This window comes from Chitinispirillales bacterium ANBcel5 (genome assembly GCA_029688955.1).
Lineage (GTDB): Bacteria > Fibrobacterota > Chitinivibrionia > Chitinivibrionales > Chitinispirillaceae > Cellulosispirillum > Cellulosispirillum alkaliphilum.
This window is the reverse complement of record JARUKZ010000011.1, coordinates 57,672-115,342: the sequence shown is the minus strand read 5'-3', so window position 1 is coordinate 115,342 and position 57,671 is coordinate 57,672. Positions and strand designations below refer to the sequence as shown.

The window sequence follows — 57,671 nt, the reverse complement described above, 5'->3', positions numbered from 1 at the left end:
TTCTCTGAAATCCTGACGAGCGATTCATATTCCAGTTTTGAAAAGGAAAAAGATCCATAACTACACACCTTCTCTTTTGCCTCTTCACCCAAAAATCGAATACTATCTACCCTACGTTTTGCAATTGTTCTTGTTAGAAGTTGCCATCTAACCCCAAGTGTTCTTGTGTTCCTGATCACTAAATCAATCAATTTAGCACGATCTTCAGGCCTGCACAGACAGGAGAGGCGATAACCCGGGCGGCACTTTTTCATATATATAGGAATCCAGCAAGAATCCAAGGCTCCACTTGTATTCAGTATATCGCTCATATGAGCCATTACTTCTCCGCTTACATGATCAAGATCAGTCTCCAGTTGACAGATCCACTCAGTTTGAGGCTGTAACTTACTACTGAGCAAAAACACACGTAAAACATTGGGATGCCCCTTAAATTCCTTACTGCCGCAGCCTACCCCACTGTTTTCCACTGTGCCATCAAGTGCAAAGACACTCTGCTCCCCCAGAGCCGTGAGCAGAGCACATCCTGTTGGAGTAAGAATTTCATCCGCTATATCCAGCCTGTTCACAGAAAACCCCCTTAGCATCTCAGCGGTAGCAGGTACCGGAACCGGCATTCTTCCATGCTCTGTATTCACAAAGCCATGCCCAACAGTAAGGTTTGAGAATGCTAAATGATCCACTTCCAAATACTCCATACACAGACTCATGCCCAAAATATCTATTACTGTATCGACAGCCCCAATCTCATGGAAATGGACCCGATCCAAAGGTACTCCATGCACCTTTGCCTCTGCACTTCCCAGGTGATTTAATACTTTAGAACACCTCTGCACTACCGAATCACTAAAGTTTCCACTTTCAATAATCTCCATAATTTGATGAATATGGCGATAGTGCTTCTGCTCCTCCCAATTGAGCTTTAACTGTGTGGATTCTATTCCCTGAGTTTTTTTTCGCTGCACTGAAATGTGTATTTTTGGAATAGATGTTCGTTTTAACTGCTCCTGAAGATAGGACACCGGAACCCCAAGATCGATAAGTGAGGAGAGTATCATATCCCCTGAAGCTCCGCTTACCAGGTCAAAATAGAGTATTTTTTTCATTTTAAACAACGTTACTGTTGATGAACAAATTAAACAAGATGTAATTTTTATCTACCAAGAAATTAAAACCTGCACAAAGAAAATATGACTACCAAATCAGTTTATACAGCAAAAGTTATAGAAGAACAGAAGAATTATCTTGTAGTGGACACCCCGATAGGGAATGTTAAAACAACTGTTTTGGGGAAGCAGAAAAAGAAAAAAAGAAGAATTTGCACCGGCGATATAGTGGAGATGGAAATAATTAACTTCGATAGCCTTGAAGGGGTTATCAGAAGTGTAGCCCCAAGAAAAAGCTATCTTCCCAGGCCTCCTATTGCAAATATCGATCAGATAATTTTTATTAACACTTTTATTTCACCATCTCTTGACCTCAACACTCTTGATAGATATCTTTTTACCGCTGCAGTATATGATATAAAGTCTGTACTTGTTTTTAATAAGACCGACCTTCTCACTTCCCAACAAACCGATGAGCTTAAAAAAGTAACGGATACTTACACACGTATCGGATATGAGGTCATTTTCACATCAGCGAAAAAAGGTTCGGGTCTTAATCACATTACTACTCTATGCACTTCAAAATTATCTGCCTTGACGGGGCTTTCCGGAGTAGGAAAATCGTCACTACTGTCAAGAATTTTTCCCGACCAAATTTTCAGAACAGGCGAAGTATCAGGAACTACAGGAAGAGGTACACACACTACAACGCATACCTCCCTTACTGCGCTTCAAAGTGGAGGGTATATTGCAGATACTCCGGGGTTTGCCTTTATAGAGATTCCTCAAGTTGATGAAAACAGTGTGGTGAACTGCTTTCCCGAAATTGCAGATAAAACAGGAGAGTGCCGCTTTAATGACTGTAAGCACGAAAAGGAGCCTGGATGCGCTGTAAAAGAACTGGTAAATAGTGGAACAATAGCCCACTGGAGACATAAGCATTATCTCAAAATAAGAAAAGAGATGGAAGAGAGAAAAAAACAGAATTGGAAAAGCGTATAACTACAAACTAAAACGACGTTACCAACTCTTTTTACTCTACCTCTTTAGTAATAGCCAAAGGCATCATATGTTCTACACTAAATTCTTCAAATAAATATCGAACTCTTGAAGCATTTAGAGCTTTTCGCTTGGTTACAACCTCTCCTTCAAGATGTTCAAGAGCCCTTTCTACAATGTCCATCCCAGACACCTCTATATCCGGCACAATACCATACCGATCGTAATCAAGCCCCTTAACAGGCATAAACTGCATGGATGTAATAATTGCAATACAGGACTGCGGTCCTTCTAAAACCACTTGACCACGCCCTTTTCCGTAACTTTTACCCCCCATAGTGGTCACATCCTCCCTGTTATCTATAAGGGCAGAAATAAGTATTTCAGAAGCACTGGCGGTATTTTCATCCATAAGAACACAAAGCCTTTTATTGGAAAAATCTCCCCCCTCCTCTGTTCTCAAAGTATAATTCTCCGTAATACAATATCTGGCATTGTTGTTACAGTTTCTATATTTACTTGTAATTATCTCCGTTTGGGGCCCAAGAAGCTCAGAAACGATGCTTATGGCTTGCTCTATTTCTCCTCCTCCGTTTTGTCTCAGATCTAAAATGATATTTGAAGCCCAGTCCTTTTTTTCCAGAGCCTGGCGAAATTCCTGTGCACTGCCACCTTCACGGTTAGTAGCGGATAAAAAGGTTGTAAGCAGTATGTAAGCTGTAGACTCACTTAACGAATCCGTGAAAACTGAAGGGGTCATAAATGTAGCAATTGTAATATTAAAATCCAGTACACTTTCAGCTCGTTTTATCTTTAACCTCTTTTCATCTCCCTTTTGCCCTCTTACAATATTTATAAAATCGATTCGTGACATTGTGGCCACATCACTATCGTCTACTTTAATAATAGTGTCATGTTTTAACAAACCAGCAGTTTCAGCAGGTGAATTTTCAATCACATCCAGTATGACATAGCCTCTTTTTGTAGAATCTGTTCTGATACCAAGCCCCGCAGATGATGTTGACATCATACTTAAAAAATATTTAGCAGTGTCGGGGTACAGAAATGATGTGTACGGTTCATTTAAGCTTTGATAAAGTAATACAGGATCAGAGTATATTTCTGGTTTTCGGGGCAACTTATCTCTATAGAGAAACCATGCATCAAGAGCTGCAACTGCAAATAGAAACTGTTCTGAATCATCATTGCTGCTGGTTGTTAATATTTCTAAGCAACCACCTAAAAACAATACAACAACTACAACCTTAAACTTGCCTTTTTTGAACATAAAAGATCCGCCATTGAGTTTAAAATATAAGTTGGTTTAACGGAAAGAGTTTTGGGGTCAATTTTGCTCCAATTCACAAAAGCAGTGTCCATTCCGGCACTATTTCCACACTCTATATCAAAAGATGAATCACCTATAAAAATCGCATCACTTTGTTCAGTTGCCCCCAGAAGCTTAAGAGCTTCAAAAGCCGGTTGGGGGTGTGGTTTATGGTTTTCTGTACTCTCAGGTGTCACAAACACTTCAAAGCTTTCAAGAATAGATAGCTCATCTAAAAACATTCTAAGCGACTCTTTCATTCGGGACGTTACAACTGCACATCTTTTACCCCGGTCCTTTAACTGAACCAGTGTCTCTCTGACCCCATTAAAAAGCACCAAATAATCCCGAAATATCTCAAGCTGATGTTTCATGTGAGCTGCACGATATCTCCGATAAAAGACATCATCTACATTACCTATATATACCTCGAGCTGATCCCTGAGCGGCAATCCTATATGGGAATAAATCATCTCTTTTGGAACCGGGTTTAGGTCAAACCTTTTAAAGGTATCTTCAAAACAGGAATAGATCATATCCGCTGTATCAAAGAGTGTTCCATCAGCATCAAAAAGATAGTAGCTGTAATCTTTCATTTAATCTCCACGGTTTTTTCTTTATTTTAAAATACATTATTCTGAAAAAAAAGCTCCTGTTTGCGCAAAAAAGTTCTATTTCTTAGAATAAAAACATATTTTTTAATCAGCCGGGTAAAATGTTATTTTATTTAGGCATTTTAATACACTTTTGGTAGCAAACTGCAACCGACCATCTTGTAACACCTTATATTCGGAGAACTTACTACCCAATGATTGCAATCATTGACTACAATTCCGGCAATCTTACTTCCGTAAAAAGAGCTCTCGATCACCTCAAAATACCAAACTGCATCACTTCGGACCCTAAAAATGTTAGAAACGCAGAGCGGATAATCTTTCCTGGGGTAGGACATGCAAGCACTGCAATGGAGGTGCTGAGAAAGACTAAACTGGATGTAGCCCTAAAGGATGCCCTCTCACAAGGGACCCCCATTCTTGGTATATGTCTTGGTACACAAATCATTTTAAGTCACTCTCAGGAAGGAAACACCTCCTGCCTTGGTCTTATAGAGGGAGAGTGTGTGCATTTTAAACTAAAAAATCCTGATCTAAAAATCCCTCACATGGGATGGAACTCCATAACCACCACCAGACACCACCCTGTGCTTGAAGGTTTTTCCCAAGGAGTAGAGTTCTATTTTGTACACTCATACTATCCGGCCCCGGTAAACCATACTCTTATAATAGGTGTTTGTGAGTACGAAATTGAATTTCCTGCAATTATAGGTCAAAACAATTTAATTGCCACTCAATTTCATCCCGAAAAGAGCGGTAGAACAGGTTTAAGATTACTGCAAAATTTCTCTCAGTGGAATGGTAAAGATGCTTAGTAAAAGAATTATTTCATGCCTTGATGTCAGAGATGGCAAGCTTGCAAAGAGCGTTAAATTCCTCAACACTCAGGATATAGGGGACCCGATCAGTACAGCTAAAAAATACTATGAAGAAGGGATAGATGAACTGGTATTCTACGACATCACAGCCTCAAGTGATAAGCGCAACATAATGATTGATGTTGTTTCAAACGTAGCATCTCAAATCTTTATTCCCTTCTCTGTTGGTGGTGGGCTCAGAACCGTTGAAGACTGCATGAAAGTAAGAATGGCAGGAGCAGAAAAAATTAATCTCAATACTGCTGCGGTATCTAACCCTAAACTCATTAACCAAACGGCCCTTCTTCTTGGCTCTCAAGCAGTTGTTTTATCGATGGATGTGCTTGGGGTAACTAAATCCAAACAGATCCCCTCAGGGTATGAAGTTGTTACCCATGGCGGTAGAAAACAGACTGGACTCGATGCCCTCTGGTGGGCAGTTGAAGCAGAAAAGCTGGGTGCGGGAGAACTGGTAATTAATTCAATCGATGCAGATGGTACCGGGGAAGGATACGAACTTAATCTAACCAGATCTATTGCAGATAGTGTCAAAATACCCGTTATAGCATCGGGTGGTGGTGGAAAACCAGAACACCTGTACGAGGTCCTTACCCGTGGCAAAGCCGACGCGGCACTTATCGCCTCGATTCTGCATTACGGACAATCTACAATTAAGGAATTAAAAACAGAACTAAGCAGACAAGGGCTCAACATCAGAACACAGTGGTAAAGTTAACGATGTCTGCTCCTCCGTTTACTCCCTTTGCTAGTCTTATAAGCCATTCCAAGATCTAAATACACTCCACAGATAAAACTTGGCAATCCCCTTAAATCATTATAAAATTAGGATCTTATAGTATTCTTCACAGATCTTTTGAGTCGAGTCGATGAATATAGCACTAATTAATTCCGAATACCCTCAGGAAGATGGTAGCCAGGGAGGCATAGCTTCATTCACCTATACACTGGCAACTGCACTCACAGATCTTGGGTGCAAAGTTCATGTACTTATTAGAAAAGGAACTGTGCCCCAAAATCTCTCACCAGCTGTTGAGGTGCATCATTTCGAGTTTCGATCGGCTAAAGGAATTAAACAATTTGTAGAAAAAAAGTTCCAAAACGGGGCTGTAACCTGGGAAAAAGGGCACTCAAGACATATCAGGCAAATACTTCTTACTATCCATAAGCAAGAAAAGTTAAATGTGGTACAGATACCCGAATACGGCGGTTTAGCTTACAGCCTTAAACCACCCCTTCCCTTCAAAATAATAGTGCGATTCAGTATGCCTTCGAAACTTATCGACATGATTAATGGTAAAACGACCTCCAACAAAAGAGCCAATTTTTACCGATTTGAATCAAAAGCAATTAAAAATGCATCTGCTTTTATCTCTCCAACCAAAGCTCTTCAGCGCTGGTTACATAAGCACATGAACATTGCTGATATCAGGTTTTCAGTTATTAAATCACCCATTGACACTAGAGATTTTGGCGATAAACGATCTTACAAGTCTAAGACGCTAAAAAAGATTCTCTATGTAGGAAGATTAGAGCAAAGAAAAGGTGCCGGTATTATTGCTCGTTATATTACAGATATTTTAAAAATAGATCCTAAAATTACAATTACCTTTGCAGGCGAAGTTGAAAAATTATTCATCAGCAAAGTCAAACAAACAATAGCTAAAAATCTGGGCTACAAAGAATGCTCAAGGGTTCTATTTTTAGGAGCAGTTAACCATCAAGAAATTTCTGAACTATACAAAAAATCCGGCATTTTGATAGTCCCTTCTCTGATGGATAACTGTCCAAACACGCTTCTTGAAGGGATGGCATCAGGGCTTCCAATTGTTTGCTCCGATGCAGAGGGTATCAAAGAATTTATTAATCACGGCAGCAACGGTTTGGTTTTTCCCCTGAAAAACCCACAACTACTTACAACTATGATTTCTCATATCATCAACAACCCTCGTCTTGCTTCTGCTTTAGGTAAAAGTGCGCTGCAATACATCAGTAAAAACCACGAGATTATGTGTACCGGAAAAGAATTCCTTTCTCTTTATAAATCTGTCTCGAATTAGCAGGTAATCTATGCGTGTACTTTTTATTTCAAACGAATATCCTGAAGAAAGCGGTTTTGGAGGAATCGGAACCTATACCAGCTATGCAGCAGAATCCCTCGTAGAAAAAAAACATGAAGTTCATGTCATATGCAGATCTGTTAATCCTAATTCTGTTTCTTACATTCAAAACGGTGTTCATGTACACAGAACTGCCCTTGGCCCCTATCCACTTCCAACACAAAAAAAATTTTACCTTTTTAGAATGCTATGCTATAATTTCATTCCTGAATCACTCAACCGCCTTGCCTGGGCTAAAAGTGCCTGGAATGCCTATGAAGTATTATTTGAAAATAACTATTTTGACATCATTGAATATCCTGAATGTGGTGCTGAAGGTATTTACTTTACCGGTAAAGGATTACCTCTTGTAGTACGTTTACACACACCCTGGAGCATGGCAAGAAAATTTAACATGATACATGAACACCCCATAGATTGTTTGTTTCAGGAATTTTTGGAAAAAACTTCGGTGAAAAAGGCAAGGGCAATCTCTTCACCTTCAAAATCTCTTGCTCTGATACTTAAGAAAAGGTGGCAACTCAAAAAAGTCTCTGTTTATCCAAACCCGATCAGATTAAACGATTATCATCCTTCTAAAGAAAAAAATAATTACTGGATCTATACCGGAAGAGTTGAGCACAGAAAGGGTGTACACCTATTATTAGAAGCGTATGAAAAGCTTCTCTTAAAACGAAACGCCCCAAAGCTCTATTTAATTGGTAGACCGTATGGCAGGTACAAGGAAGGACAAATGTATGATCAGTATATTACTTCAATTATTGAGAATTATGAATTAGACAAAAAGGTGATCTGGGTAAAAGGTGCAGAACATAAACAAATAAGAGCATATCTCAAAAAAGCTTCAGCGGCCTTTTTTCCTTCTATTTGGGATAATTTTCCTTATACGTGCCTTGAAGCGATGTCAACAGGTGTAGCAGTGTGCGCTTCTAATTGCGGTGGATACAAGGAAATGATTGAAGACGGGGAAAATGGTTTACTTTTTTTACCAAACCAGGTTGATTCATTACTGGAAAAAATGACCTTTTTACATGATCACCCTCGTTCATCCCGCATGCTTGGGAAGAATGCAAGAGAGAAAGTATCTCTTTTTTATGATACCGAAATAGTTACTGCTGAATCTTTAAAATTCTATAATGAGGTGGTGTGTTGAGTACTATTTGCGAAAGTTCAAGACTGATTAAAAATTCAGTGATGATTCTTTTAAATAATACTGCTCTATTACTGCTGTCCTGGTTGATTTCCATTTGGATTGCCCGTCAGCTCGGACCATCAAACTACGGTATTTTTAATCTTGTACTATGGATGTCAAATACAATAGTGTGGGTTCTTGGAATGGGTCTAATTCATGCAATAACCAAATTTATAGCCGAATACCAGGGGAAAAATGAAAGAAACCAATGCAAGCCTATCATCCTTTTTATCCTCAAAATTGAACTTTTAATTTCAGTTCCAACGACTATTGTTTTAATCTTTTTTAGAAGTACTATCTCGACCTTCTTTTTTTCTCCAAATGAATCTGTCTACTTTTTGATCATGTTTATTGGAATCATACCGGGACTGATTACAGCGGTATTTTCAGCCGCAATCGAGGGGATACAAAAATTTGAATATTTTACAGTTTTTAACTTTATTGCTTCCCCATTATCTTTTTTAGCCAAAGCCTACGTTCTCTATATCGGAAAAGGGGTTAATGGTCTTCTTGCTGTAATGCTGCTTTTTTCTTTCATAAATGCTCTTTTCTACTTTTTTGTATTAAAGCGCGAAGGGATGTTTAAAAAGACCAGCACACGCCTCTCTCAAGAGCTGAAAAAAAGAGTTTTGCATTACAACAGAAGCGTTTTATCCATAATTTTATGTGATAAAATTGTCTGGGATAAAAGTGAAAATTTCTTTCTTGGTCGCTACAGCAGTTCAACTCAAATCGGGTTTTATAATCTTGGGTATAATGTAGCCAACAAATTTGTGAATATCTTCCCAAACACAATATGGAAAATTCTTTTCCCTGCTATGTCAAATTACTGTGGATCAAAGGATTATGATAAAGTAAAAAGGTTATTTTATTTATCAGTACGGTATCTGGCTTTTTTCTCATTTCCAATTGGAGCCGCGGGATCAATTCTTTCCTTTCAGATCATTAAATTCCTTTATGGTTATGAATACATTGATGCCCAACGGGTGATGCAGCTTGTTTTCTTAACGTCAATTGTTACAAGTTTGTCAAAGCCTTCGTCTGCTGTTCTTTATGCTTTCAATAAACAGTCATTTATCTTTAAATACGGTTCAGTCCTGGCTTTTTTAAACATTGTACTAAATTTTTTTCTAATACGGCAATGGGGAGCTATCGGAGCAGCTATTTCATATTGCTCAATCACACTTCTGGGCAGTACTGGTGGTATTCTTTATACATGTAAAAAAATGAAAGTGATCATTCCATTTATTCCACTTGCCAAAATCTTTTTTTCTACAATTATAATGAGTTTAGTAATGAAAATAATAATCTCTAAAGATGGTTCGCTGCTCGGTTTTTTTCTGTCGATAGTAGCAGGTTTTGTAACTTATGCAGTTTGTTCACTAAGTTTTGGCTCCTTTCAGCAAGAGGACCTGAGGGTGCTCAGAAAGATTAGAGAGACTATGCCAGGATTTACAAAATTTATACCAGGTTTTTTTATAGGAATTATTACAGACTATAAAAACATTGAAAAAATCTGTGAATAAAATTAATTGGAACTAAGGTCAAACCAATCGCGTATTACCCATAAACCCTGATGGTCCCGTTCAAGATAAAAAACCTGTTTGTCAATAGATGTTCGGTAAGTATCCTCTCCCAAACTAATCACCAACTCCCCTGTGGTTACCAGTATCTCTGCATTAATAGTATCTGAAACCAAAGAGCTGCACTGCTTTACCGTATACCTGGTCTCCTGAATCGTAATAGGCTCAATAAATTCTATCTTATCTGCCTGCCTGAAAAGATTCCTGTGCCTTGATAATTCTTCATTTTGTCCCCAATAGTAATAGTTAAAGCCCCTGACATAGTAATACCTGTCTATTTCCGGCTCATACGTTACACCTGAACGGGTTGAGTACACCTCTGCAAAACTTGGAGAGATATAAAAACGAAAAGTTCCTGTCACAGGTAAAAGGTCTTCAAATAAATCAATACGACGGTTTGTGTACGATCTCATCAATTGCCGTATAACACCCTGAGGAGTTTTTCTTGTGGTTACCGTAACCGGTTCTCCTGTGGTGGGGAAAAAATCATTACATGATTTTAACATCAGAAATAAAAGAATTCCTAAAACTACCCGCACCTTCTGCATTACCCCCGATAGGTTATCTAAGATTAAGAAATGGTCTGGTCTCATCATCGGGATAATCCTTCCAGTAGGTTATTTTCCACTCAAGCTCTCTTTCCACCTTGAAATCAGCTTTGCCCGAGAACGTAACTATTCCTTCCTGGTACACACTATATTCCACATCGAATAAAGATATTCTTTTACCATCATTCAATACCCTGTTTATCTGCCATCGCATTCCGGAAACATAATCCTGCTCACTTTGGTAATATTGTAACGTCTCAATAACTTCACTTCTGCTTATTCTTTTAGTTGATACGCTCGATTCAAATTGCATGTCTGAGGAAAAAATATCTTCATAATTCAATGTTTTAAAAGTTTCCCCCGATGAAGTCGCCTGACTAAGCAGATAATTGAAATTAAACGGGTCTCTTCTCCCAGGCCCATCCGGGTATTCAGCCTCTTTCAGTTCAAAAAGATTACAAGATGCCAACAGTACAACAAAGGATATCAAAATACTACTTTTCACCATACCCCTCCTGTAAGATATAATCTCAGATCCCATATTCCGGATTTACCAAATGAACCACGTTCTCTGAAAACTGAGATGTGCCTTACATAAAACTCCAGATCGACAAACCCTACCTGAAACATACCGCCAGCATATGGCTCAAAAATAAGTCCTCTATTACCTGTTTTGTACTCTTTATTCCAGTTGATATCATGAATACCTACAATCCTTCCACCAGCTCTTGCCTCAATTTTTTCCCCTCTAAACATAAATGTCAAATCAAAAGCATTCCGTATTGACTTATTCTCAACTGCGTAAAAATCAGTACGCAAAGTACTGTCCATTTCAAGCTCCTCTATCATATACTCTCTTCCATACCAGTATCCATCATCGTTATACGATTTTTCCCATAAAGCATTTAATCCAAATGATGGGTGAAACATCCACCAAGCTTCAGTAGCAGAGCTAAATACACGCGAATAACCCGGACGATCCTCTGGTTCCTGTCTCCAGACCGGAAAATGATATTCTGAAACCCGTGCTTCTGCTATTAAGTGCTCCGATAGTGCTATATTGTGAGCTAAATCATAGTTAAGCTTAAGACCCAGCCTTTGCCCACGGTCAGTTCTGTTTTGACTGCTATTATGACTTTTAAGGTTATGCAGTGTATAAGCATTGAAATCCCAATAGAGTTCAAAATGTAATCCACTGAAATTACCTGAGCTAAGACTTAAATTATGATTGACAAAAAGCCTGTCAAGGTTATTACCTCCAACTGTTTCGGACTGTGTTTTAAGATCTGCCGGTTCAGTCAGTATTCTTGAAACTGAATAACTATACGATGTAACAAATGATAGTGGCAACCTGAAACGAGTTGAAAACTGAAATGCAGGATTATAATCAAGCCTAAGATTAGTGTTATCACTGCCACCCTGCTTGCGATCCCACTCTCTCCACCGAATGCTGAAACTGGTAGTTCCTGAGAGAACTTTTGATGTATCTGTAACTATTTCTGTACCTAATTTATGAGTAGCAGAATAATCAACCCAATACTTATCGCTGGATGGGTAATCATTTTCAAGTTTAGAGAAGGAATAATATAAGGCAGGTGAAAACACCCCCCGTTCTTTACCCTTTACTCCTGCACTAATACGATAGTTGCGTTCCATTTTCCAGGGAGTGTTAACTAATGATACCCCGTCATCACTCTCCCCCAAATAACCAAGCTTGCCATTAAAAAAAGTGTCCCCGTAGTAAAATATCAGACTATCTCCTGTTTCAATCTCCTGCACTGCCAACAATGCTCCGGAAAAAAGAGCCATGCCTTCTTTATTGACCGAACGACCAAATCCCGAGACATGCGCATACACAGGATAACCAGGTATCGGTCTGCTGTAATCACCTATATCAAAACTACCATACACTCCCCAATGATTCCTGAGTCGTGAGGAAATCGCCTCTCTACTAACCATTAGAGTATCAAGATGGCTCCTTCCGGAAACTCCAAATTTTACTACAGCAGGTATTCCCCTGTAGTCATATTTCAGTAAAGGCCCTATATCTTTAATTACTTCATGTCCGCCACTTTGCTCTCTTATATTGGTATTTATTACAGGACTCCACCCTAAACCAACTTTTAAGCCCTCTACACCGGTTACCCGGGTTGCACTCCCCGAGATGTCCATAAAGCGCCTTTTTTGACGATTACCCTGAATGTACTGCTCATGATTTATACTCTGTTTTATAGAAAAGGGACCTGATGAATTATTCCAAAGCAGATAATCTCTACTTCGAAAGCTCTGTTCATAAAAAATTTCACTGTTAATATAGAACTGCGGCTGCTCTTGGTCTGAATAATTTGATTCAGGAATGGTTAGTTCAGAAGGCCAGTTTTGGGCTTCAACAGATAGCAAAAGAGCTAAAATCAATCCTGCGATTCCATAACTATGTGTCACAGAGTGCACTTCCTAAAAAGCTCAAGCCACAACGATACATCAAGGTCCTCCGGTCTTGACAATTTGTCGATACCGATTTGCTCCAAAACAGATTCGTAATACAATCGCCTTTTGCCATATTTAACACTGAGGATCTTGGCAAGTTGCTTTCTTCTCATTGAAAACCCACTGTCTACAAAAGCAAAGAAACGTTCCCAGTGCTCCGGGGAAAGTTTTTCTTCCACATTTGGATCCACCACTACCTGAAACACCGATGAATCAACCCTGGGTGGTGGAAAAAAAGCTCCTGGTGGAACATTAAATAGTATTTTCACTGTTCCAAAAAACTGGCAAAATATTGACAAAAAACCATTGTCTCTGCTGTGGGGCCCGGAAACAATTCTCTGAGCAACCTCTCTTTGAACCATAAACGTACACGTTTTTACCTTCGAGCCATATAAAAGGGTCTTCTTTATAATACAGGCACCGATATTATAGGGCAGATTACCTACCACATGAAGAGGAAAACCTACCAACCCGTAATCAAATTTCATTACATCTGCACGGTGAAGCGTATATTCTCCCTCTCCAAGTTTTCTCGTTAGAGATTCTAAAACATCTTTATCTACTTCAACAAGATGAAAAGCAGGACAACGCTCTTTAAGAGGTACACTTAAAGCACCCCGTCCGGGCCCTATTTCAAGAACCTTGCACTCTGAATTGCAACAAGGTACTGCCTCTGCAATTCTTTTGGCATAAGAGGGGGCGATAAGAAAATGCTGTCCAAGTTGTTTTTTGGGACCCAAATCCTGCAACTACCTTTTTGAATGTGGCCAGTTCTGATATTTTGTGATATAAATCAATACTAAATTAAAAGCAATAAAAATAAATATACATATATTATGAATTAATAACAGAGTTACTGAAAGCAAAATGAGGATTTCTGAAGCAGAAATTACACCGGCTGATCAAGTACTTTTTTCAGGTTTTTAACCGACCTTTCAACAGACTCAAATCCACCTGCTTTTAAAAAGTTTTTCGATGGCACCTCAAGGATCACCGTTCCGTCAAAACCCCTTTGGCGTAAGGTGATAAGATTGTATTCCCAACCACTATTTGCATAAAGTAATGGCATATGATCTACCCCGTCCAATGCATCGTGACAATGAACATGAACTATCTTCTCAATCAGATGTGGCGGGGGCAGGGGAGTAGTAGCATATCGAATATGGTTAAGAAAACTGTGACCAAAGTCCCAGCACAAACCACTTGAACTGTAGCTATTTATATACTCAAGCTCCTCAAATGTATCTCCAATTCTAAACAACCCCTCATCCCTGTTTGGGGCTATCTGAAGCTCTGCAACAGGGATTACCCCCTGAGCAAACTCCTCACACCACCTATTGCTCCACCCGAAAAACTTTGCTGAACGCTCAAGCTGCAACTCCCTTGGTACTGAAGCAGGACCGGCAGCCGGGTGAAGATTTACTATAACTCTTTGCTTTTGCAGGACCGCTGCATCCAATGCCAGAAGAAAAATCTCCTCATGAAACAAACGACAGGGATCCTTTGGTGTAGGTGAAAAATAAAGCGGGTTGAATTTTGTTCCCTCAGAATAGGGATGAATAGAGACAACCAAACCAGATTCTATTATTTTAGCGAAGTGATCCGCCATGCGTTTGCGATCGGTGGTTTCTCCTATCGGTATTTCAACAGCTCTGATTCCCAGATCAAAAAGCGTATTTAAAATATCCCGCCCCTCAAAAAGTTCTCTGAGCTTTTCGCTTCTTGAAAACCTCAGGTCCAGCTTAATCCCCAGCCTCATTTAATAGCTCTCTTAATGGTGAAAAGTGCTCTCAATCAAATACATCAGTGCCATACCAGCTATAAACGCAACAAAATGTTTTAACCCATCCCTAAGCTCTTCGGTATGTTTTACCTCTGGAATAAGGTCTGAAGCAGCAATGTAGATAAATGTGCCGGCAGCAAAAGGCAAAAGGAAAGTCATGTCCAGAAATTGTGCAGCAAAATATGCTACAACGCCTCCTGGCACAATACTTAATGCAGAAATAAAGTTAAAAAGCAGGGCCTTTCCCTTTTTCCACCCACCATGAAGCAAAACACCAAACTCACCAAGTTCCTGGGGTATTTCGTGAGCAATACTTGCTACCCAAACAGCAATACCAGCTTCAAAGCTCACAATAAAAGCTCCACCTATTGCAAGACCATCAATGAAGTTATGTACCCCATCTGCTACCAGGATCATATAGGTGACAGGCGCTTTTTTCTGCTTTTCTGTAATAAAGTTACAGTGATGCCAACTTATGGTCTGCTCAAGCAAAAACATTACGGTAAACCCCAGCAGCAACCACAAAAACAACTGTTCGTCTACTCCCCTTTCATGAAACGCTTCTGGTATAAGGTGGATAAATGAAGCCCCTAAAAGAGTGCCGGCAGAAAAAGCTACCAAAACCGAAAGGATTAGTTTTAGTATATGGGACCTGAAAAAGAGAGTAAGGGCTCCGACAAACGCCATTAGACTGGTCGACAGGGTCGCTAAAAGTATCCAGTATAGCATTCTTTTTTACACTATCCTTGCTGGCCACAAATATCCTGCAATGATAGCTAAAGCTAAAATTACAAGCAGAAGCCAAAAGAATCCACTTACCGGCTGTGCTTTTATAGGCCGTTTAGGATTAGTGGGATTCTCTTCTCTTTGAAAAATTGGATAATAGGGATATGCCCCGATAGCCAGGATAAGAGCAGTAATTATTCCCACTATCACAAAGGTAAGCACAGAGACTCCCGCAAAATCAGGCCCTACAGGCACAAGCCATAACCCCCCGGCCCAGGCTGCAAGAAGTATAAGAATAAAAATTGAAACATAGCGCCTTACAGACGCTGATTTGCGCAGTCCCGCCGCAATTATTGCAGTAATGAAAAGAGCAACCATCAATGCAATCAGAAATTCTATGTAAAAAAACATAATACCCCCCAGTCATTGCGCATTTAGTATACCAGTTGCTCACAGTAAGAAAACAGGCAAAAAACATACCACACTATTCTCTTTGTATCCCATTACTCTACTAATCACTCTCCAATCCAATCAAAGGAATAAACAGCATACGGCAACATCTCAACACTTACCCTGCTACCAATAACCTCAATCGTTGCAGGAGGCCCGCACAAAAACTTTTTAGGTACCATACATGCCTCCTCGTATCTGGATTCATCAATCGATAGATGCTCAATAAACCGCGTCTCCAATCCTTCAAGATGCACCGTTTGTTTTTGATCAGTACAATTGCTCAGAAGAATACGCCGGTAATGCTCTTTTTTCAATAAACAAGCTGCACAGTGAGGTTCATTGCTTAGAATTTGAGCTTCTCCTGCTCTAAATTCAGCCACTAAGCTTAATACATGAAAAGACGGGTAGACACTGCCATTTGACCCAAACATTGCACTATCCCCAAATGCTGAATAGTATGTTGCCGAGTCTACCCCACCGCCCATAATTGAAACAAGGCTTGAAAGAGTCCAGGAAGAAGCAAAAAGACCCTTCATCCTCGAGTCCCACCCCCCATCTTTAAGCAGCTGCGACCTCTTTTTGCGGGGTCTTAAAGTAAGAGAGGATATAACCACCGGCAAACCATTCCCTGTTGTTTTAGCATCAAATACAGTTTCACGCTGGCCGGCAACATTTTCCATTACCGCCGCACTATCAAAAGTATGAACCTGAGGATTAATAGAGTAACAAATACAATCAAGGCCGGCTGTTGATGGTGGGTTTCTGTTGATATCAACATAGTATCCATCCGTTCCACCACCAATCCAAGCATCACTTGAATACGCCAATAAAGCACCCCTGGATGAATCAACCAAGTATTGAGGGGTTATTTTTTCCTTTTTACTAAATAATAAATATCGTTTTACAGAAACGCGGTATTCCCGTAACAGGGCAAGAAGTGTGGTTATTTCAGATTCATAGTTATCAGAAAAGAAGAGTGCAAGCTCAAGAGGCATACTCAGCTGAGTGCTGGCATCAGCTGCTTTTGCAATAGTTTCTTTGAGCCCCTCTGATGCCACGTCTACATCTACCCTTACATGGGAAAAACCGGATGTTCTGATAATCTCTTCATAAAGCTGTCCCCCACTATATTCAGGATCAACCTGAGTGCCAAGATCCGGCACTGAATGCTTTTGCCTATCGGCTGCAATATCTACCACTAACTCTTTATCACTTTTTTTCTCCTGTGGTTTTTTTCCGAAAACAGAGAGCGCTACTCCCTGATTAATTTTGTTCCCCTTTTCTATACTATGAAGCCCCGGTTCGTTCATAGGGGGTGAATAGGTTTTGTAGGTTGCATCGGTCCAGTTACGCTGATCTTCGGTTTCAAACTTTTCTCCCTCAAACTCTATAACAGCCTTTGAGTTTTGATAGGGAGTTAGTACCATTCTTTTTATCTCAGTAAAGGGCTGAAAAGGACTAATACTATTGGGAAATACCGCATTTTCCACACTACCATCGAAATGTTCTACTTGTAATGGTTGGTTTTTCCAAATTAATGGATGAAGCACACAGATTCCAATACGCCAGGTCTTAAAGCTTCTTAATGCTTCCCCGTCCATCGAAAAGTGAACGCTCCCCTCCTTACTACCCGTTATGCTCCCTTTCCATAAAAATTCAATTTCACCTCTCTTATGGTAACAATCGAAATGAACTGCGAAACTTTGCTCCTCTATGCTTATTTCCTGATTTGAAATCGAATATTCTATAGTATTCCAATACTGATCGCGAACCGCTACATACATTCGCCTCACCAGCTCTTCTCTACCCCAGAATACAGACCTGATATACCCGTTTTCATACAACAAAGTAAGTGGTCCTGCATTTAAAGAGACTGGTTTAATGTGGTGATTTGGATTTCCAAAATAGATCTCCCCGGCTTCCATTTAGTTCTCCTGTGATTTATAGATAGAAAGGTGTATATATATCTGGGGAACGATACAAAATCTGTGCCTGAAGAAAGAAAGGGCTTAATGTGCACCCTTGCCGGTCAGAACGACTAAAATTGTTCTGAGAAGTATTTTGATGTCTAGAGACAGTGACATATTTTCAAAATAGTAAAGATCATGAATTACTTTCTCTTTTACATCCTCAATGGATGCATCATACTTATGTTTTACCTGAGCCCAACCTGTAATACCTGGTTTCATCTTTATTCTTCTGATATACCAGGGGATTTCTCTTTTGAGCTGCTCTACAAAAACAGGTCTTTCCGGACGCGGCCCAACAAGACTCATCTCACCTTTTAAAACATTAAAAAATTGAGGTATCTCATCAAGTCTTGTTTTACGAATAAAGCGACCCACTGGTGTTATCCTTGGGTCATTTTCCGAAGCCCACTGCGGCCCCGACCTCTTCTCGGCATCTATATACATTGATCTGAATTTATACATAGTATAATTCTTACCGTTTTGCCCTACCCTGGTCTGACTGTATATAGGAGACCCCGGAGAAGTAAGACGGATTATAATGGCAAGCAAACTCCATAGAGGCGCACCAATAACCAATACACTAAGAGAGATCAGCATATCAATAAGACGCTTAATCTGTGCTTCCCAGCCTGGCATATGGTCCTGAAGTAAGACCATCAGTGGAACACCAAAGAGTTGATGAGTTTTTAAATGCCCGGTAATCACATCCATAAGTGATGGCACCATGTAAATCGTCACATTTATATCACCACAATAATCAAGGATTTTTGAAATCTCATTGGGAGAAGCACTTACATGACTTATAATTATACCATCTATGCCCTCTTTTTTTATGATTTGAGGTATTTTGGAATAAGTACCCAAAACCGGTAACCCTTCGTAACTTGAGCCGCACTTTTTCCCATCATCGTCCACAAATCCTACAACCCTGTACCCAAGCTTGGGGAATGAGTTTATATCCTTTAGTAGTTTTTTTCCCGAATCATTAGCTCCGATAATTAATATCTTATTTACTGCAATACCTTTTGAGTGTAGAAAGGCAATAAATGTATGCATCGCAAAACGGTTTATTGATGCAAAGAAAAGCATACATCCGCCATAAGTGAACAGAGTTGCAAATTTGGTAGGTGTCAGAAAGGCATTAATATCTCCAGTGCGTGCAAATTCCATTATTTGCGGAGCACTGGTGATAAGAAAAAGGAAAAACATTCCCATGAAAATTGTTCGAGCGACAACGAAGAACTCATCCACCCTGGATTCTTTATACCAGTCACGGTAAAGACCCGTGAGGAAAAAAAGTACCAACCATGCACCACTAAGAATAAAACTGGGTTCGATATAAGAATAGGGATTTATGGCATCCTGTGATTCAACTGAAAATAACCCTGAAGAATAGCGAATCCAAAAAGTGGTAAATAAAGCTACATTTATAGCTAACCAATCAAAAAGGAATGTAAAAATCTTCTCCAGCAGTCGCAAAATCATAGCACTAAAGTGTTCCTTTGATAAAAGCTTCAAACAGTGAAGGACCTGATATGGGCTCATACCCCGATGCGGCTTTTTCGTTATAGGCCAAAGCAGCGTCTCTTTTTATCCCGGCTCCCGAAACCCCAAAAGGAACAGGGGCTGCGTGGTGAGTTTTTAGAGAAACAGGTGTAGCATGATCGGGCATTACCAGAATCCTTAAATTTTTAATCTGTTCCTGAATTTTTATCATCTCACCAACCAAAAATTGGTCGAACTCCTCAATAGCAAGAATTTTCTTTTCCAAGGACCCTTCATGAGACGTTTCATCGGGAGCTTCTACATGTAAATACACAAAGTCTTCATTCATAAGAGCATCCCGGGCGGCAGAAACTTTTCCTGCATAATTGGTACCCAGATATCCGGTAGCACCTTCAACTATGCGTACGTTAAGACCAGTAAGTTTCCCAAGACCTCTTACCAGATCCACAGCAGAAATAACAGATCCACTTAGTCCAAACCTCTCCTTTAAATCAGGCAGTTTAATTGAAGGGCCCTGACCCCAAAGCCATATATCGGTAGCTGGAAGCTTACCTGATTCTTTACGCCTCTTATTTATAGCTGCATCTGATAGAATTTGACTCGCCCTTTGCATTAACCCCTTTACCTCTTCACTCCCTTGGCCCCGAGGAAGAGCATCGGCAAATAAACGGCCGCTGATATCATGTGGAGGTGTACAGTTTAGATCAGCCTTTATTCCTTTAAGTACTACCAGGTGACGATAACTTATCCCTGGATAAAATTTTACATTTTTATTTCCAAGCTCTTTTTCCAAAAGAGTAATAAGCTCAGTGGCATCATCGTTATCAATATGACCGGCACTGTAATCCTCCATTATACCCTGTCTTAAAGTAACCAGATTACACCTGAATGCAATATCGCCCTCTCCAAGTTCCACCCCCATACTCGCAGCTTCAATAGGAGCACGCCCGCAATAATATTTAAGAGGGTCATACCCCATTAAGGACATGTTTGCGACATCGCTTCCAGGAGGCAACCCCTCTGGAACGGTTGCCGCAAGTCCCGTACGCCCAGATTCCACCACCTTATCCATATTAGGAGTTCTGGCCCATTCAAGTGGAGTTTTATTATCCAGTGCAGCTATGGGAAAGTCTGCCATTCCATCACCGACAAGTATAGCATATTTTGATTTCGAGCTCATCATACCACCTTTACCCCACAGGAGAGATCAAACTATTTCAGAAACAATCTTTTCAACAACTTTTCCCATCTCACCTTTACTTATCACCAAACCGTGATTGATTCTCTTTTCCTTCAATCCATCAACCGCCCGGTGTATATTCATTTTACTTAGTTCATGAAGTTTTCTAACCGATTCAAACTCATCCTCAGCAGCTTCCCCCTTGTTTAAGCCCTGAAGCACATCACCGCTAAATTTAAAAGGACTTGCTGTTGAAGCAATAATTACAGGCACAGCATCTTTTTTAACCTTCCGTGAAGCGGCAAACGCTACTGCAGTATGTGTATCAAGAACATAGCCGCTTTGTTTATAGACTTCACCAATTGTTTCCAAAACAGCAGGCTCATCTACCCACGAAGCTTCGATAACAGCTCTCATAGTTTCAAACGTTTCTTCATCAACTTTAAACTCTCCCCGGTCTTGAAGCTGATTATACCATTTTAAAACCTTATCTGCATTATGCCCGGTCATTTCAAAAAGAAAACGCTCAAGGTTAGAGGAGATAAGAATATCCATCGATGGAGACATCGTTCGGTGAAACTGACGATTTCGATCGTAGTGCCCTGTTTTGAAGAAATCTGTTAATACGTTATTTTTATTGGATGCACAAATCAACTTACGAATCGGCAGTCCCATTTTCTGAGCATAATAGCCTGCAAGTATATTACCAAAGTTTCCGGTAGGGATACAAAAGTCTATGCTTTCACCCACGGCAACTTCCCCCTTTTCAACCAAAGAGGCGTAAGCTTTTACATAGTACACTATTTGCGGACACAGACGTCCCCAGTTTATAGAATTTGCTGATGAAAAGGCTACCCCTTTTCTCTGAGCTTTTTCTCTAAGTTGCTTATCAGAAAAAAGCTCTTTGACCGAGCTTTGACAATCATCAAAGTTGCCCTCTACTGCAATAACAGAAGTATTGTTACCAGAAGTAGTCAGCATTTGAAGCTTCTGAACTTCGCTTACGCCACCATGAGGGAAAAATACCACAATCGATATACCCTCACAATCTTTAAACCCCTCCAATGCAGCTTTTCCGGTATCACCGCTTGTAGCAACCATTATAAGAGTATGCCTGCGCTCAGAGTTTTTCTGCTTTGAATACCTCATGAAATGGGGCATAATTTGAAGTGCTACATCCTTAAAAGCCGCTGTAGGACCGTGCCAAAGCTCCAGTACCCAGCTATCGGGAGAAACTTTTGATAAATTAATTACATCAGGCACATCAAAACTGTTATCATATGCCAGCGCGACACAATCCTTAATTTCTTTTGAAGAAAAGTCATCCAGTAAAGGAGCCAAAACCTGTTCAGCCGTAGCAGTATATGACTTACCGATACAATCGTTAATTGAAAGTTGCGGTATGGTTTCAGGAACAAACAACCCCCCCGAAGGAACCATTCCAAGATTTATGGCCTGTGAAGATTGTACTGCAGGATGATTATTCCTTGTACTTACGTAATTCATAATTTCTTTCCTGTATCTACCTATCTCAGTCCTCTATTCTGATAACCTGAGTGCGGGCACGTATAAAGTCAGTCTTCTCTATCTGCTCAATAGCTGTTCTTATCCCCTTCTCTGCAGCATGATGCGTTACAATAATCACAGGCACCCGCTCTTCCAAGTCAATTTCCCGCTGAATAACCGAGGCTATAGATATCCCTTCATCACCCAGAAATTTGGTTATAGTAGCTAGCACACCAGGCACATCTGCAACACTAAAGCGCATATAGTAACGTCCCGATATTTGATCCATTGAGGTAACCGGCACCGCTCTTTTTGAACTGTAATGGTCGGTAGGAATTCGCACCGGATCCTGACTTACCATATTTCTTGCCACATCAATTATATCACTTACCACAGCAGAGGCTGTAGGCAACTCACCAGCACCCTTTCCATAAAGAAGAACCTCACCCACCGAATCACCTTCAAGCAACACAGCGTTAAACTCATTGGAAACCGATGCTAAAATATGGTCATCACTAAGCATCACAGGATGTACACGCACATCTACACTTTCATCGCTACTCTTTTTTATAACCCCCAGAAGCTTTATCGTATACCCCAGTTCATTTGCATAATCTATATCCTCCTTGGCAATAGCAGTTATTCCTTCACAGGATATCTTCTCATAAGGGACATAGCCGTTTGAAGTTAAAGAGGCCATAATTGCGACTTTATGTGCTGTATCCCCCCCGCCTACATCAAGCGTAGGATCAGCTTCAGCATACCCCTTGACCTGAGCCTCCTTAAGCACATCATTGAAGGCACGCCCATCTTGAGTCATTCTGGTCAAAATGTAATTACAGGTCCCATTTATGATAGTTTTGATGGAAACAATATCATTTCCAACCAACCCCTCTCTGATTGCCTTTATAACAGGCATGCCACCACCAACAGCAGCCTCAAAATAGACCGAAACACCGTTTTTCGCTGCAGTCTCGAATATTTCCGGCCCATGTTCAGCAATCAACGCCTTATTCGCAGTAACAACGTGTTTACCCCGGTTAAGCGCATCTATAACAAGCTTCTTTGCAAAAGTAGTCCCACCGATCAGCTCCACCACTATGGGGATTGTGTCATCACCAAGTATATCTTCTATATCAGTACTACACTGAGCATCCCCTACAGGCAATTTTGAAAAAAGCTCAGTATCCTTATCAACAACCCTCTCAAGATGTACCGAAAGCCCCAGTTCTCGGTTAAAATACTCCTGACGGGAATTAAGCACTTTAATTACTCCACCACCTACTGTTCCAGCCCCAATTAGACCAATATTTAACCTCTGCACCATTTCTTCCTCCTACTTTTTTTGTTTTCAGGAAAAGAAAATACAATCGGGCTAAAGCAAATACACCCTTTTCGAGCGTTTGAAGAGTAGAGTATGGGGGTTTTTAGCTAGCGGAAAAAATTCAGAGTAAAGAGCTGGTTTAATCATTCTTCATTAAACTTCTTTTCAAAAAGTGCCGCAATAGAATCTACGGCCTCTTTCTCATCTTCTCCCTCTGCCCTGATCACTACAGAAGTATTAACCGAGGCTGCCAGCATCATAACGCTCATGATGCTTTTGGCATCTGCCGGCACCTCATCCTTAATGAGTTGAATAGATGATTTATGCTTCATTGCAGTCTGTACAATAAGTGAAGCAGGTCTGGCGTGTATACCCAATGAATTAACAACCTTAACTGTACGCTCTGTCATAATCTCCTATCTTCTTTTTCTGCCAAAGCCCAAACGCAACCTAACACGTAGCGCATCATTTTGAATCTCATTTACCAGCGTATCTATTGCAGTAAGCGTTTTTTTAAGCTCAGGATATAACTCCTCGTCCTGAATCAGTTGCCCCAAAGCGCCTTCTCCACGCTCAATCTTTCCTACAATATTATTCATAGATACCGATAATGTATCCACTCGGGAAACAACCTCCAGAGCCTGAGAACTCAAAGCTGCCCCATCCTCGATAATCTGGTCAACATTGCCACTGTTTTTTTCAACCAAGGTTTTTAAATCAGCACTCAGCTTGGTTATGTCTCTGATACTTCCTTCTATGAGAGGCTCATTGGTACGCAACAATCGCTCTGTAACACGGGAAATTGTGTCAAGGCGTGTAATCATAGAATAGTAGAAGTCAGAAAATGCTGTATCCCCGATAGTGTTTTCAACTATAGCAGTTACGTTTCCGGTGAGTGTTTCAACTTCACCAAGCACTGTGCCAAGCATGCCCATCGCCTCAGCTATTCCGGAATCGAAACGCCCTCGTACAAAAGCTGTATCCTGAGTTGTGTTTGGCTGCAGGGGAACCCCCTTACCGGTAAGCTGAACCCCTACTCCCCTCTCACCCATTAATCCAATGTTTTGCACCACAAAGGAGGTGGAATCTGTGAGGGTAATATCTCTATCTATACTTAGAACCACCGCTACCTCGGTACCCCGAATATCTATTCTGGTAACTACTCCCTTATTCACACCATTAACCAGAACCGGATCCCCCACCTGAAGTGTCCCTACATTTTCAAAAAGCGCAGTATACGTTACCATGCTGCGTGAAAGTGAAGACTCCTTTAACCAAAGCACCCCAGAGACCAAAATCAGTATAGCCAGCAGTATAGATGCACCAACAACCAAATCAACATTACTTCTTCTCACCTAACACCTTCCCCTACCTGCTGACACATGCCTGAGAAATAAAAGGTCAAGCCCTGTCCTCTAAAACAGGGCTAACCTCAAATAATAAGCCTTTAAATATCCTCAACATCCGTCTCTTTACTAACCAGTAAACTTTTATCTACTTTGTGATTTTTTACCTTCTCGTTTATCTTTTTAAGCTGGCGAGTTACTTTCTCGATGGCAGAATCAATAGCTTTTCCAATATTTTCTGCACGGGCAGCTCCAACTACCTGGTGTCCCCTTGAATTCATTGTTATTTCAACAGTTCTGTCCACATGTTCACTGTCTAAAATCACATGGCAGGAGGTAATTTTGTCGGAAAATTTTTCCAACTTAGCTATTTCAGAAGTAATGGTATCCTGAAGAGCCTGAGATGCTTTGGAGTGACGTGAAGTAATCTGAATCTCCATATATCACCAACTCCTTTTTAGTTTAGTGTGAAACCGAGCCAGTTATTTTGAGAATGCATGAGAGAAAACTACTACATTCCCTTTATTACTACGTATACTACATAGTACAATATTGAAAGAAATTTTTGCACTACTTAATCGCTCAAACAGCTCTGTTTAACTTCCACTATCCCTAAAAATATATAATTCCCACGACACTTAATATACCTGACCTCAATTAGCACTAAATTGATCAGCCTAAAGTATAAAATCACCCCATTTTTGGCTTAGAAACCCTTACAAATCTCTTCTGCACGGTAGGAACTACGCACATAGGGCCCGGCAAAAACCTGCTTAAAACCAATCTCCCTTCCAATTTGCTCATACACCGCAAACTGATCTGGTGAAACAAACTCCCGAACCGGGAATTGCCGCTTTGAAGGCCTTAAGTACTGCCCGATTGTGATAATTGTGCACCCAGTTTCAAAAAGATCCTCTAACACTCCCCTTACCTCAGCTTCAGTTTCTCCAAGCCCTACCATTATTCCAGACTTTGTTCTCACATCAGGGTTTATCTGTGATGCGGCCTTAAGAAGATCAAGGGAACGATTGTAGTCAGCTTCAGGCCGTATTGAGGCGTAGAGTCGAGGAACAGTTTCGATGTTATGGTTTAAAATACCCGGGGAACTCTGAAGAACCGTTGTTAAAGAATCTTTATTTCCTTTAAAGTCTGGGATAAGAATTTCGACCACCGCACCTGGGAGTTTACAGTTTATTGCTTGAACCACCTGCGCAAAGCAGGATGCTCCACCATCCACCAGATCGTCTCTGGTCACAGAAGTAATTACTACATGCTTAAGCCCCATTTTCGCTGCAGCCTCTGCAACCCTCATGCCCTCAGAAGGATCGGGGGGGAGAGGTGAGCCATGGTTAACAGAACAAAAAGAACAGTTGCGGGTGCAAACATTGCCCATAATAAGAAATGTTGCTGTTCCCTTATTATAGCATTCGCTTCTGTTTGGACATTTAGCTTCAGAGCACACAGTATGCAAACCTGCACTTTTTAGGTGGTGCTCGACGCTGTTTTGCTTTCCGGAAAATGCCACAGGCCTCTTAAGCCATTTAGGAAATCTGCCGGGATACTCTTTTTTTTCCTCATCAGAGGAGATAGCTGAAAGATCACTCATATTTTTGCCGTAAACGTGCAGGCAGAATTCTCATCTGCTCTCTGTATTTTGCCACCGTACGTCGCGCCACCGGTAGATTCTCCGTTGAGAGAATATTTGAGATTTTTTGATCAGAAAGAGGTTTTTTCCTGTTTTCGGTATTCACAAGCTGCCTTATACGATTTTTGATTCGCTCAGAAGATATATCTGAGCCATCCTGATCTCGCCCAACAGCTTCAGTGAAGAAATATTTAAGCTCAAATATCCCATGCCTTGTCTGAACATATTTATTACTGGTCACTCTGGAGACGGTAGAGATGTGCATTTCGACCATATCTGCCACATCCTGAAGTTTCAAAGGATGCAGATTAGGTGGCCCTTTCTCGAAAAAATCCATCTGACGCTCTATAATTGCATACATCACCTTCAACATAGTTGTTTTGCGCTGCTCAATGGAGCGTATAAACCATGTGGCACTGTTAAACTTCTCACGAATATACTTTTTCACTTCACGCTTTGCAGTGCTTCCACGCTTGATCATATTGGCATACGATTTATTTATATGCAGTGATGGAACAGAACGATCGTTGAGCATGGCTACGAAGGTACCATCAATTTTCTCCACAATAAGGTCGGGGATGATTGTTGATGGCTTGTCTGGGTTGTACTGATACCCCGGTTTTGGATTTAAAATCTTTAAAATTTCCAAAGATTCCTGAATTTTTCGAGGCTCAACGTTAAAATGCCGCGATATCTCCGGAATTTTCAGCTTCTCAAACAAGTCCCATGTCTCAGCTATAATCTTCATTGCCAAAGAATTGTGAAGTTTTCTTGCCCTTAGCTGAAGAATCATACACTCCTGAAGATTTTGTGCCCCAACGCCGGGTGGGTCCAGGCCGATAAGCACATTACGTGCTTCTTCCACCTCATACACACTTATTCCTATATACTCTGCAATATCCTCAAGAGAAATCCTTAAATAACCATCATTGTCCAAACTTCCAATAAGGAACTGAACCAGAACCAGCCTCTTTTCATCGATTTTTTTCTCAGCTAACTGCTTTGTAAGGTGCTCTTCAAGAGTTTCCTGATAAACAGGTGTAGGCTCATAGCGCTCCTCATTGCGGTCTACTTCCTCATTATATGAGTACCCCAAATCAAAGCCCTCCTCCAAATACTCTTCCCAATCGATGGAGTCCTCATTTATATCAAGCTCCTCTTCCTCTTTATCCTTCTCCTCCGCAGTCTCTCTCTCCTCACGCTCCATCGCTTCATCAGCTTCCTGCTCCAGTTCATCACTGGCCTCAAGAACCGGATTCATCTCCAGTTCGGTCTTGAGGAGCTGCTCAAGCTGCAAAGTGTTGACCTGTAATAGCTTCAGAGACTGTATCATCTGAAATGACAGTTTCTGCTGGAGCTTTAGCGACATGTCAAGACCGAGATTCAAATTGTACTCCTTTAATCTGTTGTAACGATTTCTTCCTTAAAACTATGTAGTAATACTCTGAGCAAAAACCAGACCGTAATAAAAGTTGGAGCGAAGAGCTCAAATAGTGCAGTTTTGCCCTTTCCACTCTCCTAGCCACTATCAAAAACGAGAGTAGAAGAAAAAAACTAATCAAGTTTAAAATTCTGCCCCAAATAAATCCGTCTGGCTTCAGGGTCCTCCGCAAGCTCCCCGGCAGTGCCAGACACCAGTATCTCTCCCGAACACATAATATAGGCCCTATCGGTAATCCTCAAAGTTTCTCGTACATTATGATCGGTAATCAAAACTCCGTACCCCTTGTTCTTCAACTCGTGCACAATACCCTGTATATCCTCCACCGCTATAGGATCAACTCCAGCAAACGGCTCATCCAATAATATAAAGTCCGGATTAATAGCAAGCGCTCGGGCAATCTCAACTCTCCTTCTCTCCCCTCCTGAGAGCATATACCCTAAGCTCTTTTCAAGATGCCCCACATTAAGCTCCTCAAGAAGCTCCCGCATCCTCTTTTTTCGGTTTTTTGCACTTATACGCTGATTTTCAAGAACCGAAAGCACATTATCACCCACCGAGAGCTTACGGAAAATCGAGGCCTCCTGTGGCAAATAGCCTATCCCCATCCGTGCACGCTTATACATGGGCTTTCGGGTTATGTTTTTTCTATCGAGGAATATTTTACCCTTATTGGGTCTTATAAGACCTACAATCATATAAAATGTAGTCGTTTTTCCTGCTCCATTTGGCCCAAGAAGACCCACTATCTCACCCTGACTCACATTTATTGAGACATGATCCACTACTCGACGCTTAGCATACACCTTCAAAAGCGTTTCGGTCCTGATCTCCCGTCTTTCCTTATTTTCCTGCATAAGCGCTCTTTCGCCTGATAATTAATTCTGTGGAAAATATACCCCTCTGGTACTTCCCGAGAGCCTGATCCGCTCTGTTCTGCCCTTATCAAAATACACTATTATACTATCCCCACTTGCTTCATTACGTCCCTGACCATCAGATTCATCAATATAATATACACTCCTTGCATTTCCTCTTATAACTGCACTGCTGATTTTGCCAAGCGTATCGAAAGCCAAAACCATAGTTCGTCCCCAGGCTTTGTTTACTCTGGTGGTATCTTCTGATCCAAAGTACCTGGTCAAAACATTGCCGTAAGCAAAGAGTGTATCAATATTGCCAGACTCACACATTTGAACAAAAAGTGAATCACTCCAGATGTCGCTGAATACCGTGTCCCCCTCATCTGATGCTTCAATATAACTTACACGGGAGTTCCCCTTCACCCACGCACTCTTTAGGTTCTCCTCGGCAAAAAACAGATCTACAGAGTCCCCTTCAAGATCATGGGACTCATACCTAACCGAAGGATTCACCCTCAGTTTAACAAAAGCACTATCGGTGTAATAATATGCTCTGTTACAGAGCGCCAAAAGCTCTCCTCTTTCTATTTTAACCTCTCCCTGAACACCGGCAACCTTTTCTTTATCACAATAGTTCATTGTGTGCCCTGTAATCACAAGCGTTTGGGATGCTGCAGTGTCATAATGTTCCAAACGGGGACTACCCTCAAGGATAAATTCCCGTTCTTCCAGGTCATACCGTGCCTGGTTGCCGGAGAGTGATACAAGTTCAAGAGAATCATAATAATAAAAATCCCCTCTGGCAGTAATAATATTTTCCTTGCTGGTGAAATCAACTCTGTTACTTCGGAAAAATTGACCCGACCGCTCCACCTTCACCCTATTTCTGAATCGTACTTCACCATCATTTCGACGCCAGGTGGCTTCATCAGAGCGAATCCTGATATCATCGTAAGAAAAAACAACGTCCCCCCGCAAATAACTTACAAATTCCCCATTTCTAAATATGTTTTCATTTACACTCGCATACTCCAGCACCAGTTCGTCAGAATGATTCCGGGTCGGTTGAGCCAAAACAGAGAAGAATAGAAAAGTCAGAGAGCAAAAAACAACACCCCCCAGCCATGCGACGCGTTTTTGAGTATTAGAAAATGCCAAATTCCTCATCCTGCTGCTCTATCCTTCTTCTAAAATCGGGAAATTTACCTGTAACATCAGCCCTGAAAGTGAAACGTGTAAAATCTTCAGCAGCATCAAGCCCCCTACCTCTTAATATATCCCCCCTTGGAGTTTCTATCTGCACATAGGTATCAGATTCGATTTTCCTGCTATCCTTTATCCACCACAACCTCTCTGTTTTCACCACAATAGAGTCTCTTGTTTGTATATACACTCTGCCCCAAAGATTAAACAGATCCATGCTGTTGTCAGTAGAACCGGAATCGGCGAGTATATAGGTTTCAGCGTTCTCAAGAGTATCGTAGATAATTATTTTTACAGGAGAAACAAGCACTTCACCGCTGTCGACCATAGGTCTTTTAATATAATCAGACTCAAGCACCCACCTTTTGTACTGACCCTCGTAGAATTGAAGCTTAGCGGTACCAAACTCCTGAAACGGTGATGCTGTTCCCTCCAGTACCGGTAAGGCTTCGCGGCTTTTACACCCAAAACCCAAAACAATTGCCGCAACTAAACATTGTAATAATACCCTACTTGCTCTATTTGCCAAATGGTACCTCTTTAAGGCTGTGTTTTCCATCTCCTGTGCATCCAGACCCACTGAGAAGGATACCTGTGAATCGTCTCCCCTAACCGATCGTTGATTTTCTGCACAACAGACACTAGCTCACTTTCAAAATCGTTTTTCTTATTTGCGACTATTTCTTCACTTATTATCACCCTATGAGTATTATCCGGCTCCCTTATGGTTGTTACCACAAACATCGGGATGTCGAATTTAAGTGCAAGACGTACAGGACCGCTTGGAGTAAAAGCCCTTCTACCCAAAAAGTTAGCAAAAACTCCGTCCACCTTTTTTGTGTCCTGATCCACCAAAACCCCACAGGCACGCCCCTGCTTTAAAAAACGTACTATCTTTCTTCCACCTTCTGAACGATCGAAATACTCTATTCCCGGACCACTTCTAAGCTCACGAACAATTTGTTCGATTCTCGGATCTCTCATCTTTTTCCCAATTGCAAAGCTTTTAAATCCGTTTCTGGCAAAAAACTGAAGGAGCATCTCAAAGCATCCAACATGTCCTGTAATTACAAAAACACCTTTTTTTCTGCCGTAAGCCTCCCTGAACCTCTCAAGATTATCACACTTTACAATTCTGTTGAATGTAGAATCAGACACTGTGGAAAGATAAACAGCATCAAAAAGATTCATTCCAAGCCCGGAAAAAACATTACGAGCAGTGTTACTGATCTTCTTTTTATCCCAGGTCGAACCGTATATCAAAGATAGATGATTAATTGCCCTGATTTTCTCCTTGTTTGGTATCAGGTATAAAAAACGCCCCAATAAACCAAATAGGAATAAACCCAAACTTCTGGGGATTCGTTTTCCCACAAAAAGTGCTGCCGATACAGCAGCACTAAGCAGGTTATATCTAAAAGGTTTCAGACGTTTATTTTTCATTTAACCACCAGTCATACTATCAGAGCGCTCTATCTTCACCAAAGCATCCACTCCATCGACCTCTATACTTTCTCCTTCAGAAAGCCGATTAAGTTGCTGAAGTTCCACTGCCAGAGTTTCTCTGCACACATAGTTTTTAAAGGAAGATAACGCTTCAGAAAGGTCTTCCGGACAGCGACATTTAATGATTATACGATCGGTCACATTAAAGTCTGAAGCTTTCCTCATGTTTTGAATTCTGTTTACAAATTCCCGCGCCATACACTCTTCTCTAAGCGCTGGAGTAATTGTAGTATCCAAAGCCACCGTAAGCTCTCCTTCAGTTTCAACCTCCAACCCTTCGTGCTTGGTTCTTCTTATCTCAATATCCTCAAAGCCAAGTTTTACCCCCAGGACTTCTATCTGTACGCCACTTTCGAGCTCAGAAATCTGCTCAGGTGTAAAAGCCTCAATAAGAGCTGCCGCTTCCTTCATCTTAGGACCATACTGCCTGCCAAGTTTTTTGTAGTTTGGCTTTGCAGAAATGGTTACCACTCTGTCCTCACGTGAATCAAAGGAGACGGTTTTTACATTAAGCTCCTCTTTTATAAGCTCATCCATTTTTGCAAGAAGATTACGTTTGGAGTCATCAGCTACAATGACGGTAAAGTTATTGAGTGGCTGACGAGTCTTAATGGTATAACGGCTTCTAAGCGCTCTTCCCATAGAAACTGCCTGGCGAACCAGTTTCATCTTAAGCTCCAGATCAGAATCGATAAAAGATGTTTCAGAATCTGGGTAGCCACACAGATGAACGCTTTCCGGTGCACCCTTTATCTTATCGCCCACAAGATTTCTGTATATAGATTCGGTGAGAAAAGGTAGAAAAGGAGCCATTACCTTTGAAAACTGAACCAGAATGTAATAAAGTGTACTGTATGCGTATTGCTTGTCATTGTCGTTTTCGCTTCTCCAAAACCTTCTCCTGCTTCTTCTTATATACCAATTAGTCAGATTTTCTATGAAATCGACCAAAATTGGTACAACTTTGTAGAGGTTGTACTGCTCCATTTCTTTGTTTACACTCTTTACAGTGTCATTAAAAAGAGAGATAATCCATCTATCGAGTTCCGTTCCCTCTTTTGGTGCCTCTGTACTTAGCGGTTTCCAGCAGTCTACATTAGCATAGGTAACAAAAAAGGAGTAGGCGTTCCAGAACGGAAGCAGCACAGAGCGGGACATCTCCTTAACTCCTTTTTCAGAGAAACGCAGATCTTCTGCTTTCACAGCAGGTGAGTTTATGAGAAAAAGTCTTAAAGCATCTGCACCAAGCGTATTTAAAACATCTTGCGGTGGCGCATAGTTTCTAAGACGCTTAGAGAGTTTTTTCCCATCCTCACTTAGAATAATCCCATTAACAATAACATTCTTAAATGCAGGTTTTTCAAAGAGCGCGGCGGCCAGTACTGTTAGAGTATAAAACCATCCTCTGGTCTGATCTAACCCTTCAGCAATGAAATCAGCCGGGAAATTAGCCTCGAAACGCTCCTTGTTTTCAAAAGGATAATGCATCTGAGCATAAGGCATAGAACCGGACTCAAACCAACAATCCAGAACTTCGGAGGTGCGATTCATCTCTTTATCACAGTCTGGACACGCTATTTCAAATTCGTCGATGATGTGTCTGTGAATATCCACAGGACTGATACTTACGCTCTCAAGCTTATCAGCCCAGGAGCTATCGATCCCACACTTCTTTACACTTTCTCTACCATGCTCTTTTAACTTTTTCTCGACATCCTTTGCCGCACGCGCATGAAGTCTTTCTCCTTCAGTTTTGTCACCTCTGCCCAAAAGTGTATGAAGTTCATCGAGGCTGCCACAACACTCAGTATTACCGCATTCACACATCCACACCGGTATCGGCGTGCCCCAGTAGCGATTCCGGGAGATATTCCAGTCCGGTGCACTTTCTATACCCTTCCCAAAACGTCCTTTCTGCAGATGAGATGGAACCCAGTGAATCTGCTGATTATTATCGAGCATATTGTTTTTTAAAGGGTCAATTTTCATAAACCAGGTAGTGATAGCTTTGTATATAAGAGCCGTATCACACCTGTAACAGAAAGGATATCGGTGTTCTATAGTCGTGCGATGAATAAGACGTCCCTTTTCCTTTATTGCACGGGTAATCTCTTTATCAGCATCGTAGACAACCTTACCTTCCCACTCAGGCACTTCGCTTGTAAATCTACCCTCGTCATTCACCGGACATACGATCTCAAGACCAAGTTTCTGACCAACCTGAAAGTCATCCTCACCAAAAGCAGGCGCAATGTGCACAACCCCTGTTCCATCCTCGGTGGAAACGAAATCAGCAGTAACGATGGTAAAAAACTTTTCATCTCGTCCCTTGAAATAATCAAACATGGGGATATAGCTTTTACCTGCAAGGTCCTTTCCCTCAATCTCATCAATTATTTCCACAGCTGATACATCTTTATAGTAGGCACTTACCCTGTCTTTGGCTATGATAAAGATATCCTCTCCATCCCTGATCTTTACATATTTTATATCGGCCCCGGTAGCCAGCACTACATTTGAAGGAAGAGTCCAGGGGGTTGTTGTCCAGACCAGTACCTTCTCTTTTGGATTATCGGCAAGGGGGAAGGAAACGGTTATAGATGGCCCGGTTGTATCTTTGTATCCTTCATTAACTTCGAAGTTTGAAAGTGGTGTAGCACACCTTGGACAATAGGGCTGAACTCTGAAACCCTGATAAATCAGCCCCTTATCCCATACCTGACGAAACACATGCCAGATACTTTCCATGTAGGGGGGATCCATAGTACGGTACTGATTTTCAAAGTCAACCCAACGCCCCATCCTGTTTACCACTTTTTCCCATTGTCCGGTGTATCTTAAAACAATCGAACGACATGCTTCATTAAAAATATGAATTCCAAGTTTTTCAATGTCACGCTTACCAGAGACCTTAAACTCCTTTTCCATCTCATTTTCTACCGGCAATCCATGACAGTCCCAACCAAAACGTCTGTCTACATGGTGCCCCCGCATGGTCCAGTATCGTGGGATAATATCTTTTAAAGTACCGGCAAGCAGGTGTCCGTAATGTGGAAGCCCGGTCGCAAACGGAGGACCATCATAAAACACAAACGGCTTCTTAGATTTGGTCTCATCAAGAGACCTTTGAAACGTTTTACTCTCATTCCAGAATGCAAGTATTTCATCCTCAATCTGAGGGAAACGAGTTTGAGTATTTACAGAGTTAAAACTTTGAGATTTCATAATGCTTCAAGGACCTTCTCTATAAGCTTTACAAGTAATGGTTCAGTTTTATCCGCTACAGCTATTATTTTTTTAAGGTCAACAGGTTCGAGCGCATCCGGAAGACATGAATCAGTTACAACAGATAACCCAAGCACTTCAAGACCGGCATGCACTGCAGCTATTACCTCCGGAACCGTGCTCATTCCTATCACATCAGCGCCTAAGATGCGAAGCATACGGTACTCGGCGCGGGTTTCAAGTGAAGGGCCGCTCATAGCAGAGTATACACCTTTTTCTATCCTGATGTTGTTTTCAAGAGCGATTTTACTTACAAGCTCGATAAGCCTGTTTGAATAAGGCTGAGACATATCGGGGAAACGCACACCAATTCTATTGTCATTTGCACCAATAAGAGGATTATCAGCCAAAAGATTTATATGATCTGTAATGGCCATTATTGTTCCCGGCTTAAAAAGCGGATTAACTCCACCACAGGCATTTGAAACAATGAGTTTTGAAACATTCATAAACTTCATAACACGCACAGGGAAAACGATCTGCTGCATTGAGTACCCTTCATAGTAATGAAACCTTCCCTGCATAGCCATCACCGATTTACCAGCTAACTTACCGAAAATCAGCTTTCCTGCATGTGCCTCTACTGTAGAAACCGGGAAATGCGGAATGGTTTCATAGGGTATTTCCGCCTCCTTATCAATAGATTCTGCAAGCCTGCCAAGCCCCGTGCCCAGAATAATTCCAATTTCTGGTTTTACCGAAGTCTTGCTTTCAAGAAACTCTCTTGCTTCCTGAATCATATCATAAGTGCTTGTCATAGGTTAAAGTCCTCTTTTAGGTTTATGCACGTAGTTTTTCTCAATTTTTTTCTGTTTAAATCTGTCAAACACTTCATCTTTGCTAAGGCCATCAATTTTTACTACTTTTTTTCTTCCCTGCTTCCCAATTATAATAGTAACTGAAGAGGTCTTAACTTCAAGTTCCTTAGCAAGCAACGCAATAAGATGCTTATTTGCCTTTCCCTCTGCAGGGGGTGATGTCACTGCTACAGAAAAAACTCCCTCATCACTTAAGGAGATTCTATTACTTTTCGCACCAGGCTTAGTTACACATTCAAAAGTACAACTCATGAATCCAGCGAAGAAAGATTTGGCTGAGGCGGTACCTCATCCATAGTTTCATCATCACCATACTGCTCACTAACACCTCCCTTTTCCTCACTACCCTGCTTTAAATCCCCGCTTATTACTTCCAGGAGATTTAGCTGAGTGGAAAGCATTGCCTTAAACCGTGCAAGAAAACTGTCGCGTTGATTTCTCAGGGAAACCAACTCGCTTTCATGCTTATGAACCCTCTGCCTGGCCTCATCCTCGTAACGGTCTGCCCTGATTTTTGCATCTTTTAGTATAAGTTCAGCTTCTTTTTGTGCGTTTACCCTCGCCTCATCTGTAGCTTTTTGCGCACTCAGCAACGTTTCATTCAGTACCCGCTCGATTTTTATGTAACTCTCAAGCTTCTGCTCCAGAGTTTTGATCTGGGTACCAAATTCACTGTTTTGACGAATTATCGCCTCATACTCACCTGCCACCATCTCCAGAAAACTATTCACAGCATCAGGATCAAATCCCCGCAGCGCACGGGGAAAGGGCTGCTTTCTGATATCAAGAGGTGTTATACGCATCAATCACTCCTCAAATGGTTTATAGTATTACACTTATAACCGTAATAAAATTCTTTGTATAAATTGAAGTATCAAAAGCAAAATTAAAGGCGATATGTCCAACCCAAGTCTGCTGACAGGTAAAAGCCTTCGTATTGGCTCTAAAAGCGGCTCTGTAAGGCGATAAACCCATTCTATAAGAATATGGTCCCTGTAAGGATGAACCCAGGAAAGAATAACCCTGATCAGTATAAGGAATTGATATACCCTAAAAAGTGCAAATATAATCGGTATCATATATAGAACCTCTTTCCAACCAAAACAGTTCCGATTCGAATCATTGTAGCCCCTTCCTCAATGGCCCACTCAAAATCCCCACTCATACCCATGGATAATTCTACAGTTCCATCAATCAGACTCCTGCACCTATCACCAAGTTCCCGAAGCAGGGCAAAGGAGTTTCTGGTCGCTGATTCATCTGCTCCAAGAGGTCCAATGGTCATTAAACCCTTAAGCTCAAGCACGCTACTCCCCACCACACGCTCACACAACTCCAAACACTCCTCAGGCTTACAACCAGATTTACTCTCTTCACCGGAGGTATTTACCTCAACCAGGACCCGCATCTTCTCGTGGCATTGCCCATACACATTCTCAATCTTTGCAATCAACCGTCCCCTATCGATGGACTGAATCCATTTTACGTAAGGAAGTACTTTTTTAACCTTATTTGTCTGAAGATGCCCGATCATATGCATAGTGAAATCCCCCTTAAGCAGCGGAACCTTTTCAGTTATCTCATTGACCCGGTTTTCTCCAAAATCTCTAACTCCCAAATCAATAAGGTCCTGAATCATTGAAGCAGGGTGGTTTTTTGTAACCGCAATAAGCCTGATATCATCAACCCTGCGCCCGCTTTTTTTACACGCTCGTTCAATCTGCTCTCTGATTGCACCTAACCGCTCTGCTAATTGTGGATCTTTCATAAAAAAATCGCCTGAATGCTATGCTTAACCGTCATTTTTAGTATTGAAATATAATAAAGGACGATGATATAATGCTCTCTTGAGAATGAGTGTGGGCTAAAGAAATTTAGAATGCTTAAGATTTCTTACACTAAATAGCTATTTAATGGAGTTAAAGCAAAAGAAATCGTCACTGCATTCTAATCACGTGCAAGAGAAAAAACAGTTACCGAATCACATCCTGCCCTAATCAGCTCAACCGAACAGGACTCCGTGGTTGCTCCGGTAGTCACTATATCATCAACAAGGAGCACCCGTTTACCATTAATTTTTTCAGAAGCCCCTGCTCTTACTTCAAAAGCGCCCTGAAGATTACCCATACGCTCATCCTTACTTAGCTTTGTCTGAGTACCGGTTTTTCGGGTCCTTAAAAGGACATCTCTGAATAAGGGAATATTTCCTTGAAGACCTTTTAGTAATCCTTTGGCAAACCACTCTGACTGATTAAACCCCCGGTTTCGTTCTCTTGAGCTATGCAAAGGCACCGGAATACATACATCAACACTGTTTATCATTTCCTCGTTTATATGCTCTGAGGATAATAACCCCATATAAAAAGCGAGTTGTTTGCCGCCTCTGTACTTTATATGATGTGAGATGCTCTTTATTAGGGGATCAAAATCATAAACTGAGTGGATTTTTTTAAAAGAAAAATCCCACGCTATAGTGCAGGTACACTGTTTTTGTAGAGTGTTTTGGGAGCAAAAAGGGCACGCATTTCTGCCTTCTCTGTTTTTAGCCAGTGAGTGAAAACACCCACTACAGAACCATTTACTTTCTAAGATAAGTGACTGGTCACAAATTAAACAAAGCGCAGGGAAGAAAAAATCCTCCGCACGCTTAGTTAGAGACACAGCTTTAGTTTTGATCCACTGCAACTTTGGCTTGCTCATCTGCATCAACCGTGGTTGCCTCATTGTTCTGCTCATCAACAGAATTATTTTTTAGCGCTTTTTTAAGAATGAGAGTGCCAAAGAGGATAAAGAATACAATACAGATAACCTGATTGTGAGTGAAAGGACCCAAATATTCTGACTCAGTATACACACGGCTATAGTCTACAAAGAAGCGTAAGACTGAGTATAACAACCCTGCCAGGTAAAACTGAAACCCTGCAAAAGTTTTCATTCTCCCAGCAGCTAAAACGATGAGGGCCATAACAAGTCCCCCAACAGACTCATAAATCTGAGAGGGCTCGAGAGCATGAGCGTTAACGTAAGCCTGATAGGATCCGGCAGGACTGTTATTATGTGGATAAGATACGGAAAAAAGTCTTTCTGCAACAACAGCAGCTCCATAACAACAACCATTGAGAAAACACCCAATACGGGTTAGAAATATCCCTATCCCCAAGCTGGGCGCAGCAGCATCAGCGTAAGGAAGAAAGGGTGCTTTTTTGATTTTAAAAAACAAAACAGCGGCAATGATTGCCCCGATAACCCCCCCATACATCACCAACCCATCGATTCCAACAGATCCATCCTGAAAGGGATTAAATATGTTTACTATATTACCCCTGAATTTATCGTAGTGCAAAAAAACGTAATAAAGACGCGATCCAACAATCGCTGAAATTATGACATAAAACCCAACATCAGCCATCAGATTTGAATTCAACCCCATTTTACCGGCACGCCAACTTGCCAACCATATACCAACAAGAAAAGAGAGGGCCAGCATCAATCCATAGGATGGAATAGGAAATGAGAAAACATCAAACAATACAGGTTGCATGCGTATCCTTCCAGATTCATGTACAAAAATGAATATAGCTATTGACTACGACCAAGTGATACTAAAATTATATTCAGAAATCCTGCCTGGTGATTTTGCAGTTTAAAAATAATCCCACAAGCACAGCTACGGTAATGGTAAACGATCCCCCGTAACTTAAAAACGGCAATGGCAGGCCGGTTACGGGCATAATGCCAAGGGTCATAGCGACGTTAACAAAAACATGAAAAGCAAGTATTGAAGCAGATCCTACGGCCAAAAGGTTTATAAATCTGTTTCGTACAGACTGAGTAACCATAAGTCCACGTATGATCAGAAATAGAAACAAAAGGATAATTACTGCGCACCCAACAAAACCAAACTGTTCTCCAAGTACAGAGAAGATAAAGTCTGTGTGCTGCTCGGGAAGAAAAGAAAGCCTGGTCTGAGTTCCCTGTAAATACCCTTTTCCAAAAATATGTCCAGACCCTATGGCAACCCTTGATTGTATAACCTGATAAGCAGCCCCTCCGGGGTCTGCCTGGGGATTTATAAGTGTTACAATTCTCAGTTTTTGATAATCTTTTAATACAGAGCTCCAAACCACGGTAATAAGAGTGGAAGTTACAATGTTTGCAACGATGACCCCTATCCAAATAAAAAGAGGTGGCCGTGATAAATAGAGTACGGTAACGATAGCCAGAAAGAAGATACCCCAGGGAAGCGCTTCAACAAATCCCCACCCCTGCCCACTATCATAGCTTAAAAGCAGTGGGAAAGCAGAAAGCACAAGAGAAATTACTGGTGAAACCAGGAAAAAGACCTGAAGAAGTGAAAGACCTGCCCAATAAAACAAAGGAAGTGCCATCGCACAAAAAACCATTGCGGTGCCAAGGTCCGGTTGAGCCATTACCAGCACAAAAGGTACACTAATCAAAATTCCTGGTATAATGAAGGTAGAAATCTTATAAAGACTTACAGTATTTTCAGACAAATACTTAGATAATGCAAGCAAAAGGCCTACTTTTGCAAACTCAGATGGTTGGAAATTAAACCCTCCACCTAATGAAATCCACCTTCCAGCACCCTTAACTTCCGAACTAACCATTAGCACCATTACTAAAAGTACCAGAGAAAATATATAAGTGGGATAAGAGAAGGTTAAAATATACCTTCCCGGTATGGAAACTATAGCCAGCACTATAAGAATTGCCATACTTACCCAAATGATCTGATTTTTATAGATTCCCACAAGCCTGCCGGATTCATGTATACTTGTGGCACTGTATATGATAAAGATTCCGATAACCCAAAGTAGCACGGCTGCCCCAAAAAGCGAAAAATCGAAACCACCTTTTTTTCTTAATTCATCCATTTTGCTTTTTCACGTTTCCTTTAATGTAATCTACTGTGATATCGGCAAAGTTCTGATCTCAAAACGTCCCTCTTTTTCTCGCTCCTCATACTCCCTGACAGTTCTTTGCCCCTCTTCTGTTTCGGCAAAAAAGAACCTCAACACCTCTCCTGCCACAGGTGCGGCTACAGCGCCTCCCCCCCCGGCATTCTCTACCACCACAGCTATAACAATCACCGGATCTGAAACAGGAGCAGATGCTACATACAATGCATGAGTATTTTCACCATGAGGGTTTTGTGCACTTCCGGTTTTACCCCCTACCGGAATACCAGGAACAGCCGAACGCGTCCCCGTCCCCCCAGGCTCTACCACACTAAGCATTGACTCCTGTACCACTCTTATAGCCTGCTCATCTAAATCAAGTGTATTAAGTACCTGAGGCCTGCGCTGGTTGATCATGATTCCATTACTTCGCTCCTCTTTAAACAGATGGGGTTGATATATCAGCTCCCCATTACTCATCCCACCAACCATCAAAGCAAGCTGTAAGGGTGTAAATATTTGTGTCTGACCTATAGCATGATCCAAAACCATTCCAGCCTGCCAGCTGAATTCATTATTCCTGTTGCGTATATTATAAAGTTCTCTTCCACTGAGCCATCCCCGTTTTTCGCCATTTATATCGATGCCGGTTAAAGTACCAAGAGTAAACATTTGCGCGAATTCATTTATCGCAACATCACCAAGCATACGGCCTAACTGATAGAAATAAACATTACAGGATTGTTGCATAGCAGATATAAAATTAACCGCTCCATGGCCGCTACGATTCCAGCATCGCGCTGTTCTGTTACCAATTCTGTATGCTCCGTGACAGGAGGTAGGCATTCTAGAGTCTCTGGTAATTTTTTCATGAACAAGCCCGGCAAGTCCACTTACCAGCTTAAAAGTAGATCCAGGCGGATATGTACCAGCAATTGCTCTGTTATTAAGAGGAAGATCGGGGTCCATTATAATAGCCCGCCAGCTTTGACTTCTATGGGATGAAGCCATCGAAAAAATGTTAGCATCAATTGAAGGATTGCTAAACATGGTAAGCACTTCCCCGTTTCTGGGATCAATGGCAACCACAGCCCCCTTTAGCGAATCGGGGAAAGCTTCTGCTGCCATTTTCTGTAAACGAGCATCTAACGTTAAATACAGGTCATGTCCGGGTATGGCATTAATCCGTGGCATATCGCCGATCGTTCCCAAGCTTTTACCATAGGCATTAACTTCCAGATACTCTCTTCCTGCCGTACCCCTCATAAGCGATTCATATTCTCGCTCTACTCCCGATCTGCCGATCAGATCACCCCAGTAATATCCCTGCTCTCTTAGCACCCTAAACTGTTCATCAGGTATTTCTCCCATGTATCCCAAAACATGAAACGCCCGGGGACCAAGTGTATACTCCCTTCTCGACTCAGTTTCCACGATTATTCCCGGCAACTCCATAGAATGTTCTTCTACAATACTGACCACCTCTATGGACACATCTTCCTTTATGCGTGTTGCATCAAATCGTCTTCTGTATGCAGCTCTGATCTTCTCTGAAACTTCAGCACTGTCAAAAACCGCCTCGCCATTTGAATCTTTAATTTTGCATAGTGTATTCACCAATGCTTCACGATCCCGTATCATATAAGGAAGAACACATATTGAATAGGAGGGACGGTTACGTGCAAGTACCTTACCGTTTCGATCGAATATTCGCCCTCTGGGTGGCTCAATTATTCTCAGGCGCATACTGTTTCTGCGTGAAAGTCGAATATTCACCTCAGCATCAACGATCTGAACAAAGACAAGGCGAACGATTAATATCAGAAAGAAAAAAACTATTGCAGCCGCAAGGATATAAGCCTTGGTATAGCGTTCAACCTGTTCGTCCTGTAATCTGGCTCCAAACGGCATTGGTAACTATCGCTTTATTGCTGGTTGAATAATACTGACCCAAAGAAAAGGAATCACTGCAAACAACAGTGAGTAAAAGGCACGGGGCAGAGTAGAAACAAGAAGTTGACTGAACACAAATTCCATACTCCCCTCATTTTTCACAATTTGCACAGTTAGTTCAAGAAAATCGTTAACCGTAAAAAGGAAAATGAGTAAAATACCCTTAAGCACCGGATCCAAACGTATCACTTTCTCATTTAAGAGGCCCCCGATATAGCCAACCACTGATTTAGACAGCGCATTTTGCCCAAGAATGGGTGAGTAAAGGTCCTGGGTAAGGCCCAGAAGAAACCCTACATAAACACCGGCCATAACCCCAAATTTGTTGGAGAACAAAAATAAGGCGACTATCATCAAATCCGGCCTTACTCCATAAATAGAAATAGCCCGAACCAGTGTTGTTTGTAAAATAAAACAGATGCCAAAAAATGAAATCCAGTAAATTACTTTTTTAATCATTTTCAATCTTTATACTATCAAGTTCAGAGCGAAATGCACTCCATTGAGGAGGCAGCATCATTATAAAAAGTTCTTCCAAACGATCAAAATCTACAGCTGGATCAACGTATACTGTCTTAAACAGCGGGTTATAGTTTTCTGTTATTTTTTTAACCTCGCCAACAAGCAGCCCCTTTGGATATATTCCCCCAAGCCCTGAAGTAATAATCTTATCACCCGGCTCTATATCCTCATGTGTCCTGTAACGAACAAAAAAATCTTTTCCGTTTTCTGTTTCCAAAATTCCCACATACCGTGAACGACGATCCATGACACTGGTACGGTTTGAAGGATCCTTGAGCAGCTGAACGAGACTCATGTTTTGAGTAAGCTGAACGACTTTTCCTACTACCCCCTGCTCGCTTATAAGCGGCATATATAACTGCACACCATCGCGTTTCCCTGCATTCACCACAATGCTGCGATAAAGTGGGGATGGATCACGGGCAATCACCCGTACCGGGTTCAACTCGTAGTCAAATTGTTCAGAAAAACCTAATAGCTTTCTTAACCGAGTATTTTCTGCACCTTTTTCCTTAATCAAAGAGAGCTGTGTACGTAATGTTGCCACTGTATCCCTACGGCGCTCATTTTCCTTAAAAACATCTTTAACCTGATCAACGTAGCTCACAGTAGCCTGAAACGGGTAAAAAACCGACATTTTAAGTGTATAAACAGTTCTCTCGTGCATATCGGGACTTAACGAAATCATCCACAGGCTTAACAGGGAAGTCAGCAAAAGGGAGCAGAAATTTCGATGAACAACAATAAACTGAATAATCCAATGCATCGCAGGATTCGCCCGGAGCTAATCACAACTAAACTTGCGACAGCCGAATATATTTGAAAAAAACTACACTCGTAAAAATAAGGGTCAGGTTTTATCTCGTGACTCACAAAACACAGCCCTTAGATTTTTTAATTTAGATATCTTCTAAAAAAAATGTACTACCTACCTCATTTTCCTGCTTGTTGTCATAAGTACCGGATAAAACTTATCCAGTTCCTCAATAATCTTTAAAGAACCCCTTGCAACACATGTCAGAGGATCATCTATAACATTAACAGGTAAATTAGTTTCCTGACGAAGCCTCTCATCAAGCCCTCTAAGCAAAGAGCTTCCACCGGTCATTATTATCCCCTTATCGAGAATATCGGCTGAGAGTTCGGGTGGTGTTTGCTCTAAGGCTTGTTTTATGGCTTCGATAATGGTAGAAATTGGTTCGTTAAGTGCATCTCTAATTTCCGTTGATGTGATTCGAAGCGTTTTAGGGATACCGGCAACTAAATCACGACCCTTTACCTCCATCTCAAGCTCATCTTCAAGGGGAAATGCTGAACCGATTTGAATTTTGATCTGCTCAGCGGTACTTTCACCAACCAGCAGATTATAGGTCTTTTTCAGATAGGAAACGATAGATTCGTCCATCTCATCCCCACCAATCCGGACCGACATATCACAAACCATACCATTAAGAGCAAGTACAGCGATTTCTGCAGTCCCCCCCCCAATGTCGATAACCATGTTTCCCGACGGTTCATTTACAGGTATACCCATCCCTATTGCTGAAGCCATAGGTTCAGAAACAAGATGCACTTCCCGTACACCTGCGCTTTCTGCTGAATCCACCACCGCTCTTTTTTCCACCTCAGTAATACCAGATGGAACACCAATCACAGCACGCGGACGAAAATAGAAGCGATATTTCTGGACCTTCCTGATAAAATATTTTAACATCTGCTCAACCAGATCGAAATCAGCTATAACCCCGTCTTTCATAGGACGAATAGCCTCAATCTCCCCGGGAGTACGACCAAGCATCCGTTTTGCCTCAAGTCCTATTGCCACAACCTTCTTGGTGTTCTTGTCTACCGCAACAACTGAAGGCTCATCGATAAGAAGGCCCCGGCTTTTTACATACACCAACGTATTGGCAGTACCAAGATCAATTCCAAGGTCGTTTGAAATAAAAGGAAATCCCATAAATGTGCGCCTCTAATAAAACTGGTTGTATGGATTCTTTAATCCTAATGAGCATTTTAACATATTAAACTTCAAAAATACAATAGTTTACTTCAATTTTGAAACCCCTGGAGCAAAATAGAGGTTTAATTTATCAAAAAAAGTAGTATTTTATCCTAAATTGAACAGTTATCATTCTTACCGTTCTTCTTCATATTCGCTTTTTGCTGCTTCAAACTCGTCGGTCTGCAGATCAGTAGGAGCCTCTAAAGTTTTCTCCTGCATTTTCTGTACCGATTTTTCTTCCGCTTCAACAGATTCATCTGCTTCTTCTAAGTGAATCTCTGCCCGAACCGGTTTCTCTTGCCGCTCGATGGTTAGCGTCTCCTCTATTTGCTCCTTTTGCCCATTACTATAATCGGCTTTTATCTCCATTGGCTTGAATTCATGAGTTGTGGGGCGTGGCCGGAGATAATAACTAACCCCCGCTGACCATTTCATTCCATAGTCCCTAACCAATTTTGTTGTCACAAATGATACATCAAATGACAAATTATCGGTATCAAGCCCTACACCAGCACTAAACACATCAGTTGGGTGCCCGATTCTTTTGCCTGCCCGTATGGCCAGCATGGGTAACGGGCGCACCTCAACGCCAACCGGAAAAAGAAACTCTGCAGTTTCATCCCTATACACCACGTCAGCAGCAACAGTGAAAGGGATCTCTCTGACCCTCTCTTCATACGAAACACCGGCCCTGACAAAGCGTGTTATACCCAGTGAATCGTTCATACTACTTCTGTTTCTCCCTGCATGAAAACCAGCTGCGCCAAAATTAAGTCTGCCCGGTATCACCCTGTAAGCAATGCCCGCACTGGCCGAAAGCGCGTGATAGGTATTTGAGTATCCTATACGGTCCTGAAGGCCATTTAAGGCCAATGCCAAAGCGAAATCATCCCTTATGGTACCAAGTGTCAAAGCCGCAAGTGTACCCTGCTGAGAATCCATTTCACCGGGCCCCCGCTCAGTAGCAGTCTGAAAATCGATAGTTTGAGTAGAGAAGTTTAACCCAGCAAACCACCTGGAAGTAATAATCGCAGTCTCTGCACCACCCTTGTTCAAATCACCTGAAATCTGTCCAAACTCAACCGATACGTAGGGCACACCGGTAAAAAAGGGTTGTGCAGGATTATAATAAGAAAAGCCTCCCGCACCAACAGCCGTACCAGCCCCCCCCATGGCAGTCAACCGGGGATTAAGAGGCTCTTCAACAAAAATAAAACCAGACCCTCTTGGATCTCTTGCCAAAAGTGTGACACTTAAGAGGGCCAAAACTATAAATAGTAACCTGAAGACCTTACATTGCAAAACCATAGTTAAATCCTCAAAAAATGAATGTTATATCCATCGCCTGATCCACCCCAGCCCAGATTCTGTCGGTGGCTATTGCATAATTTAGTCGCACACCCTCCATCACATTCACCATATCCCAGGAAAACCCTGCGGAAAAACGAGGGGAAAACGCCCTGAAAAATTCAGAACTGTTACGATAAATATCACTATTAATCTCTATATCACCTATGCCGGCACGAATATAAAAATTACTGCTATACTGCCACTCAGCACCAGTATGAATAACCATCTCCGGTGAAATAAGGTCATCACCGTCTGTATCGGGGAAATAATTGACCAAATCCAAATTCCAGATAAAAACCCGTTCTGCCAATTCACTTGTCAGGTGACTTGCAAGCACAAAAGAGGGGACTATTTTTTCCTCCCGGGGAGGTCTGCTCCAGTCTACATCTTCAAAGTGCCATTTCACACGGCCTCCCAGATTTTTTAACTGCAGAGCAATTATCCAGGGTTCAGTAACTGTGTACTGAGCCGCAAAATCAAACCCGCCTATGGTTGTAACAGATGAGTTAAGCACTTCACCGTCATCATTTGGAGTCGTTGGCAAACTCTGGTAGAATACGCCAATGGAAGCACCCAGCTTCAGCGCACGGGAGAAATTATACCCCACGGCAAATTTTGTAGTTATTGAAGTGAACGCCGTACGCTCAAGAGCCTCCTCTCTAACCACAGTTCCACCTTCGTAGTACCCATCATATAGTCCCCTGATAGACGGATCTCCCCTGTAGAGAACAGAGATACCGGCGCCGAGTCTCGGTGGAACCCTAAACTGCAATGATGCAGCTCCTTCCCTTCTGCCAAGAGAGCGAAACCCTCCTCCAAGCGAAGCCCTGGTCTGGCGCAGTGAAGCAAGATGAGCAGGGTTGTACCAGGAGATCAGATAATCGGGGGCGACACTGTATGCCCCCCCAAACCCCATAGCAGCAGCTCCTGCCGCAGGCCTTATATACGCATCGGTACGACCAGCACTGCGTGATGCGAAAGAACCGGTTGCCAATACCATAACCAGCGCTGCTGAGGACAAAATTTTACTTCGCAACGATAACTTTACCAAAAAATCTTTCTCCCTCACTTGAGCTGATCTTGTAATAATAAACACCCGGAGTAACAACTCTGCCATGAGTATCCGTACCATCCCAATAATCAGATGATGGTTCAGTACTGCGCCCGGTCGCGCTTTGCGCTGTACGCATGGAATTGGATACTATATTTTTAACATGACTCATGTTGTAATCATAAATATCAATACTCACCCGTGCATCACGGGAAAGCCGGTACACAAAGACCGCTCTGTCGTATCGCCTGTCTGCCGATTCCCTTATAATACCAGGAAGAGCATAGGTCTCATCAGCCCTTATTTTTCTCATATGCTGAACAATGCGAAATTCAGAGCCATCAGCACTTAACTGCTCATTATCACTGATATATAAACCTGCGGAAGTAGCAACGACAAGCGTACCGGAAGAGTCGCTACGGGGTAAATAGAGGATATCATTAACCCGTTGGGGATACTCTCCCTGAACGATTCTGCTCATTCGGGCCTGATAATCATGGTAATCCTCGATTATCACAGGAGATAAAGCAGAGCTGTAATCACTTGAAACCGACAGAGTATCCTGGTGAAGATTTATTTGGTTTTCTTCGTATACAGTATAGAAATAGCCGTTGTATCCGGCGCTTGAAACAAGTTGAGGAGACTGAGAAAACACCCGGGTCCAGTTTTCTGTTTCAAAAGAGTAGCGGAATAAGGAAGCAGGCGTTTGCTCATCAGAACCAATAAAACCATAAAGAACTTTTTTCTCTTCATGCTGTAGTGCAAACGCAGCCTGGAAATTCTCATACCCATTCCCGGAAACCGATGTACTTACCTCTTCACTCCAACTGTTGTCAGAAGGATTGAACAGGAACACCCGGGATGGAGTAGTAACGACAAGCACCGTATCCATAAGAGATACACTTTGAACTGAGTATTCTTCAGTGTTTTGTGCAGGGGGAATAAACCCGGAAAGATCATCTGAATCTTCTGAGCCGGGCAGGAAAACTTTAAATTCGCGATACAAGGGATCAAAGCGCACAAGGCCACCATCCTGAGACGCTATCCAGAAATAGTTTCCATAAGCGACGATGCCGGTTGGGGTTGTCTCCATTTCTGAGCGAACAGCGTCGGGCCATTCAATAGAAATTTGGTGCTGATTTTGACCCTCATGTTCGTAATGCCAGATTTTTGCAGGATGAGTAGCGTGAGAATTTAGAAGAAGGGCAGCAAATACCCCATCCCTAAAATCCATACCTATAATTTGTTCACCAGGGCTGTTATTTCTGAACCCTTTCCAGTCATCTCCCTTAAGCCCTTCAATCAGATTAAACCCTCTGTCCGTTGCAATCCACAGGGTGTCGCCTGATCCGCTCAGTGATAGGATGTTATTTGAGGTTATCTCCGAGGTTTCATCAAATTGTGAGTAGGCAAGCGACACTGTACTCACAAAAATCAAAAGCGCTTTTGTTAAAAACGAAAAAGACAATGATTCAATCTGCAGCATTTCACTCCCTCATATCCTGTACATCAGTGTCCCCGGGGATAGCAAACTGGAATGTTTCGGGGGTAACAGGGTTACCGAAAACCGTTTTTCTAAATAAATATGTATTAATGTTATCATTTTTATCCACAAGCTGCAGTTTTTTTACTATCGCACTCTCCTCATCTACCCATGCCTGTATAGAGGAGTAGTTCTGATCTGACTGAGTTGATCTCAAAACCAGAAACCCGTCTTCGTGACCTGCTTTTTCAAAGGAGTGGTTGGTAATATAGGTGGAAAGTAACTGGGAGGGTTGGTGAGACAGGTCGATACTTGAAAGGTGATGTATTATAACCTGATTGTTTCTTTTACTGTACTGCCAATAGGTTTCTCCGTCACTTACAAACAAATCATTACCCAGTTTAGCCTTAAATCGCTCACCCGGTGCTAAAAACAGCTCCCCTTCCCTTTTCTCTTCTCTCTCCCTAATGCTCCAGAAAATTGTATGCTCAAATTGAGCATGCATGGTAGTTTCAGGATTATAGTTTTCCCTTATGCGATTCATCAAACCAGACACATCTGCATTCACCACCGATGAAAAACACAATAATGCCGTTACAGAAGCTGCTGCAATTTTAAAATAATTCACCGTTTTTCTCCTCTCTTACTTCCATCTGCTCATTAACTCATCAAGTTCAGCGGGTTTAAGCAATACTTCTCTTACCTTGCTGCCCTCCTGTGGACCAACAATGCCCGCCCGCTCAAGCTCATCCATAAGACGCCCCGCACGGGCATAACCGATCTTCATTCTACGTTGAAGAAGAGACGTAGAACCCTGTCCAATTGACACAATCGTCCGGGCAGCATCTTCAAACAACTCATCACGGTCACTCTCACCTGCGATACTGACCTCTGCAGGCCCCCCCTCTTCCACAGCATCCTGAAACGAGTCGATCTTTTCGATTTCAATCTGCTGACTGCGTACCTCTTCTACTATTGTTTCCACATCCTCTTCGGATATAAAAGCACCATGAAACCGTTCGATCTCAGGGGCGCCGTTACGCAAAAACAGCATATCACCCATTCCAAGTAACTTTTCTGCCCCTACGTGCCCCAGAATAGTTCTTGAATCAGTTGACTGAATTGTGCGAAAGCCAATTCTTGAGGTAAGATTGGCTTTGATCGGACCGGTAATAATATCCACTGAAGGACGCTGGGTAGCCACGATCAAATGAATCCCCACAGCCCTTGCAAGCTGAGCGATTCTCTGTATTAGCCCCTCCACATCCTTTGATGCAGTCATCATAAGATCCGCAAGTTCATCAACTATGATAACGATAAAGGGAAGCTGTTTATTGTCTTCATCAGGCAGAATACCTTTTAGTTTTCCCGAATCCACCCGGGTATTAAAGGATTCGATATTCCGTGCACCAACCTTTGCAAGCATCCTGTAGCGACGTTCCATCTCTACAACCCCCCACTGAAGAGCTTTCACCGCAAGCTTGGACTCGGTTACTACAGGTGACAACAAATGCGGAATACCTTCGTAAAACGCAAGTTCCACTTTCTTTGGATCTATCATGATTAGCCGTAATTCTTCGGGTTTTTTGGTCATAAGCATGCTGCAGATAATCGAATTTATACACACACTTTTCCCGGATCCGGTTTGTCCCGCGATAAGAACATGAGGCATTTTGGTTATATCGGTGACATAGGGAGCACCCGATATATTCGTCCCGATAATAACGGGTACCTTTGCCCGGGTTTTTCTGAATACATCTGAAGTAAGAATGGTTTTGAAATGAACGATCTGCCGCTCTGGGTTGGGAAGCTCAATGCCCACAGCAGATTTTCCCGGTATAGGTGCCTCGATTCTTATTCTCTGCCCACTTACCGCCATCGATATGTCATCATGGAGCCCCACAACCTTACTTACCTTTATTCCCGGCGCAAGCTCAATTTCATAACGGGTAACAACCGGCCCCGGGCTTACAAACACCACTTTACCCTCAACACCGAAATTCATCAGGGTTTTCTCGAGAATAACTGAGTTACGCTCTATAGTCTCCTTATCAATCATACCCGTAAGAGGGGGTGGATCCGGGATAACTTCTGCCGACGGTACAACATAGGGTTTTTGTGGCACAGAGGGCTTTGTCATCTTCAGGTGTGAATCAACCTCGCCTTCAGCGCCCTGAGCTATATCAACAGGAATAGTACCACCATCCATGTAATTGTCCTCATCGATTTCAGATTCTGCTTCTGATTCCACCTCCTGAGTCTCAATAGACATAATTTGGATTGGTTGACTCTTTTTGGCCCTAAAAGCAGCAATTTCCTCTTCAAGACGCTTTTTAGCATCTTCCTCAATGCCGGGGTTTTTGGGTCCCGAAGCAACTGGTGCCCCCACCGCCTCTCTGGCACTTTCTTCAAGAGCAGGAACCGCTGCCTGAGCAATAACAGGAGTTTGAATTTCAGGAGTTTTCTCCTCTTTATCCTGGTTTTTGTCGTTTTTCTCTTTTTCCTTTTGTGAGGATCTCCTTTTTGCTCCCGCGCTATCATCGCTTTCAGAACGAATGGGAGGTGATGCTTTAAATGAGTGGATCATTGCGTCGTAGGTTTTACAAACCCAGCTCCAACCTTGTTGAATCCAACCGGCAAAAAAATGCGCTATAAACTGGGGCTTTATTTTTAAGGCATAAAGTACCGTTACCGTCATGGCCAGCACAGTAAGAAAATAGGGTCCAAATACCTGATTCCCAAAAACAGGTTTTATGAACTGTATAACCATCACCCCCAGATAGTTGGACTGAACCGTGCTTATATAGTCTGGGCTGATATGAGGAAGGTGACGTATTGCAAAGAGTACACAGAGCTGAAGCGCGATAGTGTTAAAAAAAAGCAGATGCTTATACTTTAGAGGTTCAGCTTTAAGACGTGACCACCCTATTAGGAGAATGGATACAGGAACATTCAAAGATGAGAGGGAGCCAAAGAAATAGATCATTCCACTGGCTAATCTGTCCCCCAGAACAGGACCCAGAATATTTTCTCCAGGTGCCACAAAGTGCGAGAGCAAAGACAACAGTACCAAAAACCCCAGGGACAGAAATATTATCCCCCATATTCCATTGGTTATATCCGAGGAGTTTTTTTTATCACTCTTTTTATCGGTGCTTTTAACGGTTTTCTTTCTTTTAGCCATCTCTTTCCCCGATTACAACATTTTTTTCTATGGAATATAGTAAAAAGCGAATCTTTTTTGCAGTTTCGGACACCTCGGGAGTCTCGGTAAGCTTTGAATACTCTTCAATTGAACGTGAAGCTTCTTGAGCACGCTTGAAGTTGGCGCGAAGTACATCTTCAAGCACAGCCCGCTTCATCTCTTCTGGACGACACTCACGGGAGAAACAATCCTTTTCTGTATCTCTGGCCTTAAGAAGGTTGCCGCTTCCAAGGGACTTCTCGATATCAGGTAAAAGATGGCGCAACGACTTAATCTCTACAGAAGCATCCTCCTGATCTTTATAAAACCGAAAAAACTCCTCTATGACCCTGAGGGCTTCACGAAGACGGTTAAGGTTAGCATCGAGGATACGAAAGGTGGAAAGGGGTTGTTGCAGAATTCTACTCCTAAAGGCACAGTTTTGAAGATGAACGAATCTTACGGTTACAGAAATGCAGTAACTTTTATACCCTTAAATATAAGTCATGGTGAGTATTTTATAATATATGAAGTTGTTAGAAGAATTAAACAAACAAGCTTCTCGCCGTTTCTAACAAATTACTGATTTGGTTAAGAGAAGCATTTGGTTACAAAACCTAAAACTCCTCTTCCCCAGAATTTTACTGTACTGTAATTCAGTTCCCGTCTTTCCGACTGTTTGTGTTTACTTAGCAGTATTATAAATAGCTAAACCAACAGAAACAGTTGTAGCAATAGCCGTTATGATAGGAATAAAAACCGTGGATAAAAATCTGTACTGTTGAGAAGCCGGTACTGTTATTATATCCCCTGGCTCAATCTCATTTGTATCCACGACCTGAACGGCTTCACCATACCTTTTTACAACCTGAATATTTGTGCGACTTGCATTTCTGGCCAGTCCTCCAGCCTGACTTATGTAATACGAGCGGTTCTGCCCCGGTACATAGGGATAGGCCCCTGGGTTGTTAACGCTTCCACTTAGATAGACAAAATCATCCAATTTAGGTACATATATCTGATCACCTTTTTTAAGTATCACATCTTTAGTGCTATCACTGAGTCTTATTATTGCATGATCAGAGGTTGAGGATATCATCGATAATGAGGTACTAAGTTCAGGTCTAACCCCAGAAAGTTTTGATGCACCATGACTAAAGCGTTCCGGCAGATGTTTTCCATGCCTTATAATCACAGCCCGATCCAGATTTCCAGATTCTTTGCCCCCCCCTGCATTTTCAATAGCCATTCTGGCAGTAGTTACATCTTTAATTATCGAATAAACACCAGGTCGGGCTATTTCTCCTGTAAGGTGAACCATTTTGATCCTCGGATGGTTCTTTTTGGGGGGGATGTTTATGACATCAAGATTAGAAAGGACAGCACTATTGTCACTTATAGTATGAAAGTTTCTTTGTGATGATGAAGTTTTGTGAAGTTCCACTCTTGAGGTATCGGCAGATTCATCGAAAGTAAAAAGCGAAAGAAAATCAGCCAGTGTTTCTCCCTCTTTTACAGAGTAAACCCCGGGAGGTGGGTTCAGAACAGGGCCATTTACGGTAACTTTCCGGGTTACAGGAAGTACTCTTATTTTATCACCATGATTAAGGTATGGGTTTTGGGTATCATCTGTTAGATACAGAAAAGCCTTAAGATCGAACTCTTTAATTTCTCCCCTATTGACTACTTGAATTCGCCTTATATCCCCATTGGGAGGTATTTTTCCTTCATTAGCCATCTTTATGGCATCAAAAAGCCTTGTATTACCACTGAATTCAAATGCACCCTGATTGTCGAGTATACCATATATGTTTACATTAACAGTTTTGGGCTGAATAAGAGATACATAGAAATCTTGCTCATTGCTTACGGATTTTAAGTAATTTTTAATTGTCTCTTTTGCTTCCAACAGAGACGCCCTTTTGCCAATTTCAATGAGACCAAGTTCTGGAATATACAAATTCCCACGTCTGTCAATAGTAGCGGTATAGCGTAACGTAGGGTTTGAGATGAAAGAGATGAAAAATCTATCACCACCCCCTATCAAATAAGTACTCTCATCTATAGAAACATAATCGAAAAATGCTGACGGGCGGGATGACGCCGAGCCATAAAGATCACCATTGCCGTTTATTTTCTCTGCACCAAGAGGTTGTAAAGTGGAAGAGCTTCTTCGCTGATGCTCCCCTAAATCTAGTGCGGAAACTGTAATGACCAGGTTGATAACAATCAAAGATAGTATTTTTAAAGTAGTTTTCACTGGGCGCCCCCGTAATTGTGCAAAGGAGATGCAATATAAGTATTATTATTTTTTTCCTCTAAAGTCGACCGTAGTAATATACCAAGATACCAAGCAGACCAGATAAATGTTGAAGGAAAATTTGGTATAGTATCAAAAAGACCTAAAACAGATAAAACAACTAAACCAACAACTAAACCATACATTGGAGCCTCACTATGAGGTCGCCTCAAATATTTAACTAAATAATAATTGGCAAGCCCCAGAATAATGAATATAAATAAGAGTGCTAAAGCGCCATTTTCACTCAAAACAACTAGAAAAATATTATGAGCGTGAGAAAGAGAAAAATGGTGCATTTCAAATGGAATATGCGCAAATGTTTCTTGTAGGTATTGTTGAAAATTTCCATTTCCGATACCAAAAACCGGGTTTTCCAAAAATGCCTGAAAACCTGTGTACCACACAATTAACCTGCCCATATTGCTTTCATCAATTTCACCCCTAAGTATTGAATAAAAGCCTTGTTTCACTATTAAATCATCTGGAAGCAAAAACCAGATTATAGTAACCAATAGTACAATACATGAAAAAGATACTGCAAATTTGACCATTTTTATAATTTTTGAACTTTTTGCCACAAAAAAACTTTTTATAAAAAGTATTAACAAAATTGTAAGGACGACTCCAATTAAGGACATTCTGGTTCCGGATGCAACCAATACCACTAAAGTAACTGTTGATATTCCTATGATGCGATAATATCGAGGAATTTTTTCAAATATCTCCATAGTAACCCAGATAGACCAGATTATTGTAAGCAAAACAGCAAAACCGGTTGCAGTTTGCATCGGGCCACGTATCCTTGGCTGATTGGTAAATAATATTTCAGCAATACCAAAAACAACCAGCAGCAAAAGATGTAGGAGAAGTACATTTTTTATATCTTCTTTACTCCAAAAGAAAAAATAGGTGATACAAAACACAATAATAGCTTCAAAATGTAGTGTAACCCAATATATGTTCAGCGAATAAGGGCTGAATACAACAACTAGAGAGTAATACAGGACAAAAAGAGCCACCGTTAAAAGTAATGGAAATAAACGGGAAGGTTTTCTTACAAAAAGTATGAAAGGGGAAAAAAGGAAAAGAACACCTACGATCGAAGCCCTTGTATAATAGATACCATCCATACTAATAAAGTGGTTAAGAAAGAAAATCGTTACAAAAAGAAAAGAGTGCTTATTATATATGATACTTATTACAAAGGAAAATGCTAGTGCGGTACTCATTAACACTGTGATCCAAAGGTGTGTACCTAAGGTAAGTATTGAAACACCGACAACAGATAATAAAACCAGTAACAATGAAACCAGTAATGGTGGTTTCATTTTTTCAATGCCTCAATTAAGGCTTTAACTCGTTGCCGGTTTTCTTCAGAAGAGCATTTAAGTTCTCCTTTAAGAAATGCAGAAAATAAAACATAAGATACAGTACCAAGGAATGCAATGCTGAATGCTACTATAATCCACACCGATCTTTTCGGGGCAACTTTCCAATCTGGGATATACGCTTCCTGAACAACCTGAATCACAGGGATGTCACGTGAGAGCTGTGACTCTGACAACGCTAATTCTTTAGACAAAAGAACCAGAATTTCTTCCACAAAACCAACCCTTGTAGTTAAAATTCTTTCGTAGAGCATTTTTTCCAAACCCCAATCTGTATTAATTAAAACAGATTGACGTGATGGCGTGTAATCATCACTAAAATTCCCTCTTAGTGTTCTAAACTCTCTTTCAAGCACTCTGATTTTATTTTCTAACTCCCGGCTCATGGGGGCATTTTTCCCTACAGCACTACTTGAGTATGACTTACTTAACCTCAATGAATTTAACTGTTCTTCGTAGGAGGACAAAGCTAAAAGTGATAACTCTATCTGTTTTCTGATGTTAATTACATTATTATCACGATAAAATAAGATAAGTTCTTCATTAAGAGTATCTAATGTATCTAAGAGTTCATCCCTTTTTTGGGCAAGGAACTCAGTATTTAATAACAACCGTTCTCTCTGTAGCTGGAGGAATTTTTCATTGGCCCGGTTAACCATAAATGTTACCAACTCTAAAGCTAACTGTCGGTCGCTACCCTCAAAGCCGCATATGATAATTCCATTACTGCGAGAACCTATGAAAAGATTATCTTTGAAGTCTTCAAGCGTCAGCTCCATGGCCCTGCGGTTGTAGAGAGTATCGAGTTCAAACTCCTTAATCGCTGAAATCAAATTTTCACGTCCAGAAAGAATCTCCATGTATAACTCTTTAGATTCATCTTTAAAAGCATCTCCAAAATAATTACTAAGACTTTTTCCAACATCGGCGAATATAGACATTTGGTTTGAGTTGGGATCATCAATACGCAGACGGATTTCTGTATAAAATGTTTCTTCAAGTAGTGATGAGATCGTGAAGGCTACTACCGATGCAACGAACGGTATAATAATAAACAAAAGCTTTTTTCGCAAACAAACTGTAAGTATTTCTAAAATATGCATAATCTGTGTTTTAAGCCGTAAAATCTTTGAAAGTGTTTATTAACAAATATATATCACGATGTAATGCCCTTTCAAATTTTTCGACCTTGCTCATCGCACTTATTATGATTATTGCCACAATTTTAATAAGTACCTAAGTATTAATAAAAAAAGGAATTTAAATTAATTTAAGTATAGCAAATTACCGTTATAACTATAAAGTATTATTCTTTCACCTTACAGTTTTAAAATCTAAGAAGGTAATTTATTATTTTTCTCAGACTATTAAAATACTTTGTTATATATTAACGAGGGTTTTTCATGTCGATTCCACTTTTAAATGAATCACGACAAGGATATTGGATTGCAAAACAGAATTGAAGCTTCCAAAGAAGTCCCTTTGGCCTATTCTGTCTCTAAAAGATCAAGCTTTGGAATAATGCTGCTCATATTCAGGCAGATTATTGTACAAGGTATGAATTTTTCTGGCGGGATTCTCCTTGCGAGGTTTTTATCCATTGAAGATTATGGTTTTTATGGAATTGTGTTTTTTTTGTTTGCTTTTTTAAACAACTTTGGTGATATAGGTTTAGGTGCAAGCATTATAAAAAACTCAAATGAGCCCAACCAAGACGATTTTCATACTATTTTTTCAGCCCAGGTAGTCCTAACTCTTCTTGCTTCTCTGGTGTTTCTATGGTTAATACCTCATATTTGTGAGCTTTATGGACTTTCTCAAGATTATTCAGTCTATTTTTATATAATTGTACTGTCTTTTTCGGTAATGGTTTTTCGTGTAATCCCCACCGTAACATTAGAAAGACACCTTGATTTTAAATGGTTAACCGTTTCTGAAATTATCCAAGCTTTTACCTATAACTTCTTAGCCTGTTTTCTCGCCTATCACAATTGGGGGCCTTACAGTTTTACTTTGGCCTTGTTTGCAAGGGCTTTGATCGGTGTACTCATTATAAACTTTTTAAAACCAACCAAATATCGTTTTAAATTAAAATGGCTTGTTTTGAA

At 41.3% G+C, this 57,671-nt stretch carries 53 protein-coding genes (2 of these 53 cut by a window edge); 7 read left to right on the top strand and 46 right to left on the bottom strand.

Features of this window, described 5'->3' with window-relative positions; all coding sequences use genetic code 11:
* Window positions 1-1,106, bottom strand: partial view of a nickel pincer cofactor biosynthesis protein LarC gene (gene larC, locus QA601_08245; protein MDG5815064.1) — the 5' portion only. 67 nt of this gene lie to the left of the window's left edge; 1,106 of the gene's 1,173 nt are visible here — the first part of the coding sequence; the start codon lies at window positions 1,104-1,106; its stop codon lies beyond the left edge, outside the window.
* 84 nt (window positions 1,107-1,190) lie between these two features.
* On the opposite strand from larC, the gene rsgA reads away from it, so the two are divergent.
* Window positions 1,191-2,108, top strand: coding sequence for a ribosome small subunit-dependent GTPase A (gene rsgA / locus QA601_08240; GenBank protein MDG5815063.1), 918 nt, complete (start codon window positions 1,191-1,193; stop codon window positions 2,106-2,108).
* Between the two features lie 31 nt (window positions 2,109-2,139).
* Here rsgA and QA601_08235 read toward each other — a convergent pair whose 3' ends face one another.
* A complete protein-coding gene (locus tag QA601_08235) occupies window positions 2,140-3,393 on the bottom strand; it encodes a S41 family peptidase (protein MDG5815062.1) in 1,254 nt (417 codons plus the stop codon).
* Window positions 3,363-4,028, bottom strand: coding sequence for an HAD hydrolase-like protein (locus QA601_08230; GenBank protein ID MDG5815061.1), 666 nt, complete (start codon window positions 4,026-4,028; stop codon window positions 3,363-3,365). The genes QA601_08235 and QA601_08230 overlap by 31 nt, the downstream gene beginning before the upstream one ends.
* A 212-nt stretch (window positions 4,029-4,240) precedes the next feature.
* Between QA601_08230 and hisH the strand changes: the two genes are divergently transcribed.
* The 5 genes from hisH (at window position 4,241) to QA601_08205 (ending at window position 9,759) form a co-directional block, all read left to right on the top strand.
* Window positions 4,241-4,861 (top strand): imidazole glycerol phosphate synthase subunit HisH, encoded by a 621-nt coding sequence (gene hisH / locus QA601_08225; protein ID MDG5815060.1) that lies wholly within the window; start codon window positions 4,241-4,243, stop codon window positions 4,859-4,861.
* Window positions 4,854-5,633, top strand: a complete 780-nt coding sequence (hisF, locus tag QA601_08220) for an imidazole glycerol phosphate synthase subunit HisF (protein MDG5815059.1) — start codon at window positions 4,854-4,856, stop codon at window positions 5,631-5,633. Before hisH ends, hisF begins: the two co-directional genes overlap by 8 nt.
* 157 nt (window positions 5,634-5,790) lie before the next feature.
* Window positions 5,791-6,981, top strand: coding sequence for a glycosyltransferase family 4 protein (locus QA601_08215; protein ID MDG5815058.1), 1,191 nt, complete (start codon window positions 5,791-5,793; stop codon window positions 6,979-6,981).
* A 10-nt stretch (window positions 6,982-6,991) separates the two neighbouring features.
* Entirely contained in the window at window positions 6,992-8,194 is a 1,203-nt protein-coding gene (locus tag QA601_08210) for a glycosyltransferase family 4 protein (protein MDG5815057.1), read from the top strand.
* The gene (locus QA601_08205; protein ID MDG5815056.1) at window positions 8,188-9,759 is read left to right on the top strand and encodes an oligosaccharide flippase family protein; all 1,572 of its coding nucleotides are present in this window, start codon (window positions 8,188-8,190) and stop codon (window positions 9,757-9,759) included. Before QA601_08210 ends, QA601_08205 begins: the two co-directional genes overlap by 7 nt.
* 2 nt (window positions 9,760-9,761) lie before the next feature.
* Here QA601_08205 and QA601_08200 read toward each other — a convergent pair whose 3' ends face one another.
* The 43 genes from QA601_08200 to QA601_07990 all read right to left on the bottom strand — a co-directional run bounded on the left by QA601_08200 (window position 9,762) and on the right by QA601_07990 (window position 56,621).
* Window positions 9,762-10,412, bottom strand: coding sequence for a hypothetical protein (locus QA601_08200; protein MDG5815055.1), 651 nt, complete (start codon window positions 10,410-10,412; stop codon window positions 9,762-9,764).
* Entirely contained in the window at window positions 10,378-10,872 is a 495-nt protein-coding gene (locus QA601_08195) for a hypothetical protein (GenBank protein ID MDG5815054.1), read from the bottom strand. Before QA601_08195 ends, QA601_08200 begins: the two co-directional genes overlap by 35 nt.
* Window positions 10,866-12,806 (bottom strand): hypothetical protein, encoded by a 1,941-nt coding sequence (locus QA601_08190; protein MDG5815053.1) that lies wholly within the window; start codon window positions 12,804-12,806, stop codon window positions 10,866-10,868. Before QA601_08190 ends, QA601_08195 begins: the two co-directional genes overlap by 7 nt.
* Window positions 12,803-13,591 carry a 16S rRNA (adenine(1518)-N(6)/adenine(1519)-N(6))-dimethyltransferase RsmA gene (rsmA, locus tag QA601_08185; protein MDG5815052.1) on the bottom strand — a complete coding sequence of 263 codons (789 nt, stop codon included), beginning with the start codon at window positions 13,589-13,591 and terminating at the stop codon, window positions 12,803-12,805. The genes QA601_08190 and rsmA overlap by 4 nt, the downstream gene beginning before the upstream one ends.
* A gap of 149 nt (window positions 13,592-13,740) precedes the next feature.
* Window positions 13,741-14,610 carry a TIM barrel protein gene (locus QA601_08180; protein ID MDG5815051.1) on the bottom strand — a complete coding sequence of 290 codons (870 nt, stop codon included), beginning with the start codon at window positions 14,608-14,610 and terminating at the stop codon, window positions 13,741-13,743.
* Between the two features lie 12 nt (window positions 14,611-14,622).
* Window positions 14,623-15,363, bottom strand: coding sequence for a ZIP family metal transporter (locus QA601_08175; protein MDG5815050.1), 741 nt, complete (start codon window positions 15,361-15,363; stop codon window positions 14,623-14,625).
* A 6-nt stretch (window positions 15,364-15,369) separates the two neighbouring features.
* Window positions 15,370-15,771, bottom strand: a complete 402-nt coding sequence (locus tag QA601_08170; protein ID MDG5815049.1) for a hypothetical protein — start codon at window positions 15,769-15,771, stop codon at window positions 15,370-15,372.
* Window positions 15,772-15,875: 104 nt separating this feature from the next.
* Complete coding sequence (locus QA601_08165; GenBank protein MDG5815048.1) at window positions 15,876-17,738, bottom strand: hypothetical protein; 1,863 nt, start codon at window positions 17,736-17,738, stop codon at window positions 15,876-15,878.
* Window positions 17,739-17,822: 84 nt separating this feature from the next.
* Window positions 17,823-19,268, bottom strand: coding sequence for a sugar transferase (locus QA601_08160; protein MDG5815047.1), 1,446 nt, complete (start codon window positions 19,266-19,268; stop codon window positions 17,823-17,825).
* 4 nt (window positions 19,269-19,272) lie between these two features.
* Window positions 19,273-20,472, bottom strand: a complete 1,200-nt coding sequence (locus tag QA601_08155) for a cofactor-independent phosphoglycerate mutase (protein MDG5815046.1) — start codon at window positions 20,470-20,472, stop codon at window positions 19,273-19,275.
* A gap of 24 nt (window positions 20,473-20,496) precedes the next feature.
* Entirely contained in the window at window positions 20,497-21,975 is a 1,479-nt protein-coding gene (thrC, locus tag QA601_08150; protein ID MDG5815045.1) for a threonine synthase, read from the bottom strand.
* 25 nt (window positions 21,976-22,000) lie between these two features.
* Window positions 22,001-23,302: a homoserine dehydrogenase gene (locus QA601_08145; GenBank protein MDG5815044.1), complete on the bottom strand. Its 1,302-nt coding sequence runs from the start codon at window positions 23,300-23,302 to the stop codon at window positions 22,001-22,003.
* A 140-nt stretch (window positions 23,303-23,442) separates the two neighbouring features.
* The gene (locus tag QA601_08140) at window positions 23,443-23,709 is read right to left on the bottom strand and encodes an HPr family phosphocarrier protein (protein MDG5815043.1); all 267 of its coding nucleotides are present in this window, start codon (window positions 23,707-23,709) and stop codon (window positions 23,443-23,445) included.
* A 6-nt stretch (window positions 23,710-23,715) separates the two neighbouring features.
* Window positions 23,716-24,654 carry an MlaD family protein gene (locus QA601_08135; GenBank protein ID MDG5815042.1) on the bottom strand — a complete coding sequence of 313 codons (939 nt, stop codon included), beginning with the start codon at window positions 24,652-24,654 and terminating at the stop codon, window positions 23,716-23,718.
* 92 nt (window positions 24,655-24,746) lie between these two features.
* Window positions 24,747-25,085, bottom strand: a complete 339-nt coding sequence (gene raiA / locus QA601_08130; GenBank protein ID MDG5815041.1) for a ribosome-associated translation inhibitor RaiA — start codon at window positions 25,083-25,085, stop codon at window positions 24,747-24,749.
* A 266-nt stretch (window positions 25,086-25,351) separates the two neighbouring features.
* Window positions 25,352-26,251 carry a lipoyl synthase gene (lipA, locus tag QA601_08125; GenBank protein MDG5815040.1) on the bottom strand — a complete coding sequence of 300 codons (900 nt, stop codon included), beginning with the start codon at window positions 26,249-26,251 and terminating at the stop codon, window positions 25,352-25,354.
* On the bottom strand, window positions 26,244-27,677 hold the full coding sequence (gene rpoN / locus QA601_08120; protein ID MDG5815039.1) for an RNA polymerase factor sigma-54: 1,434 nt from the start codon (window positions 27,675-27,677) through the stop codon (window positions 26,244-26,246). The genes lipA and rpoN overlap by 8 nt, the downstream gene beginning before the upstream one ends.
* Window positions 27,678-27,844: 167 nt before the next feature.
* A complete protein-coding gene (gene lptB, locus QA601_08115) occupies window positions 27,845-28,588 on the bottom strand; it encodes an LPS export ABC transporter ATP-binding protein (GenBank protein MDG5815038.1) in 744 nt (247 codons plus the stop codon).
* A gap of 21 nt (window positions 28,589-28,609) precedes the next feature.
* Complete coding sequence (locus QA601_08110; GenBank protein ID MDG5815037.1) at window positions 28,610-29,752, bottom strand: LptA/OstA family protein; 1,143 nt, start codon at window positions 29,750-29,752, stop codon at window positions 28,610-28,612.
* Window positions 29,739-30,356, bottom strand: coding sequence for an LPS export ABC transporter periplasmic protein LptC (gene lptC / locus QA601_08105; protein ID MDG5815036.1), 618 nt, complete (start codon window positions 30,354-30,356; stop codon window positions 29,739-29,741). The genes QA601_08110 and lptC overlap by 14 nt, the downstream gene beginning before the upstream one ends.
* Window positions 30,338-31,240 carry a lysophospholipid acyltransferase family protein gene (locus QA601_08100; GenBank protein ID MDG5815035.1) on the bottom strand — a complete coding sequence of 301 codons (903 nt, stop codon included), beginning with the start codon at window positions 31,238-31,240 and terminating at the stop codon, window positions 30,338-30,340. Before QA601_08100 ends, lptC begins: the two co-directional genes overlap by 19 nt.
* On the bottom strand, window positions 31,241-34,528 hold the full coding sequence (ileS, locus tag QA601_08095; protein ID MDG5815034.1) for an isoleucine--tRNA ligase: 3,288 nt from the start codon (window positions 34,526-34,528) through the stop codon (window positions 31,241-31,243).
* The gene (locus QA601_08090; GenBank protein ID MDG5815033.1) at window positions 34,525-35,346 is read right to left on the bottom strand and encodes a purine-nucleoside phosphorylase; all 822 of its coding nucleotides are present in this window, start codon (window positions 35,344-35,346) and stop codon (window positions 34,525-34,527) included. Before QA601_08090 ends, ileS begins: the two co-directional genes overlap by 4 nt.
* A 3-nt stretch (window positions 35,347-35,349) precedes the next feature.
* Window positions 35,350-35,658: a DUF167 family protein gene (locus QA601_08085; GenBank protein ID MDG5815032.1), complete on the bottom strand. Its 309-nt coding sequence runs from the start codon at window positions 35,656-35,658 to the stop codon at window positions 35,350-35,352.
* Window positions 35,655-36,209, bottom strand: coding sequence for a DivIVA domain-containing protein (locus QA601_08080; protein MDG5815031.1), 555 nt, complete (start codon window positions 36,207-36,209; stop codon window positions 35,655-35,657). The genes QA601_08085 and QA601_08080 overlap by 4 nt, the downstream gene beginning before the upstream one ends.
* A 33-nt stretch (window positions 36,210-36,242) precedes the next feature.
* Complete coding sequence (locus QA601_08075) at window positions 36,243-36,485, bottom strand: YggT family protein (GenBank protein ID MDG5815030.1); 243 nt, start codon at window positions 36,483-36,485, stop codon at window positions 36,243-36,245.
* Complete coding sequence (locus QA601_08070; GenBank protein ID MDG5815029.1) at window positions 36,482-37,174, bottom strand: YggS family pyridoxal phosphate-dependent enzyme; 693 nt, start codon at window positions 37,172-37,174, stop codon at window positions 36,482-36,484. The genes QA601_08075 and QA601_08070 overlap by 4 nt, the downstream gene beginning before the upstream one ends.
* A gap of 179 nt (window positions 37,175-37,353) precedes the next feature.
* The gene (locus tag QA601_08065) at window positions 37,354-37,728 is read right to left on the bottom strand and encodes a phosphoribosyltransferase family protein (protein ID MDG5815028.1); all 375 of its coding nucleotides are present in this window, start codon (window positions 37,726-37,728) and stop codon (window positions 37,354-37,356) included.
* A 343-nt stretch (window positions 37,729-38,071) separates the two neighbouring features.
* A complete protein-coding gene (gene lgt / locus QA601_08060; GenBank protein MDG5815027.1) occupies window positions 38,072-38,947 on the bottom strand; it encodes a prolipoprotein diacylglyceryl transferase in 876 nt (291 codons plus the stop codon).
* A 73-nt stretch (window positions 38,948-39,020) separates the two neighbouring features.
* The gene (rodA, locus tag QA601_08055) at window positions 39,021-40,301 is read right to left on the bottom strand and encodes a rod shape-determining protein RodA (GenBank protein MDG5815026.1); all 1,281 of its coding nucleotides are present in this window, start codon (window positions 40,299-40,301) and stop codon (window positions 39,021-39,023) included.
* 30 nt (window positions 40,302-40,331) lie between these two features.
* Window positions 40,332-42,236 (bottom strand): penicillin-binding protein 2, encoded by a 1,905-nt coding sequence (gene mrdA / locus QA601_08050; protein ID MDG5815025.1) that lies wholly within the window; start codon window positions 42,234-42,236, stop codon window positions 40,332-40,334.
* A gap of 6 nt (window positions 42,237-42,242) precedes the next feature.
* Window positions 42,243-42,737, bottom strand: a complete 495-nt coding sequence (gene mreD / locus QA601_08045) for a rod shape-determining protein MreD (protein ID MDG5815024.1) — start codon at window positions 42,735-42,737, stop codon at window positions 42,243-42,245.
* Window positions 42,730-43,566, bottom strand: coding sequence for a rod shape-determining protein MreC (mreC, locus tag QA601_08040; protein MDG5815023.1), 837 nt, complete (start codon window positions 43,564-43,566; stop codon window positions 42,730-42,732). The genes mreD and mreC overlap by 8 nt, the downstream gene beginning before the upstream one ends.
* A gap of 162 nt (window positions 43,567-43,728) precedes the next feature.
* Window positions 43,729-44,760 carry a rod shape-determining protein gene (locus tag QA601_08035; protein ID MDG5815022.1) on the bottom strand — a complete coding sequence of 344 codons (1,032 nt, stop codon included), beginning with the start codon at window positions 44,758-44,760 and terminating at the stop codon, window positions 43,729-43,731.
* A gap of 177 nt (window positions 44,761-44,937) precedes the next feature.
* Entirely contained in the window at window positions 44,938-46,113 is a 1,176-nt protein-coding gene (locus QA601_08030) for a hypothetical protein (GenBank protein ID MDG5815021.1), read from the bottom strand.
* A gap of 10 nt (window positions 46,114-46,123) precedes the next feature.
* Complete coding sequence (locus QA601_08025; protein ID MDG5815020.1) at window positions 46,124-47,155, bottom strand: hypothetical protein; 1,032 nt, start codon at window positions 47,153-47,155, stop codon at window positions 46,124-46,126.
* Between the two features lie 25 nt (window positions 47,156-47,180).
* On the bottom strand, window positions 47,181-48,692 hold the full coding sequence (locus QA601_08020; GenBank protein ID MDG5815019.1) for a hypothetical protein: 1,512 nt from the start codon (window positions 48,690-48,692) through the stop codon (window positions 47,181-47,183).
* A gap of 1 nt (window position 48,693) precedes the next feature.
* The gene (locus QA601_08015; protein MDG5815018.1) at window positions 48,694-49,317 is read right to left on the bottom strand and encodes an outer membrane lipoprotein carrier protein LolA; all 624 of its coding nucleotides are present in this window, start codon (window positions 49,315-49,317) and stop codon (window positions 48,694-48,696) included.
* A 15-nt stretch (window positions 49,318-49,332) separates the two neighbouring features.
* Complete coding sequence (locus QA601_08010) at window positions 49,333-51,873, bottom strand: DNA translocase FtsK (protein MDG5815017.1); 2,541 nt, start codon at window positions 51,871-51,873, stop codon at window positions 49,333-49,335.
* A complete protein-coding gene (locus QA601_08005; protein ID MDG5815016.1) occupies window positions 51,866-52,264 on the bottom strand; it encodes a hypothetical protein in 399 nt (132 codons plus the stop codon). Before QA601_08005 ends, QA601_08010 begins: the two co-directional genes overlap by 8 nt.
* Before the next feature lie 294 nt (window positions 52,265-52,558).
* Window positions 52,559-54,133: an SLBB domain-containing protein gene (locus tag QA601_08000; GenBank protein MDG5815015.1), complete on the bottom strand. Its 1,575-nt coding sequence runs from the start codon at window positions 54,131-54,133 to the stop codon at window positions 52,559-52,561.
* Window positions 54,130-55,503, bottom strand: coding sequence for an O-antigen ligase family protein (locus tag QA601_07995; protein ID MDG5815014.1), 1,374 nt, complete (start codon window positions 55,501-55,503; stop codon window positions 54,130-54,132). Before QA601_07995 ends, QA601_08000 begins: the two co-directional genes overlap by 4 nt.
* The gene (locus tag QA601_07990) at window positions 55,500-56,621 is read right to left on the bottom strand and encodes a hypothetical protein (protein MDG5815013.1); all 1,122 of its coding nucleotides are present in this window, start codon (window positions 56,619-56,621) and stop codon (window positions 55,500-55,502) included. The genes QA601_07995 and QA601_07990 overlap by 4 nt, the downstream gene beginning before the upstream one ends.
* A 388-nt stretch (window positions 56,622-57,009) precedes the next feature.
* Between QA601_07990 and QA601_07985 the strand changes: the two genes are divergently transcribed.
* On the top strand, window positions 57,010-57,671 hold the 5' portion of the coding sequence (locus QA601_07985) for an oligosaccharide flippase family protein (protein MDG5815012.1). Its footprint extends 841 nt past the window's final position; 662 of the gene's 1,503 nt are visible here — the first part of the coding sequence; it begins with the start codon at window positions 57,010-57,012; its stop codon lies off the right edge, out of view.

Bases quoted from the DNA above. Each gene is read 5' to 3' on its own strand.
- QA601_08230 (MDG5815061.1), bottom strand. From the start codon at position 4,028: ATGAAAGATTACAGCTACTATCTTTTTGATGCTGATGGAACACTCTTT.
- QA601_08075 (MDG5815030.1), bottom strand. From the start codon at position 36,485: ATGATACCGATTATATTTGCACTTTTTAGGGTATATCAATTCCTTATA.
- hisF (MDG5815059.1), top strand. From the start codon at position 4,854: ATGCTTAGTAAAAGAATTATTTCATGCCTTGATGTCAGAGATGGCAAG.
- QA601_08165 (MDG5815048.1), bottom strand. From the start codon at position 17,738: ATGGAAGCCGGGGAGATCTATTTTGGAAATCCAAATCACCACATTAAA.
- QA601_08030 (MDG5815021.1), bottom strand. From the start codon at position 46,113: ATGGTTTTGCAATGTAAGGTCTTCAGGTTACTATTTATAGTTTTGGCC.
- QA601_08025 (MDG5815020.1), bottom strand. From the start codon at position 47,155: ATGGTATTGGCAACCGGTTCTTTCGCATCACGCAGTGCTGGTCGTACC.
- lgt (MDG5815027.1), bottom strand. From the start codon at position 38,947: ATGCAACCTGTATTGTTTGATGTTTTCTCATTTCCTATTCCATCCTAT.
- hisH (MDG5815060.1), top strand. From the start codon at position 4,241: ATGATTGCAATCATTGACTACAATTCCGGCAATCTTACTTCCGTAAAA.
- QA601_08195 (MDG5815054.1), bottom strand. From the start codon at position 10,872: ATGGTGAAAAGTAGTATTTTGATATCCTTTGTTGTACTGTTGGCATCT.
- mrdA (MDG5815025.1), bottom strand. From the start codon at position 42,236: ATGCCGTTTGGAGCCAGATTACAGGACGAACAGGTTGAACGCTATACC.
- mreC (MDG5815023.1), bottom strand. From the start codon at position 43,566: ATGCATTGGATTATTCAGTTTATTGTTGTTCATCGAAATTTCTGCTCC.
- QA601_08090 (MDG5815033.1), bottom strand. From the start codon at position 35,346: ATGACAAGCACTTATGATATGATTCAGGAAGCAAGAGAGTTTCTTGAA.
- QA601_08145 (MDG5815044.1), bottom strand. From the start codon at position 23,302: ATGGTGCAGAGGTTAAATATTGGTCTAATTGGGGCTGGAACAGTAGGT.
- QA601_08035 (MDG5815022.1), bottom strand. From the start codon at position 44,760: ATGGGATTTCCTTTTATTTCAAACGACCTTGGAATTGATCTTGGTACT.
- QA601_08080 (MDG5815031.1), bottom strand. From the start codon at position 36,209: ATGCGTATAACACCTCTTGATATCAGAAAGCAGCCCTTTCCCCGTGCG.
- QA601_07995 (MDG5815014.1), bottom strand. From the start codon at position 55,503: ATGAAACCACCATTACTGGTTTCATTGTTACTGGTTTTATTATCTGTT.
- QA601_08065 (MDG5815028.1), bottom strand. From the start codon at position 37,728: ATGATAAACAGTGTTGATGTATGTATTCCGGTGCCTTTGCATAGCTCA.
- QA601_08200 (MDG5815055.1), bottom strand. From the start codon at position 10,412: ATGATGAGACCAGACCATTTCTTAATCTTAGATAACCTATCGGGGGTA.
- QA601_08170 (MDG5815049.1), bottom strand. From the start codon at position 15,771: ATGTTTTTTTACATAGAATTTCTGATTGCATTGATGGTTGCTCTTTTC.
- QA601_08010 (MDG5815017.1), bottom strand. From the start codon at position 51,873: ATGGCTAAAAGAAAGAAAACCGTTAAAAGCACCGATAAAAAGAGTGAT.
- lipA (MDG5815040.1), bottom strand. From the start codon at position 26,251: ATGAGTGATCTTTCAGCTATCTCCTCTGATGAGGAAAAAAAAGAGTAT.
- thrC (MDG5815045.1), bottom strand. From the start codon at position 21,975: ATGAATTACGTAAGTACAAGGAATAATCATCCTGCAGTACAATCTTCA.
- QA601_08175 (MDG5815050.1), bottom strand. From the start codon at position 15,363: ATGCTATACTGGATACTTTTAGCGACCCTGTCGACCAGTCTAATGGCG.
- lptC (MDG5815036.1), bottom strand. From the start codon at position 30,356: ATGGAAAACACAGCCTTAAAGAGGTACCATTTGGCAAATAGAGCAAGT.
- QA601_08070 (MDG5815029.1), bottom strand. From the start codon at position 37,174: ATGAAAGATCCACAATTAGCAGAGCGGTTAGGTGCAATCAGAGAGCAG.
- QA601_08235 (MDG5815062.1), bottom strand. From the start codon at position 3,393: ATGTTCAAAAAAGGCAAGTTTAAGGTTGTAGTTGTTGTATTGTTTTTA.
- QA601_08085 (MDG5815032.1), bottom strand. From the start codon at position 35,658: ATGAGTTGTACTTTTGAATGTGTAACTAAGCCTGGTGCGAAAAGTAAT.
- lptB (MDG5815038.1), bottom strand. From the start codon at position 28,588: ATGCAGGAAAATAAGGAAAGACGGGAGATCAGGACCGAAACGCTTTTG.
- QA601_08155 (MDG5815046.1), bottom strand. From the start codon at position 20,472: ATGATGAGCTCGAAATCAAAATATGCTATACTTGTCGGTGATGGAATG.
- mreD (MDG5815024.1), bottom strand. From the start codon at position 42,737: ATGATTAAAAAAGTAATTTACTGGATTTCATTTTTTGGCATCTGTTTT.
- ileS (MDG5815034.1), bottom strand. From the start codon at position 34,528: ATGAAATCTCAAAGTTTTAACTCTGTAAATACTCAAACTCGTTTCCCT.
- QA601_08210 (MDG5815057.1), top strand. From the start codon at position 6,992: ATGCGTGTACTTTTTATTTCAAACGAATATCCTGAAGAAAGCGGTTTT.
- QA601_08180 (MDG5815051.1), bottom strand. From the start codon at position 14,610: ATGAGGCTGGGGATTAAGCTGGACCTGAGGTTTTCAAGAAGCGAAAAG.
- QA601_08020 (MDG5815019.1), bottom strand. From the start codon at position 48,692: ATGCTGCAGATTGAATCATTGTCTTTTTCGTTTTTAACAAAAGCGCTT.
- QA601_08100 (MDG5815035.1), bottom strand. From the start codon at position 31,240: ATGAAAAATAAACGTCTGAAACCTTTTAGATATAACCTGCTTAGTGCT.
- QA601_08160 (MDG5815047.1), bottom strand. From the start codon at position 19,268: ATGATTTTGCGACTGCTGGAGAAGATTTTTACATTCCTTTTTGATTGG.
- QA601_08140 (MDG5815043.1), bottom strand. From the start codon at position 23,709: ATGACAGAGCGTACAGTTAAGGTTGTTAATTCATTGGGTATACACGCC.
- raiA (MDG5815041.1), bottom strand. From the start codon at position 25,085: ATGGAGATTCAGATTACTTCACGTCACTCCAAAGCATCTCAGGCTCTT.
- QA601_08215 (MDG5815058.1), top strand. From the start codon at position 5,791: ATGAATATAGCACTAATTAATTCCGAATACCCTCAGGAAGATGGTAGC.
- rsgA (MDG5815063.1), top strand. From the start codon at position 1,191: ATGACTACCAAATCAGTTTATACAGCAAAAGTTATAGAAGAACAGAAG.
- rodA (MDG5815026.1), bottom strand. From the start codon at position 40,301: ATGGATGAATTAAGAAAAAAAGGTGGTTTCGATTTTTCGCTTTTTGGG.